Below are 55,478 nucleotides of genomic sequence, written 5' to 3'. Positions count from 1 at the left end.
CGACGAGTTCGTCGCCGGCATCGGCTACCGCCCGGGCGAACCCGACGGCGCCGCGCTGGCCGAGCGCCTGCGCGACGCGTTCGAGACGCCGCTGTCGATTCCGCCCTACACCCTGCCGGTGACGCTGTCGATCGGCATCGCCGTGTTCCCGGACCACGCGCCGCACGCCGCCGGCCTGCTCGCCAAGGCCGAGGAAGCGCTGCGCCGGGTCAAGCAGGACGGGCTCAACAGCGTCGGCCTGTACTCGGCGCAGAGCGAGGGCGAGGTCGCCATCGACGGCCTGGCGCAGCGCTTCCTCGAGGCGATCGAGCGCGACGAGTTCCAGCTCTACTACCAGCCGCAGGTCGCCGCGCACGACGGCAGCCTGACCGGCTTCGCCGCGCTGCTGCGCTGGCGCACCGAGCACGGCCTGCTGCGGCCCAGCCAGTTCCTCGAGCTCGCCAACCGCGTCGGCCTGGCCGCGCGCCTGGGCGCGTGGGTGCTCGACGCCGCCGCCGCGCAGCTGGCGCAGTGGCGCGCGCAGGGCCTGGACTACCTGTCGATGTCGGTGCACCTGGCCGGGCCGCTGCTGGTCCAGCGCGATTGCCTGGACCACATCGGCGAGCTGCTGCACCGCTACGACCTGCCGGGCAGCGCGCTGGAGTTCGAGATCTCCGAGAGCGTGCTGGCCACCGACGCGCACCGCGTGCACGAGACCCTGGCCGGGCTGCGCGCGCTCGGCGCCACGCTCACGGTGCAGGACTTCGGCCTGGGCGGGCTCAGCTTCGCCGCGCTCGCGCAGTACCGGCTGGACCGGATCAAGATCGACCGCAGCTTCATCCGCAACGTCGCCAGCGACCCGCGCAGCGCGGCGATCGTGCGCGGCATCATCGCGATGGGCCACCAGCTCGGCATGAAGGTGGTGGCCAAGGGCGTGGAGAGCGAGGCCGAGCTCGGCTTCCTGCGCCGCAACCACTGCGACTTCTTCCAGGGCTACCTGTTCAGCCCCTCGCTGCCGGCGGACCAGCTCGGCGACCTGGTGCGCAAGCGCTTCCTGCTGCCGAGCGCGTTCGCCGCCACCCGCCCCGAGCGCACCCTGCTGCTGGTCGACGACGAGGAGAACGTGCTGCGCTCGCTGGTGCGGCTGTTCCGCCGCGACGGCTACCACATCCTCACCGCCAGCAGCGTGCGCGAGGCCTTCGACCTGCTGGCCAGCAACAGCGCGCAGGTGATCCTGTCCGACCAGCGCATGGCCGACATGAGCGGCACCGAGTTCCTGACCCGGGTGCGCGACCTCTACCCGGACACCATCCGCATGGTCCTGTCCGGCTACACCGACCTGGCCACGATCACCGACGCGATCAACCGCGGCGCGATCTACCGCTTCCTGACCAAGCCGTGGAACGACGAGGAACTGCGCGAGCACATCCTCGACGCGTTCCGCGCGCACGAGCGGCGCGCGGCGGGCGAATCGGGGTACTGAGCGCCGGACGGGCGGCCTCGCCGGCGATCGCCGGCTGCGCCTGGCTGGCTCGCTGCCGCGCCGCGGATCCGGCGGCCCGGTTCGCCGGGCGGCGCTGGATTCCCGCCAGGGACGCCAGGGCGGCGGAACGCGGCGGGCGACCCGCTCAGCCCGCCCGCGGCCGCGACAACTTGGGTTGCGCGACCGGCAGCACGACGCGGAAGGTGCTGCCCTGGCCCACCTTGCTCGAGACCTCGATGCGGCCGTGGTGCTTGGCGACGATGCGGTAGGCGATGGCGAGGCCAAGGCCGGTGCCGCGGCCGATCGGCTTGGTGGTGTAGAACGGGTCGAAGATGCGCTGCAGCGATTCTTCGGGGATGCCGCAGCCGGTGTCGGCGATGCTGACCCACACCTCGTCGCCTTCGCAGCCCATCGCCAGGGTGATGATGCCGCGCTCGGCGATGGCCTGGCCGGCGTTGATCAGCAGGTTCATGAAGACCTGGTTGATCTCCGACAGGTGGCATTCCACCGGCGGCGCGTCCTGGTAGTGCTTCTCGACCCTGGCCTTGTACTTGAGGTCGTTCCAGACGATGTTGAGCGTGGATTCCAGGCCGCGGCGCAGGTCGGACGGGCGCATCGGCTCGTCGCGCTCGACGTGCGAGAACTCCTTGAGGTCCTGCACGATCTTGGTCACCCGCTCGATGCCCTCGCGCGATTCCTCCAGCAGCTTGGGCACGTCGCCGACGATGAAGTCCACGTCCAGGCGCTCGCGCAACTGGCGCAGCGCCGGGCGCGCCGCGGCGGGGTCGTCGGACTGCAAGGCGTTGGCGTAGTGCTCGATCAGGGTCAGCAGCGCGCCGACGTACTCCTGCAGGGTGCCGATGTTGGAATGGACGTAGCCGATCGGGTTGTTGATCTCGTGGGCGACGCCGGCGGCGAGCTGGCCGATCGAGGCCATCTTCTCCGATTGCAGCAGCTGCTCCTGGGCGCTGGCGAGGCGGTCGTAGGTCGAGAGCAGCTCGTCGTGGCGGCGCTGCAGTTCGCCTTCGCGGGCCGAACGCGCCGACACGTCGCTCACCGTCACCAAGCGGCGCTCGCGCCCGCCGGCGCGGCCGGCGAACGCCTTGATCTCCAGCACCAGGCCGCGTTCGGGCACGGCGATCTCGCCGATCCAGCGGCCGTCGCGGCAGGCGATGCGCCAGCCCTGCTCGGGCACGCAGGCGAGCAAGGCGGCGAGGTCGGGTTCGGCGGCATCGGGCCGCAGCCGCAGCGCCAGCACGCGCGCGGCGTCGTTGCCGTGCACCAGCGCGCCGCTGCCGTCGAGCAGCAGCGTCGCGGTGTCGTCCATCGACACCGCCCACAGCATGTCGTCGCTCCAGGGCGCGCTTGGCTGGCCGGTTTCGTTCATCCCACTCCGAGACAGCGCGCCTGCGGGCGGGCGCCGGTCTGTCCGTTGGCATCGTACACGCTGCCGGCCTCGATCCGGCCGAGCTGGCGCAGGGTCCAGTTCACTTCGCGCCGGCGCCGCGCCAGCAGCGCGCCGTTGGCCTGGTTGAGCTCGCTCAACGCCTGCACGCGTTCGCGCGCGGCCGGATCCGGCGGCCAGCCCTCGGCTTGGCGCAGCGCCGCGAGCTTGGCCGCGGTCGCGGCCAGCAGCGCCTCGGCGTCGTGCTCGAGCAGCGCCCGGCGCTCGTCGCGCAGGGCCCGTTCGAGCGCGTCGAGCGGGTGCGCGCCCTCGCTCACCGCGCCAGGTCGGTCTCGAGGGCGAGCATGCGCTCGGCGATCGCCTGCGGATCGACGCGGTAGCTGCCGTCGGCGAGCGCGGCGCGGATGCCGTTCACCTTGGCCACGTCGATGCCGGCCGGGGCCGCGCCGAGTTCGCGCTCCAGCGCCTGCAGCCCGGCGGCGTCGCCGGTCAGGCGCATCTGGTCGCCGGCGGCGGACGCGGCCGCGACCGGCTGCTCGCGTTCGGCGCCGGCGCGCGCGCGCGCCGCGGTACCGGCGGCGGCATCGGCCGGACGCGCCAGCGGCGGCAGGGCGCCGTCGATCTTGTGGGTCATGGCTGGCTCCTGGGAAGCTCGTTCGGCCCCGGTAGCGGCCGGCGCCGGGGAAACTTGAGGGTTCCGCTCACGGCAGCACCTCGACCGTGCCCGCGGCGACCACCCGCCCGCGGATGATACGGCGCGAGCCGACGTTCTCGACGCTGACCGTGGCGCCGAGCCGGCCCGGCCCGAGCGCGCGGCCGCTGCCGCGCACCTCGGCGCCGGCGATGCGCGAGACCAGCACCACCGGGTCGCCGCGGCGCAGCAGTTCGGCGCCGGCCGGCTCGGCCGCCGGGGCGAACACGGGCAGGCGGCGGCCGGCGGGCGGCCCGGAGGCCGCTGCGCTAGGGGCCGCCGCGTCGCCGGGCTCGGCTGCGGTCGCGGGCGGGGCCTCGCCGCGTTGCAGCCGCACCGGCACGAACAGGCGCCAGCCGGGCGCATCCCCGCAACGCACCTCGACCGACGCGGGGCCCATCGCGCGCGCCTGCAGCGCCTGCGCACAGCGCGGCATGCGCAGCTGCGGCGCGACCTCGACCCCGGCGGCACGGCCGCCGAGCGCGGCCAGGGCGGCGGCGCGGATCGTTTCGGGCGGCTGGAAGCCGGTCGCCGCCGCCGTGGCGGCCAGCAGCCCGCCGGCGGCAATTCCCGCCATCGCTCCCGGCCACGCGAGCGCGGGCCTACGCCGTGGATGCATCGTGCGCTCCCTTGGTGCGAACGGAGGCGAGCCTGCAGGAAGCGTGCCGCGGGCCGTCGGGGTCGCGAGGGCGACTCCGCCCCACCCGACCCGCGCTCGCAAGCGGGCGCGGGCGCTGGACCGCTTCTCCAGCTCGCCGAAGAGGGGCTTCTTGCACTTTCCGGGGAGACCCGGCCTCAAGTCCCGCGCGGACGCGCCGACAACCCCGGCATGAGCCAGGACCTGCTCGACCGCATCGACCAGCGCACCCGCCTCGCCGGCCACAACCGGCTGGCGCTGCTGCTGTTCCGTCTCGGCTCGCGTCAGCTTTTTGGCGTCAACGTGTTCAAGGTGCAGGAAGTGCTGCCGCGGCCGCCGCTGTTCACCCTGCCGCAGCTGCCGCCGGCGTTCAGCGGCGCGGCCGACGTGCGCGGGCGCAGCATCCCGGTGCTGGACCTGGCGCGGGCGATCGGCCACGGCCACGACCCGGCGCCGCCGTATCTGGTGGTGACCGAGTTCAACCGCTCGGTGCAGGGCTTCCTGGTCTCGGCGGTGGACCGGATCGTCAACATCGCGGTGGAGGACATCCTGCCGCCGCCGGACACCGGCGCCGACCACCACTACCTCACCGGCGTGACCCGCCACCACGGCGAGCTGATCCAGCTGATCGACGTGGAGAGCGTGCTGGCCGAATCCGCGCCGCGCGCCAGCGACGCCGACCGCATCGCGCCGCTGGCCGCGGACGCCGCCCCGGGCGCGCCGCGCGAGGTGCTGGTGGTGGACGACTCGCGCGTCGCGCGCAACCAGATCCGTTCGGTGCTGGAGCAGCTCGGCCTCGGCGCGACCCTGCTCTCCGACGGCCGCCAGGCCCTGGAGCACCTGCAGCAGCTGGCCCAGGCCGGGGTGCGCCCGCACGAGCGCTACGCGATGGTCATCTCCGACATCGAGATGCCGGCGATGGACGGCTACACCCTGACGACGGAAATCCGTCGCGACCCGGCGCTGGCGCCGTTGTTCGTGCTGCTGCACACCTCGCTCTCGGGCGTGTTCAACCAGGCCATGGTCGAGCGCGTGGGCGCGGACGACTTCGTGCCGAAGTACTCGGAGCACGAGCTGGCGCAGCGCGTGGCCGCGCGGGTGACGGCGCTGGGATGACCGCCGGCGCCCCGGGCGCGGGGCGGGAACGGCGGCGGGTCGAGCGCCGCGCCGTACCCGGCGCGTCGCCGCCGCGCGGCGCCCTGGCACGCGGCTTGCCTGAGCCTGCGGGAACCTCCCGGAGGCCCCATGTCCGACTTCCTTGGCATCCACGGCACCGCGCTGGCGCTGCGCGAGCAGCGCCTGCAGTTGCTCGCCGCCAACCTGGCCAACGCCGACACGCCGAACTACCAGGCCCAGGACCTGGACTTCGCCGCCGCGCTGCGCGCCGCCGGGCAACCCGGCGCGGCGGGCGAGGCGCCGGTCGACGCCGCCGTGCGCGCGGCGCGCCATGCCCGCCCGGGCGCGCAGCCGAGCCAGGACGGCAACACCGTCGACGCCGAGCGCGAACGCGCCGCGTTCGCCCAGGCGGCGCTCGAGTACCGCGCCTCGCTCAGCTTCGTCGAGTCCAAGGTGCGCTCGATGCTGACCGCGATCACCGGCCAATAAAGGAGCCGCGCCATGAGCAACCTGCCCATCTTCGACGTCGCCGGCTCGGCGATGACCGCGCAGTCGGTGCGGCTGAGCACCGTCGCCAGCAACCTGGCCAACGCCGATTCGGTGTCCGCCAGCCCCGACGAGACCTTCCGCGCGCTGCGCCCGGTGTTCCGCGCCGAGCCGCTGGCCGGCGACCCGGCGCTGGCCGGCGTGCGCGTGGTCGAGGTCGCGCAGAGCGACGCCGCGCCGCAGCGCCGCTACGAGCCCGGCCATCCGCTCGCCGACGAACAGGGCTACGTGTACGCGCCCGACATCGACCCGGTGGCGCAGATGGTCGACCTGATCTCCGCCTCGCGCAGTTACCAGGCCAACGTCGAGGTGTTCAACAGCGCCAAGGAACTGGCGGTGGCCACGCTGTCCATGGGCCGCTGAGCCCCGCACCGGAACCCGCCCCGATGAGCGCGATCGCCTCCGACGTCTACGCCAGCCTCGGCCTCACCGCCGCGGCCGATGCCGGCAAGAAGAAGTCCGACACCCTCGGCCAGGCCGACTTCCTGCGCCTGATGACCGAGCAGCTGCAGCACCAGGACCCGCTCAACCCCATGCAGAACAGCGAATTCCTCGGCCAGCTGGCGCAGTTCTCCACCGTCCAAGGCATCCAGGGGCTGCAGAGCACGCTGGAAAGCGTGACCGCTTCGCTCGGCTCCGACCAGGTGCTGCGCGGCGCGAGCCTGATCGGGCGCAGCGTGCTGGTGCCCTCGGCCAAGCTCGCGCTCGGCGCCAGCGGCGGCGCCGCCGGCGCGGTGGCGGCGCCCGGCGCGGGCACGGTCACGTTCGAGATCAGCGACGGCAACGGCCAGAGCGTGCGCCGGATCGCCGTCGCCGCCGCGCAGTCCGGCGAGGTCGCGTTCGAATGGGACGGCCTGGACGCGGCCGGGACGCGCCTGCCCGCCGGCCGCTACGGCGTCACCGCCACCTACGTCGATGCCAGCGGCGCGTCGAAGGCGCTGGACACCTACGTCGAGGCGCCGGTGCAGAGCGTCACCGTCGGGTCCGACGGGCTGTACCTGGACCTGGCCGGGCTGGGCACGACCACGCTCGACAACGTGCTGCGGGTGCGCTGAACGCCCCGCCCCCCAACCCGCCCCCTCTCCCGCGAGCGGGAGGCCCCGAACCGGAGTGCCCCATGAGCTTCAACACATCGCTGTCCGGCATCAACGCGGCCAACGCCGACCTCAACGTCACCGCGAACAACATCGCCAACGTCAACACCGCCGGCTTCAAGGAGTCGCGCGCCGAGTTCGCGGACCTGTTCTCCTCCACCGCCTACGGGCTGTCGCGCAACGCGATCGGCTCGGGCGTGCGGCTGAGCAACGTCGCCCAGCAGTTCTCGCAGGGCAACATCGACCCGACCGGGCGCAACCTCGACATCGCCATCGACGGCGAGGGCTTCTTCACCCTGAGCGCGAACGGCGCCCGCGTCTATTCGCGCGCCGGCAACTTCCAGACCGACGCCAACGGCTACGTGGTCAACCCCGACGGCGCGCGGCTGCAGGTGTTCGCGCCGAACGCCAGCGGCGACGGCTTCGACGTCGGCCGCCTCACCGACCTGCAGCTGCTCACCACCACCAGCCCGCCGCGCGCCACCGGCACGGTCGACATGATGGTCAGCCTGCCCGGCAACGCCGCGCAGCCGACGGCGGCGCCGTTCGACCCGGCCGACCCGAACAGCTACAACGCCTCCAGCGGCGGCACCACGGTGTACGACTCGCTCGGGGTGGGCCACGTGCAGACCTCGTACTTCGTCAAGACCGCCAACGCCAACGAGTGGCAGGTCTACAACTTCGTCGACGGCGCCCAGGTCGGCGGCCCGGCCACGCTGCAGTTCTCCTCCGGCGGCCAGCTCGTCAGCCCGTCGCCGGCGCAGATCGCGCTGCCGGCGTACACCCCGGGCACCGGCGCCGCGCCGATGAACCTCACCGTCGACCTCGGCGGCTCGACCCAGTTCGGCGAGGCCTTCGCCCTGCGCGACATCCGCCAGGACGGCTACGCCGCCGGCAAGCTCAACGAGATCAGCATCTCCCCCGACGGCGTGGTGTTCGCGCGCTATTCCAACGGCGCCGACGTGCCGCTGGGGCAGATCGCGCTGACCACGTTCGTCAATCCGCAGGGCCTGCAGCCGCAGGGCAACAACCTGTGGGCCGAGACCTACGCCTCCGGCTCGCCGCGCACCGGCGCCCCGGACACGGCCGATTTCGGCCAGCTGCAGTCCGGCGCGCTCGAGGCCTCCACGGTCGATCTGACCGAGCAGCTGGTCAACATGATCACCGCGCAGCGCAACTTCCAGGCCAACGCGCAGATGATCTCGACCCAGGACCAGGTCACCCAGACCATCATCAACATCCGCTGACGCGGCCGACCGACGGGAATCCGCCGCCATGACCGACCGCGCCCTGTACGTCGCGATGACCGGCGCCAGCGCCACCCTGAAGACGCAGGCGTCGGTGGCGCACAACCTGGCCAACGCCGACACCGTCGGCTTCCAGGCCACGCTCAGCGGCACCGTCGCGGCGCCGGTGCGCGGCGACGGCCTGCCGTCGCGGGTGGCGGCTTCGCACCGCACGCTCGGCGTGGACGACAGCCGCGGCGCGCAGGTGGTCACCGGCAACCACCTCGACGTCGCCCTGCACGCGGAGCGCTGGCTCGCGGTGCAGGCCGGCGACGGCGGCGTGGCCTACACCCGCGCCGGCGAACTGCGGCTGACGCCGAACGGGCTGCTGGTCACCGCCACCGGCCGGCCGGTGCTCGGCGCGGACGGGGCGCCGCTGGCGATTCCGCCGCACCAGAGCCTGGACATCGCCGGCGACGGCACGATCTCGATCGTGCCGCAGGGCCAGCCGGCGTCGACGATCGCCGAGGCCGGGCGCCTGCGGATCGTCGCCGCGCGCACCGCCGACCTGATCCGCGGCGACGACGGCCTGATGCGCGCCGCGCCGGGCGCGCCGGCGCCGGCGCCGGCGGCGGGGCCGGCGCTGACCGCGGGCATGCTCGAGGGCAGCAACGTCGAGGCCAGCTCGATGCTGGTGTCGATGATCCAGCTCGCGCGCCAGTTCGAGATGCAGGTACGCGTCTTGCAGAGCGTGGACGAGAACGCGCGCAGCGCGAATTCGTTGTTGGGGTCGAGGTAAGCCATGCACTTCGCTGGTGTTTCCAGCCTTTCGAAAGCCGACCGCCGCCCTAGACCCGAAGGGCGGCGTGCATGGATGCACGCCGTTTTCCGACCGAGCCAGGATGGCGAGTCGGAAAATCCCGAGGCGCTTTCCGCTAGCGAGATCGATTTGTCGAGGAAGGCCCTTTTCTTTGGTTACTTTCTTTTGGGCCAGCAAAAGAAAGTAACCCGGCCGCCGGCAGGCGGACGGAAGCTGTTGAGCCCGATTGCCACCAAACAGCGGACACAGGCAAAGGACGGCCACTACGTCACTCGCGCCGACCTCTCGGAATGGGCGGCAACCACGATGCCCGCTGATGGCGCCAGCCTGACCGTCTGCGCAAGCGCATCCCGGTCAGCCGCCGACGCGGCATCGGCCACTCCTATCGCAAAGCCCACGCATCACCCGGAGACAACCCCATGACCCAGGCTCTGTGGATCGCCAAGACCGGCCTCGACGCGCAGCAGACGCGCATGGCGGTGATCTCGAACAATCTCGCCAACACCAACACCACCGGCTTCAAGCGCGACCGCGCCAGCTTCGAGGACCTGCTGTACCAGACCGTGCGCCAGCCCGGCGGCGCCAGTTCCGAGCAGACCCAGCTGCCCAGCGGCCTGCAGATCGGCACCGGCGTGCGGGTGGCGGCCACCGCCAAGCAGTTCACCCAGGGCAACCTGTCGCAGACCGGCAACGCGCTGGACGTGGCGATCAACGGCCGCGGCTTCTTCGAGGTGCTGCTGCCGGACGGCTCCAGCGCCTACACCCGCGACGGCAGCTTCCAGATCAACGCCCAGGGCGAGCTGGTCACCAACACCGGCTATCCGGTGCAACCCGGCATCCAGTTCCCGGAGGGCACGCAGAGCGTGACCATCGCCGCCGACGGCACGGTCAGCGTGCAGGTGCAGGGCCAGGCCGAGGCGGTGCAGATCGGCGCGCTGACCCTGGCCGACTTCGTCAACCCGGCCGGCCTGCAGGCCAAGGGCGAGAACCTGTTCGTCGAGACCGGCGCCAGCGGCCCGGCCCAGGCCGGCGGCCCCGGCACCAACGGCATCGGCCTGCTGGTGCAGGGCTCGCTGGAAAGCTCGAACGTCAACATCGTCGAGGAGCTGGTGTCGATGATCGAGACCCAGCGCGCCTACGAGACCAACGCCAAGGCGATCTCGACCACCGACGCGATGCTCGGCTTCCTCAACAACAACCTGTGATCGCCATGAGCGTGTCGCCGCCACGTCCGCGCAACCTCCCGAACCCGGTACGGGCGCTGGGCTCCGCCGTCCGCGCCCTCGCGAGCCGGCGGCGCGCGTCCCTCCGCGCCCGCAACGGCGCGCCCTGGCTCGCCGCCTGCCTCGCGCCGGCGCTGGCCGGCTGCGCGACGGTGATGGGCGACGTGCGCCCGTACGCGGAGCGGCCGGCGCCCCTGCCGCTGCCGGCCGCGGCCGCGCCGCAGGCGGCGAGCGCGGGCTCGATCTACCCGGCCAGCCGCGGCCTGCGCCTGTTCGAGGACGACAAGGCGCGCGAGGTCGGCGACCTGGTCACCATCGTGCTGGTCGAAAGCACCAACGCGCGCACCCAGGCGCGCACCTCGGTCAGCAAGGACCACGGCGCCGAGCTGTCGGCGCCGACCCTCGCCGGGCTGCCGGTCACCTACAAGGGCCATCCGATCCTGCAGGCCGGGATCGACGCGTCGCGCGAGTTCGAAGGCGCCGGCGACAGCACCCAGAGCAACCGCCTGAGCGGCTCGGTCACCGCCACCGTGGTGCAGGACCTGGGCAACGGCACCCTGCTGGTGCGCGGCGAGAAGCGCCTGCGCCTGAACCAGGGCGACGAGCTGGTGCAGATTCAAGGGATCGTGCGCGCCGCCGATATCGGTCCCGACAACCGGATCACCTCGGACCGGGTCGGCGAGGCGCGCATCGTCTACGGCGGGCGCGGCACGCTGGCGCGGTCCAACGCGATGGGCTGGCTGGGGCGGTTCTTCAACTCCGCCGCGTTTCCGTACTGAGGAGGCCGCATGGGCTGGACGACGAAGACGATCGGCGGGCCGCGCGGCTGGCGGCGCCTCGCGCTCGCGACGCTGGCGCTGTGGGCGTTCGCGCCGGCGGTGCAAGCCGAGCGGATCAAGGACCTGGCCCAGGTCGCCGGGGTGCGCGGCAATCCGCTGGTCGGCTACGGCCTGGTGGTCGGCCTGGACGGCAGCGGCGACCGCACCAGCCAGACCCCGTTCACCGTGCAGAGCCTGAAGACCATGCTCGACCGGCTCGGCGTCAGCATCCCGCCCGGGGTAAACCCGCAGCTGAAGAACGTCGCCGCGGTGGCGATCCACGCCGAGCTGCCGCCCTACGCCAAGCCCGGGCAGGCCATCGACGTCACCGTCTCGTCGATCGGCAACGCGGTCTCGCTGCGCGGCGGCAGCCTGCTGATGGCGCCGCTGCGCGGCGCCGACGGCCAGGTCTACGCGGTGGCGCAGGGCAGCCTGGTGGTGAGCGGCTTCGGCGCGGCCGGCCGGGACGGCTCGCGCATCTCGGTCAACGCGCCCAACGGCGGCCGCATTCCCAACGGCGCGATCGTCGAGCGCGCGGTCGCCGGCGCGGCGCCGGCCGGCAACGTCACGCTGAACCTGCACGAGGCCGACTTCACCACCGCGGCGCGCATCGTCGAGGCGATCGACAGGGCGTTCGGCGCCGGCCGCGCGCGCGCGGTCGACGCGGTCACCATCGAAGTCGAGCCGCCGGCGGACGCCGACCGCGTCGGTTTCCTAGCGCGGCTGGAAGCGCTGGACGTGAATCCCGGCGCGGCGCCGGCCAAGGTGATCGTCAACTCGCGCACCGGCACGGTGGTGATGGGCGGGCAGGTGACCGTGCTGCCGGCCGCGGTCAGCCACGGTTCGCTGGCGGTGTCGATCACCGAGGACGTGCAGGTCAGCCAGCCCAATCCGCTGGCCGGCGGCGCCACCGTGGCCGCGCCGCGCTCGACCGTCGAGGCGCGCCAGGAGGGCGGGCGCATGTTCCTGCTCGAGGGCGGGACTTCGCTGGAAGCGATCGTGCGCGCGGTCAACGCGGTCGGCGCGGCCCCGGGCGACATCGTCGCGATCCTCGAAGCGCTCAAGCGCGCCGGCGCGCTGCGCGCGGAGCTGGAAGTGATCTGATCGCCCATGCGCCTGCCCTCCGCCACCGCCGCTGCGCTGAACGCGCCCGCCGAAACCCCGCGGGCGCGGATCGAGCATGCGGCGCGCGAGCTGGAGACGCAGTTCGCGCAGATGCTGCTCAAGTCGATGCGCAGCGCCGGCCTCGGCGACCCGCTGTTCGGCGACGGCGGCCCCTATCGCGAGCTGTACGACCAGCAGCTCGCGCGCGAACTCGCCCGGGGCCGCGGCCTGGGCCTGGCCCCGGGCATCGTGCGCCAGCTCGAGCGCAGCGCCGCGGCCACGCCCGCCGCCCCGCCGTCGGGCCCGCTGCCGCTGGCGCCGGCGGCGCCGGCCGCGGCGTTCCCGCTCGGAGCGCCCGCGGCGCTGCCGCTGGCGCCGAGCGACAGCGGCGTCTCGCTGCCAGGGCTGGATCCGGCTTCGCTGCCCGCGCCGCCGGCGGCGGACGCCTGCGACACCGATGCGCCGCTGGACTGCTCCAGCCCCGAGGCGTTCGCCCGCTCGATCTGGCCGCATGCGCGCAAGGCCGCGGCCGAGCTCGGCGTGGACCCGCGCGCGCTGGTCGCGCAGGCCGCGCTGGAAACCGGCTGGGGCCGGCGCCTGCCGCAGGACGCCGAGGGCGGCGGCCATAACCTGTTCGGGATCAAGGCCGGGGCGTCGTGGAGCGGCGGCCGCGCGCAGGCGCGCACCCACGAGTACGTCGACGGCGCGCGCCGCGAGGAGGTCGCCAGCTTCCGCACCTACGACTCGCCGGCGGCCAGCTTCGCCGACTACGTGCGCCTGCTGAAGACCAGCCCGCGCTACGCGCAGGCGCTCGGCGCCGGCGACGCGCGCCGGTTCGCCGGGGCGCTGCAGCGCGCCGGCTACGCCACCGACCCCGGCTACGCCGCGAAGATCGCGGCGATCGCCGAGGGCCCCACCCTGCAACGCGCGCTCGCCGGCGTCGGCGGCGCGCAACGAGGCTGATCCGCATGGCGAACGTCCTCTCCACCGGCGCCGGCGCCCTGATCGCGTTCCAGCGCGCGCTCGCCACCGTCAGCCACAACGTCGCCAACGTCGCCACCGACGGCTATTCGCGCCAGCGCGTCGAGCTGGCCACGCGCAATCCCACCGACATGGGCTACGGCTACGTCGGCAACGGGGTGCAGGTGGCGGACGTGCGCCGCGTCGCCGACGAACTGGCCACCGCGCGCCTGCTCGACAGCGGCGGCGAGCTGGCGCGCCTGCAGCAGCTCGCCGCGCTGGCCTCGCGCGTGGACGGATTGCTGTCGGATCCGGCGACCGGCCTGGCCGGGGTGTGGTCGAACTTCTTCGACGCCGCCAGCGGCCTGGGCGCCGCCGCCGCGTCCTCGGCCGCGCGCGAGGACCTGCTCGCCGACGCGCGCGCGCTGGCCACCCGCTTCAACCAGCTCGACGGCCAGCTCGACGCGATGGACGACGAGGTCGACGCCGGCCTGCGCAGCGCCGTGGCCGAGGTCAACCGGCTCAGCAGCGAGATCGCCCGCCTCAACGGCGAGATCGTCAGCAACCCCGGGCACGTCGCCAACGACCTGCTGGACCAGCGCGACCGGCTGATCGCCGAACTGGCCGGCCATACCGGCGGGCGCACCGTCGCGCAGAGCGACGGCGCGCTCAACGTGGTGACGCCGGGCGGCCAGGCGCTGGTGGTCGGCAACACCGCCGCGCGGCTGACCGCCGTCGCCGATCCCTACCGCCCCGACCGCCTGCAACTGGCGCTGGAGGGCAACGGCGCGCAGGTGCGGCTGGACGCGGCCACGCTCGGCGGCAAGATCGGCGGCCTGCTCGAGTTCCGCGGCGGCGTGCTCGACCCGGCGCTGGCCGAACTCGGCCGCCTCGCCACCGGCCTCGCGGCCACGTTCAACGCCCAGCACCGCGCCGGCATGGACCTCAACGGGCAGATGGGCGCGGACTTCTTCGCCCTGCCCGCGCCGAGCGCCTACCCGCATGCCGGCAACGCCGGCGACGCCGGCCTGCAGGCGCGCGTCGGCGACCTGGCCGCGGTCGACGGCCGCAACGTGCTGCTGCGCTTCGACGGCAGCGCCTGGAGCGCGACCGACCCGAACACCGGCGCCGCGGTGGCGCTCAGCGGCACCGGTACCGCGGCCGATCCGCTGCGCGTGGGCGGCGTGGAGATCGTGGTCGGCGGCACCGCCGCCGCGGGCGACCGCTTCCTGCTGCAGCCCACCGCCGGCATCGCCGGCGGCCTCGGCGTGGCCATCGCCGACCCCAACCGCATCGCCGCCGCCACCCCGGTCAAGGCGCAAGCCGAGCTGGGCAACCTCGGCAGCGGCAAGGTCGCCGGGCTGCGCGTGGACGACGCCGCGAACCCCGCCCTGCTCGCGAACGTCGAGATCGAATTCATCGACGCCGACCGCTACACCGTCGACGGCGCCGGCCCGTTCGCCTACACGCCGGGCCAGCCCATCGCCGCCAACGGCTGGAGCCTGACCCTGGACGGCGCGCCCGCCGCCGGCGACCGCTTCGGCGTCGGCCCGGCCGGCGCCGGCTCCAGCGACAACGGCAACGCCCTGCTGCTGGCCAATCTCGACGACGCCAAGCGCCTCAACGGCGGCACCGTGTCGCTCAACGGCGCGCTCGGCGGGTTGACCACTTCGGTCGGCTCCAGCGCGCGCCAGGCCGACCAGGCCGCGCAGGCGCAGCAGATCCTGCACGACCAGGCGCAGTCGGCGCGCGACGCCGTGGCCGGCGTCAACATCGACGAGGAGGCGGCCAACATGCTGCGCTTCCAGCAGGCCTACCAGGCCGCGGCGCAGGTCATCGCCACCGCCGACGGCATGTTCCAGTCCCTGATCCAGGCGGTGAGCCGATGAACCCGCGCATCTCCACCGGCAACCTCTACCAGCAGTCGCTGGGCGCGATGCTGCGCAAGCAGAGCGCGCTCGCGCACACCCAGCAGCAGCTCGCCAGCGGGCGCCGCCTGGTCACGGCCAAGGACGACCCGGTGGCCGCCGGCACCGCGGTGGGCCTGGACCGGGCGCTCGCCGAACTGACCCGCTACGGCGAGAACGCCAACCTGCTGCAGAACCGGCTGAACCTGCAGGAGAACGTGCTCGCGCAGGCCGGCGACAACCTGGCGCGGGTGCGCGAACTGGCGGTGCAGGCCAACAACGCCAGCCTGTCGAGCGAGGACAAGCAGGCCATCACCGCCGAACTCGAGGTGATCCGCAAGGAACTGCTCGGCCTGGCGAACAGTCAGGACGGCAGCGGCCGCTACCTGTTCGGCGGCACCGCCGACGACCGCGCGCCGTTCGCGCTCAGCGGCGGCACCGCGCTCTACAACGGCGACCAGACCCGGCGCCGGGTCGAGGTGGCGCCGGACCTGCTGGTCGACGACACCCTGCCCGGCAGCGAACTGTTCATGCGCGTGCGCACCGGCGACGGCCGGCTCGACGCCCAGGCCGACCCGGCCAACGCCGGCGGCGGCGTGCTGCTGGACTTCGGCCTGGACGCGGCCGGCAACTGGAACGGCCAGCGCTACGCGGTGGTGTTCACCGCCGCCGACGCCTACGAGGTGCGCGACGGCGCGGGCACGGTGGTCGCCAGCGGCGCCTACGCCAGCGGCGACAGCATCGTCGCCGCCGGCCTGCACCTGCGCATCGAAGGCGAGCCGGCCGCCGGCGACATCTTCGCGATCGGGCCGGCCGGGCAGCGCGACGTGTTCGCCACGGTGGACCGGCTGATCGCCGCGCTGGGGATGCCGGACGACACGCCCGCGCAGCGCGCCGCCCAGCAGAACCTGCTGCAGAGCTCGCTGCGCGACGTCGCCACCGCGCAGGAGCACCTGGTCGACGGCCGCGCCGCCGCCGGCGCCCAGCTCGCCGCGCTCGACGGCGCCGGCGAGTTGCGCGAGGCGCAGTCGCTGGCCTTCGAGACCACGCTGTCGAACCTGCGCGACCTCGACTACGCCGAGGCGATCAGCCGCTTCAGCATCGAGAGCGCGGCGCTGCAGGCGGCGCAGGGCGCATTCGTGCGCCTGCAGTCCAGCACGCTGTTCGACCTGCTGCGCTGAGCCCGCGCTTGTCCGCAGGGCTCCCGCCGCAGAAGCGAATCGCGCCGTACTTGTCAACAGGAGGCCTAAAGGTTTCGTAGCCGACGCCGCTATCGGAAACAGCAGCGGCTGAGGCCGGCTCCACCGACCAACCCCTGCGGTAAGCCGGCCGGCCTGTCGCCACGCCGGACCGAACGAAACCACCGGAGACCACCATGGCACAAGTCATCAACAGCAACGTGATGTCGCTGAACGCGCAGCGCAACCTGAGCACCAACAGCGCGAGCCTGGCGACCACCATCCAGCGCCTGTCCTCGGGCCTGCGCATCAACAGCGCCAAGGACGACGCCGCCGGCCTCGCCATCTCGGAGCGCTTCTCGACCCAGATCCGCGGCCTCGACGTCGCCGTGCGCAACGCCAACGACGGCATCTCGCTGGCGCAGACCGCCGAAGGCGCGATGGTCGAGATCGGCAACAACCTGCAGCGCATCCGCGAACTGGCGGTGCAGTCGGCCAACGCCACCAACTCGCAGTCCGACCGCGACGCGCTGAACGCCGAAGTCTCGCAGCTGGTCGCCGAGATCGACCGCGTCGCCAACCAGACCAACTTCAACGGCACCAAGCTGCTGGACGGCTCCTTCGCCGGCGCCCTGTTCCAGGTCGGCGCCAACGCCGGCCAGACCATCGGCGTGAACAGCATCGTCGACGCCAACGCGAACGCGCTGGGCAACGTCAAGTTCGCCGCCGACGCCACCGGCACCGTCACCGCCGGCGCCGACATCAGCGGCCTGACGATCAACAGCGTGACCATCGCCGACGTCGCCGACACCGGCGTGGCCGCGGACAACGCCAAGGCCCTGGCCCAGGCGATCAACGACAAGCTCGACCAGACCGGCGTCTACGCCAGCGTCGACGGCGACGAGATCACCCTGACCTCGGTCAAGGCCGGGCAGGACCTGGTGATCGGCGGCACCGTCGCCGGCACCGGCCTGACCGCCGGCAGCACCGACGCCGACGCCTCCGCCGCCAGCTTCGCCAAGGACCTGGACATCTCGAGCTTCGCCGGCGCGCAGCGCGCGATGGAGATCGTCGATGCCGCCCTGACCTCGGTGAACTCCGCCCGCGCCGACATGGGCGCGATCCAGAACCGCTTCACTTCAACCATCGCCAACCTGCAGAGCACCAGCGAGAACCTGTCCGCCTCGCGCAGCCGCATCCGCGACGCCGACTACGCCAAGGAGACCGCGGAGCTGACCCGCACGCAGATCCTGCAGCAGGCCGGCACCGCGATGCTGGCCCAGGCCAATGCCGTGCCGCAGAACGTGCTCAGCCTGTTGGGTTGATCCACGGCCTCCGGCGGGGCGCCGCGCGAGCGCGCCCCGCCGGCTTTTTCCAGGAGACGCCATGCCCGCCATGCCCCGCCCGCCCGTCCGGTCCCGCACGCCGCGCCTTCGCGCGCGCGGAGGCTGAGCCATGGCCGTCTCCACCCTGGGCTCCGGCCTCGACATCCCGTCGCTGGTGCAGCAGCTGGTCGCCGCCGAGCGCGCGCCGGCCGAGAACCGGATCGCCCGCGCCGAGAGCCGGACCAAGACCGAACTGTCCGCGCTCGGCTCGCTGAAGAGCGCGTTCGCCAACCTGCAGGGCGCGCTGGACAAGCTGCGCGACGGCGGCGGCAGCGCGCGCAAGACCCAGGTGCCCGAGGACGCGGGCTTCACCGCCAGCGCCGGCGGCGACGCCGCGTCCGGCCGCTACCGCATCGAAGTGCTGAGCCTGGCCAGCGCGCACAAGCTGACGTCCGCCGGGCGCCCCGCCGACGCCGCGGTCGGCACCGGCACCCTGATCATCGAGGCCGGCGACGAGACCATCGAGGTCGCGATCGCCGAAGGCAAGAACACCCTCGCCGACATCCGCAGCGCGATCAACGCCGCCGCCGCGGGCAAGGGCGTGTCCGCCAGCCTGGTCAACGCCGACGACGGCCAGCACCTGGTGCTCACCGCGGCCGCCACCGGCACCGCCAACGCGCTGCGCATCCGCGCCGAAGGCGGCGACGGCGGCCTGGCCGCGCTCGCCTTCCCGGGCGGCCTGGGCGAGACCGCGGCCGCCGCCGACGCCCAGGTCAAGGTCGACGGCCTGCTGCGCACCGCCTCGGGCAACCGCATCACCGACCTGCTGCCGGGCGTGACCCTCGCCCTGACCGAAGCCAAGCCGGGCCAGGCCTTCGACCTCACGGTCGCGGTCGACGATTCGGCGCTGCAGACCGCGCTGCAGGGCTTCGTCTCGGCCTACAACGCCGCGCTGTCGCTGAGCCGCTCGCTCACCGCCTACAACGCCGACACCCAGACCGCTTCGACGCTCACCGGCGACAGCATGGTGCGCGGCCTGCAGAGCCAGCTGCGCAACCTCGCCAGCGAGCAGGTGATGGCGTTCAAGGCGCTGGGCCTGAAGATCGCCACCGACGGCAGCCTGAGCCTGGACGGCGCCGCGCTGGGCAAGGGCCTGGCCGAGGACCCGGACGCGCTGGCGCGCCTGTTCGGCGGCGACGACGGCTACGGCGCGCGCCTGGAGCAGGCGCTGGGCCGCGCGCTCGACGACGACGGCCTGTTCGACATGCGCACCGACAACCTCAACGCGCGGCTGAAGAGCTACACCGAGCAGTACGCGCAGCTCGACCGCCGGATGGAGGCGGTGGAGGCGCGCTACACCGCGCAGTTCACCGCGATGGAGCAGCTGGTCACCCAGCTGCAGAGCAGCAGCGGCTACCTGATCCAGCAACTCGGCGCGACCTCGTAGGCCAAGGAGAGAGCATGTACGGCAGCCCGCGCAACTACGCCCAGCACTACCGCAGCACCGGCCTGAGCTCGGCCGTGCTCGAGGCCGACCCGCATCGGCTGATCGCGCTGATGCTCGCCGGCGCGCGCGACCGCCTGCGCCTGGCCGAGGCCTGCCTGGCCCGCGGCGACGTGCCGCGCAAGGCCAAGGCGATCAGCGACGCCAGCGCGATCGTCGGCGGCCTCAGCGGCGCGCTCGACCTGGACGCCGGCGGCGAGATCGCCTCCGGGCTGCAGGCGCTGTACGACTACGTCCAGCAGCGCCTGGTCGCGGCCAACGCCGACAACGACGCCGGCGCGCTGCGCGAGGCCGACGGCCTGCTCGGCGAGATCGAATCGGCCTGGCGCGCGATCGCGCCGCAGCCCGCGCAGGCGGCGCGCCCGTGAGCGCCGCCGCGATCCCGGCGCTGCCCGCGGCCGAGGTGCGCGCGGCGCTGCACCAGATGCAGTGGGAGCGCGCCGCCGCGCTGCTCGCCGCGCACGACCGCGCCCTGCGCGCGTCCCTGGCCGCCGCGCCGGCCGACCCCGCGCCCTGGCGCGCCCTGCTCGCCGAGCACGACGCGCTGATGGCGGAGCTGCTGGCGCGCCGCGACGAGGCCGCCGACGCCCTCGCCCGGCTGCGCCTGGGCCGGCGCCGTGCGCGCGCCTACGGCGAGGCGCGATGACCCCGCAGGCCGCCGACGCGCTGCTGTTCGCCGACGCCCTGGCCTGCGAGCTGGCGGTGCCGGCGGAATTCGTCGCGCTCGCGCCGGCGGAACCGCAGCGGCACCAGCAGCATGCCGCCGCGGTGCTCGCCGCCCTCGCCCAGATCGAGGACGCGCGTCGCGACGGCGACGACGAGCACGACGAGTCGCCGGCCGCGGCGCGCCGTCTCGAAGCCAAGCTCGACCTGCTGCTCGGGCTGTTCGGCCGCCTGCTGCGCGAGCGCGAAGGCGCGCCGCCGGCGCGCGCGCTGCGCTGGTCGACCCGCGGCGCGCGCCTGCGGCAGCGCGTCGATGCCGCGCCCGGCGCCTCCGGGTTGCTGCGCCTGCAGGCCGCGGCCTGGCTGCCCGAAACCCTGGAACTGCCGGCGCAGGTGCTCGCCGCCGGGGACGAGGCGGTCTGGCTGCGGTTCGCGCCGGCCCCGGCGGAACTGGCCGACGCGCTGGAACGCCACCTGTTCCGCCTGCACCGGCGCGAGATCGCGCAGGCGCGCCGGCCGCGGCGATCGCCGTAGGGCCCTCGCCCGCCGCCGGCCGGGCCGGCGCCCGCGCGCGCATCCAGCCACCGGAGCCGCTGCGCGCCTGAAGGCGGGAAACGCAGCCGCGGATCGCCCGCGTGCGCGAACCCGGCCCGGAGCCTGCAAACCGTGAAATCGCACCGCGCCGCGGCGCGGATGCCCCGCCGCGGCGCCGACAAACGCGAATCCGATCACAGTATGCGGGCGGCCCGCGACCGCCCCAGGCCCGCATCCGCTAAGGTGCGGCCTGGAGTTTCGGCTGTACTCGGGGGAGCGAGTTGGGTCCGGGGATCTTGCGTGTACTGATTTGCGACGACCACACGCTGGTCCGCGCCGGGCTGCGCCGCCTGCTGGAGACCTTCGCCGGCATCGAAGTCGTCGCCGAGGCCGCGAGCGCCGACGAGGCCGTGTTCGGCGCGCGCCGGGCCGCGCCGGACGTGGTCCTGCTCGACCTGTCGATGCCCGGGCGCAGCGGCTTCGAGGCGCTGGCCGAGCTGCGCCAGGCCTGCCCGGACACCGCGGTCGTGGTGATGTCGATGCACGACGACCCGGGCCACGTGCGCGAGTCGCTGGCGCGCGGCGCGAGCGGCTTCGTGGTCAAGGAGGCGGCGCCGGCGGAACTGGAGATCGCGGTGCGCGCCGCCGCCGCCGGCCGCACCTACCTCAGCCCGCAGGTGTCCGGGCCGCAATTGTTCCCGGCCCGGCCGCAACGCGGCGACGGGATCGCCGCCCTGCCGCCGCGCCAGCGCGAGATCCTCGCCGCGCTCGGCGCCGGCCGCACCAGCAAGCAGATCGCCGCCGACCTCGGCATCAGCGTGAAGACCGTCGAGACCCACCGCGCGCGGATGATGGAGACGCTGGGCTGCCGCAACGCGGTGGAACTGCTGCGGGTGGCGGTGCGCCTGCACGACCGCACCGGCACCTGACCCCGCGACGACCCGCCCGCCGGAAAGCCGTCACCGTGTCGGGGTTTTCCCGACACCTGCCGGGAATTCCCCGATAGGGAGGCGGGCGCGCCCCGATTCGAACTCCGACGCGGCGGCGGCAGGATGTTCCCGGGGCCCGCCGCAAGGGCGGGGCGAGAACAGGGGACCGCCGATGAAAGCCACGCTGCGCCCGCAGCTCGGGCAGAGCATCCAGCTGACGCCGCAACTGCTGCAGTCGATCCGGCTGTTGCAGCTCACCGCGCCGCAGCTCGAGCAAGAGCTGCGCCAGGCCCTCGAACGCAACCCGCTGCTGGAGCAGGACGAGGAGCCCGAGGAACCCGCCGCGGAGGCGGACCCGGACGCCGCCGCGCGCGACGCCGCGGCCTGGGACGAACTGCCCGAGCCGGCGTTCCTGTCCGGCGGCAACGCCGCCGGCGAGTGGGACGAGGACGCCGGCGCGCGCGTCGCCGCGTCCGCCTCCAGCGACCCGCGCCAGCGCCTGCTGCAGCAATTGGCCCTGCACTGGGCCCCCCGCGAGCTCGCCCTCGCCGCCTGGTGGCTGGACCACTGCGACGACCGCGGCTATCTCGAGCAGCCGCTCGAGGAACTGCTGCGCGCCGGCGCGCGGCACTGGGCGCTGCCCGCGCGCGAGCTGGAACTGGCGCGCCAGCGCCTGCTGCACGGCGACTGGCCGGGCATGGCCGCGGCCGACGCCGGCGAATGCCTGCGCGCGCAACTGGCCGCGTTGCCGCCGACGCCGGCGCGCGCGCTCGCCGAACGCATCCTGCGCGAGCGCCTGGACCTGCTCGCCGCGCACGACGCGGCGGCGCTGGCCGCGGCATTGGACGCGGCACCGGAGCAGGTACGGGCGGCGGTGGCGCTGATCCTCGGCCTGCGCCCGCATCCGGTCGAGGAATTGCCGGCGAGCGGGCACGAAGCGCTGGTGCCGGACGTGGTCGCCTGGAAGGCGGACGGCGCCTGGCGCGTCGCGCTGAACGGCCGCGCCGCGCCGCGCCTGCGCATCGCCGCGCATTGCGAGCGCGCCCTGGCCGCCGCGCCCGGCGAGGCCGGCGCGCTGCGCGGCCTGCTGGAGGAGGCGCGCTGGCTGGTGCGCGGCGTGGCGATGCGCCACGACACCCTGCTGCGCACCGCGCAGGTGCTGGTCGAACGCCAGCGCGCGTTCCTGGAGCGCGGCGAGGAGGCGATCGCGCCGCTGACCCTGCGCGAGGTCGCCGACGCCATCGGCATGCACGAGTCCACGGTCTCGCGCATCGTCAACGGCAAGTACCTCCAGACCCCGCGCGGCACCTTCGAGCTCAAGCGCCTGTTCGCGGTGCGGCTGGAAGGCGCGGAGGTGTCGGGCAGCGCGGTCAAGGCGATGGTCAAGCGCCTGATCGACGCCGAACCGGCGCACGCGCCGCTGGCCGACGACGTGATCGCCGGCCTGCTGGCGCGCCAGGGCGTGCGCGTGGCGCGGCGTACCGTGGCCAAGTACCGCGACCAGTTGTCCATCGCTCCGGCGCGCCTGCGCCGGCGTTCACCGCGACAGGCGAAAGCCGGCTGAGGCCCACCGTGCGCAAACTCACCCTACTGCTGGTCGACGACCACCCCGGCTTCATCGGCGCGGCGATGCGCCACCTGCGCAAGCTGGACTGGATCGAGGTGGTCGGCACCGCCGGCAACGGCATCGAGGCGATCGCGCAGTGCGAGACCCTGCGCCCGCAGGTGGTGCTGATGGACATGGCGATGCCGGAGATGGGCGGGCTGCAGGCCACGCGCCTGATCAAGGCGCAGGACCAGCCGCCGTACGTGGTCATCGCCAGCCATTTCGACGACACCGAGCACCGCGAGCACGCGCTGCGCGCCGGCGCCGACGCCTTCGTCAGCAAGCTCGCCTACATCCAGGACGTCCTGCCGCTGCTGCAGCGGCTGGCCCAGGAGGACACCCCATGAGCGAATCGCGCATCCTGCTTCTCGACGGGAACATGGCGCGCGCCGAGCGCGTCGCGGCCCTGCTGGAGTTCATGGACTTCACCCCGCGCCTGGTCGCCGACGCGGCCGACCTCGACCTGGCCCGCGCGCGCGCCAGCGACTGGGTCGCGGTGGTGGTCGGCGAGGTCGGCGACGCCGGCGCCTGGCGGCGCTTCGCCGAATGGCTGTCGCGGCAGCCGCTGCACCCGCCGCTGCTGGAACTGCCCGGCCACCCCGCCGACGCCGCCTGGCGCGCCTGCCTGCACCCGGACACGGTGTGGCCGCTGGACTACCCGCTGCGCCGCCCGCAACTGCAGGACGCGCTGCGCCGCGCCAGCCTCAAGCGCCTGGACGACGACGCCAGGCGCGAACTGCCGAGCGTCGGCCCGACCGGCCGCAGCCCGGCGGTGCTGCGGCTGAACCGGATGATCGACCAGGTCGCGCCGTTCGACACCACGGTGCTGATCCTCGGCGAGTCCGGCACCGGCAAGGAGGTCGCCGCGCGCGCGATCCACGCGCGCTCGCCGCGCCGGGACAAGCCGTTCGTCGCGATCAACTGCGGCGCGATCCCGCCCGACCTGCTGGAGAGCGAGCTGTTCGGCCACGAGAAGGGCGCCTTCACCGGCGCGCTGACCCAGCGCAAGGGCCGTTTCGAGATGGCCGAGGGCGGCACCCTGCTGCTCGACGAGATCGGCGACATGCCGATGGCGATGCAGGTCAAGCTGCTGCGCGTGCTGCAGGAGCGCTGCTACGAGCGCGTTGGCGGCAACCAGACGATCAAGTGCGACGTGCGGGTGATCGCCGCCACCCACCGCAACCTGGAAGCGCACATCGCCGAGGGCAAGTTCCGCGAGGACCTGTTCTACCGCCTCAACGTGTTCCCGATCGAGATGCCGTCGCTGCGCGAGCGCGGCCAGGACCTGCCCGACCTGATCGAGGCGATCACCCGCCAGCTCGCCGACGGCGGCCGCGGCCGCGTGCGCCTGGGCGCCGACGCGATCGCCACCCTGCAGCGCTATCCGTGGCCCGGCAACGTGCGCGAGTTGAGCAACCTGCTCGAGCGCCTGGCGGTGCTGCACCCCGACGGGCTGGTGCGCAGCGACGACCTGCCGGCGCGCTACCGCGCCGCCGCGGCGGAAGCGCACGAGGAGCCGGCGCTGCCGGTGATGGCGATGATCCGCCAGGCCGAGGCCGCGGCGCCGGACCCTTCCACGCTGTCGCCGACCACCACCCTGCCGCCGCAGGGCATCGACCTGCGCGGGCACATCGCCAACATCGAGCTGGAGCTGATCCGCGCCGCGCTGGCCCAGGCCGGCGGCGTGGTTGCCCATGCGGCGCCGCTGCTCGGCCTGCGCCGCACCACGCTGGTGGAGAAGCTGCGCAAGTACGGCATCGAGCGCGACGGCGTCGAACTGGCGTCGGGATTCTGACTCGGCCGGGCGCGGCTGCCCGCACGCCCTCGGCCCAACCCCGCTCCCGCAAGCGGGAGCGGGGCTCCAGATCCTTCTCCGCTTGCGGGAGAAGGTGCCCCGAAGATCGGGCGAGGGCGTGCACCGGCCCGGGCCGCGTACCGAGCGGCGCGATGAATGCCGCGTTCGCCCCCACGCCCACCCGCCCTCGCCCCGATTCCTCTTCCGCGGGCGGGCGAAGAGTCTCGAGGAAGGCCTTGCCGCAGCGCGGGGGAAGGGCTTCGAGGAAGGTTTTCCCGCAGCACGCGCGGGGGTGACTGGCACGCGCCTTGCCTGTGTCCCGGCAGACCCGTGGACCTGACGCCATGACCGACGCGATCTCCTCGATCCTCTCCCAGATCCGCGCCCACGAGCAGCGCCTGCGCGCCGGCGACGCCGCGCCGGGCAACGCGATCGCGCCGACGCTGCCGGACGCGATCGGCACCGGCGCCGAAGCGCCCGGCTTCGCCCAGGCCCTGAACCGCGCGGTCAACGGCGTCAGCCGCGCGCAGAACCAGGCCGGCGCGCTGCAGCAGGCGTTCGAGCTCGGCGACCCGCGCGCCGACCTGGCGCGGGTGATGGTGGCGATGCAGCAGTCGCAGGTCGCGTTCCGCGCCACCGTGGAGGTGCGCAACCGCCTGGTGCAGGCCTACCAGGACGTGATGAACATGCCGGTGTGATCCTCGGAGTCGGCGACCCGGATCGCAGAAGAACGATGCAGGCATCCGGAACACCCGACATGACGACCCGCCCGCCGTGACCGCGCCTGCGCATCGTTGATCCCGCACCGCACCCCACGAACCCCGAATCCCGAGCCCCGCTCCCCATGAACGTCGTTGCGCTGCCCAAGCACGCCCCCTCCCTGCGCGACCTCGCCCGCCTGCAGGACATCCCGGCGGTGCGCCAGCTCGGCCTGCTGGCGCTGGTCGCCGCCGCGGTGGCGCTCGGGCTGGGGCTGTTCTTCTGGAGCCAGCGCCCGGACTACGTGCCGGTGTTCGCCGGGCTCGACGCGAAGGCGACCAGCGAGGCCTCCGACCTGCTGGGCAAGGCCAACATCCCCTTCCGGCTCGACGCCAGCGGCGCGCTGGCGGTGCCGCAGGACCAGCTCGGCCCGGCCAAGCTGGCGCTGGCCGCCGCCGGTCTGCCGGCCACGCCGAACACCGGCTTCGAGACCATCCAGGGCGACCAGGGCTTCGGCACCAGCCAGTTCATCGAGAACGCGCGCTACCAGCACGCGCTGGAGACCGAGCTGGCGCGCACCATCGCCAACCTGCGCCCGGTGCGCGAGGCGCGCGTGCACCTGGCGCTGCCCAAGCCGAGCGCGTTCACCCGGCAGAAGGAGCCGGCCAGCGCCTCGGTGGTGCTGCAGCTGCAGAGCGGCAGCGCGCTCGAGCAGGGCCAGGTCGACGCGATCGTGCACCTGGTGGCCTCCAGCATTCCCGGGCTGCCGCCGGAGCGCGTCACCGTCGTCGACCAGTTCGGCCGGATGCTGTCCAACGTCGATCCGGACAGCGAGGCGGCGGTCAGCGCGGCGCAGTTCGAGCAGCGCCGCCGCCTGGAAGCGAACTACGTGCAGCGCATCCACGAGCTGCTCGAGCCCTTGACCGGCCCGGGCCGCGTCAGCGCCCAGGTCAGCGTCGACATGGACTTCGCCCAGACCGAGGAGGCGCGCGAGACCTACGGCCCGCAGGCGCCGGTCGTGCGCAGCGAGCAGGTCGCCGAATCCGGCAACCTCGCCGCGCCGGCGCCGCAGGGCGTGCCGGGCAGCGCCAGCAACACGCCCGACCCGACGCCCGCCACCGCCGCCGCGGCCGATCCGCCGCCGAGCGCCGCCGCCTCCGGCCCGGCCTCGCGCAGTTCGGTCCGCAACTACGAGATCGACCGCACCCTGACCCACACCCGCCAGGGCCCCGGCCGCATCCGCCGCGTCACCGCCGCGGTGCTGGTCGACAACCTGCCGCAGGCGCCCGGCCCGAACGGCAAGCCGCGCCTGCGCGCGCTCGGCGACGCCGAGCTCAAGCGCATCGAGACCCTGGTGCAGCAGGCGATCGGCTTCGACGGCGGGCGCGGCGACGCGGTGTCGGTGGTCAACGCGCCGTTCGCGCGCGACGCGCTGGCCGGCGAGGAGGAGAAGCCGCCGCTGTGGGAACGGCTGTGGCAGGACCCGCGCGCGCGCGAGGTGCTGCGCATCGCGGTCGGCGGGCTGGCGCTGCTGGTGCTGATCTTCGCCGTGCTGCGGCCGGCGCTGCGGGCGATGCTCGGGCCGCGCCCGGCGCCCGCCGCGGCGCTGCCGGCGGCCGCGGCCGGGACCGACGAGGACGTGCCGGTGGCGCTGTCCGCGCCGGCCGAACCGAACGCGCTCGCCGCCCCGGCCGCGCCGGGGGCGATGAGCTTCGAGGAGAAACTGGAGGTGGCGCGCGCCGCGGTCAGCAACGACTCCAAGCGCGTCGCCCAGGTCGTGCGCGAATGGGTGGAATCCGATGGCTGAGTCCCTGACCGGCGTGCAGCGCGCGGCGGTGGTGCTGCTCTCGCTCGGCGAGCAGCAGGCCGCCGAGGTGCTCAAGCACATGAGCGCGAAGGAAGTGCAGAAGCTCGGCCTGGCGATGACCTCGGTCAGCGGCGTCTCGCGCGACGACGTGGCGCGGGTGATCGACCAGTTCGTCGAAACGTTGTCGCAGCCCAGCGGCCTCGGCCCCGGCGCCGACGAATACGTGCGCGCGGTGCTGGTGCAGGCGCTGGGCGAGGAGCGCGCCAACAGCCTGATCGACCGCATCCTGCAGGGCCGCAACACCTCCGGCCTGGACACGCTGAAGTGGATGGAGCCGCGCGCGATCGCCGACCTGGTGCGCAACGAGCACCCGCAGATCATCGCCATCGTCATGGCGCACCTGGACAGCGACCAGGCCGCCGAGGTGCTCAAGTGCCTGCCCGAGCGCGTGCGCGCCGACGTGCTGCTGCGCATCGCCACGCTCGACGGCATCCCGCCGAACGCGCTCAACGAACTCAACGACGTGATGGCGCGGCAGTTCGCCGGCGCGCAGAACCTGAAGTCGTCGTCGGTGGGCGGCGTGCGCGTCGCCGCCAACATCCTCAACTTCATGGACTCGGGCCAGGACGAGGCGATCCTCGGCGCCATCGGCGAGATCGACGGCGAGCTCGGCGTGCGCATCCGCGACCTGATGTTCGTGTTCGACAACCTGGCCGAGGTCGACGACCGCGCGATGCAGGCGATCCTGCGCGAGGTGCCGAACGACCGCCTCGCCATCGCCCTGCGCGGCGCCGACCCGAAGGTGCGCGAGAAGATCACCTCGAACATGTCGCAGCGCGCGGCGCAGATCCTGGTCGAGGACATGGAAGCGCGCGGGCCGGTGCGGCTGGCCGAGGTCGAGGCCGCGCAGAAGGAGATCCTCGGCATCGTGCGGCGCATGGCCGACGGCGGCGCGATCCAGCTCGCGGCCAAGGCGGAGGCCTTCGTATGAGCGCGGCGCTGCGCCCGGGCGAGCTCGCCGGCGCGGTGCGCTGGACCGCGCCCGGCCTGGAGCTGCGCGCGCCGGAGCCGGAGCCGGCCCCGCCGCCGGCGCCGCCCAGCGTGGAGGCGCTGCAGGCGATCGAGGAGGCCGCGCGCGAGGCCGGCTACGCCGAAGGCCTGGCGCGCGGCCATGCCGAGGGGTTCGCCGCCGGCCAGGCCGAGGTGCGCCGGCTGGTGGCGCAGATCGAAGGCATCCTCGACGGTTTCACCCGGCCGCTGGCGCGGCTCGACGACGAGGTCGCCGAAGCGTTGGCGGAACTGGCCGTGCGCGTCGCCGGCGCCCTGCTCGGCCCGGCCTACACCGCCGACCCGGCCCTGCTCGCCGACCTGGTGCGCGAGGCGCTGGACGCGGTCGGCAGCGCGCAGCGCGAAGTCGAGCTGCGCCTGCATCCGGACGACCTGGGCGTGCTCGCGCCGCACCTGGCCGGCCTCGACGGCGTGCGCCTGAGCAACGACGCCACGCTCGGCCGCGGCGAGCTGCGCCTGCACGGCGAGAGCGTGCGCATCGACGGCACCCTCGCGGCGCGGCTGCAGGCGGTGCTCGACTCCACCGTCGCCGCGCATGGGGCGGCGCGATGAGCGTCGTGTCCGCTCCCACGCCCCCCTTTGCCCTCGCCCCAACTCGCGCGCCCGGCGGGAGAAGGGCGGCGGCCGCGGCGAGTCCCGCGCCTGTTCGTCCCTGCGCGGTTCCCTTCGCCCGCTCGCGGCGGAAGGGGCCCGCCGGGCGGATGAGGGCCGCCGCATGAGCATCGCCGCCGCGCACTGGCGCGAAGCGCGCAACCTGCGCCTGGCGCAGCGGCTGCGTGCGGCGGCGCCGCAGCCGCCGTCGCAGGGCCTGGCGCGCGAGGGCGTGCTGCGCCGCGCGGTCGGCCTGACCCTGGAAGCCAGCGGCTGCAGCGCGCCGCTGGGCTCGCGCTGCCGGGTGGAGACCGCCGGCGGCCGCTGGGTCGACGCCGAGGTGGTGGGCTTCTCCGGCGACCGCACCTTCCTGATGCCCTCCTCCAGCCTCGAGGGCCTGCTGCCGAACGCGCGCGTGGTGCCCAGCCGCCAGCGCGGCGAGGTCGCGGTCGGCGAGGCCCTGCTCGGCCGGGTGATCGACAGCGACGGCGTGCCGCTCGACGGCCGCGGGCCGATCCGCGCCGAGCACTGGGTCGGCCTGGCCGGCGCCTCGATCAACCCGCTGACGCGCGAGCCGATCACCCGTTCGCTCGACGTCGGCGTGCGCGCGATCAACGCCCTGCTGCCGATCGGCCGCGGCCAGCGCGTCGGCCTGTTCGCCGGCTCCGGCGTCGGCAAGTCGACCCTCCTGGGCATGATGACCCGCTACACCGCCGCCGACGTGATCGTGGTCGGCCTGATCGGCGAGCGCGGCCGCGAGGTGCGCGACTTCGTCGAGAGCACGCTCGGCGAGGAGGGCCTGCGCCGCGCGGTGGTGGTGGCCGCGCCCGCCGACCGCCCGCCGCTGGCGCGCCTGCACGGCGCGCTGCGCGCGACCGCGATCGCCGAGTGGTACCGCGACCAGGGCCTGCACGTGCTGCTGCTGATGGATTCGCTGACCCGCTTCGCCCACGCCCAGCGCGAGATCGGCCTGTCGGTCGGCGAGCCGCCGACCACCCGCGGCTACCCGCCCAGCGTGTTCGCCAAGCTGCCGGCGCTGGTCGAGCGCGCCGGCAACGGCGCCGACGGCCGCGGCTCGATCACCGCGTTCTACACCGTGCTGACCGAGGGCGACGACCAGCAGGAGCCGATCGCCGACGCCGCGCGCGCGATCCTCGACGGCCACATCGTGCTGACCCGGCGCATTGCCGACGCCGGCCAGTACCCGGCCATCGACGTCGAGGTCTCGGTCAGCCGGGTGATGCAGGAGATCACCGACGCGCCCTGGCGCGAACGCATCCGCAAGCTCAAGCGGCTGATGGCCGCCTACAACGCCCAGCGCGACCTGATCGCGATCGGCGCCTACCAGCGCGGCAACGACCCGGTGGTCGACGAGGCGCTGGCGCGCTGGCCGGCGATCCTGCAGTTCCTCGGCCAGGACGTGAGCGAGGCCGCCGACGTGGCCTCCAGCCGCGAAGCCCTGGCCCGCCTGCTCGACGACCCGCGCACCACCCCGGAGACCGCATGACCCGTTCGCAACGCCTCGATCCCCTGCTGCGCGTGGCCCAGCAACGCCAGGACGACGCCGCGCGCGAAGTCGCCGAGCGCGACCGCGCCCTGGCCGAGCAGGAAGCGCGCCTGGACGCGCTGCGCCGCTACGCCGAGGAATACGCCGCGCCGCCGAGCGGCGGCACCATCGCCCCGGCGCTGCTGGCCAACCGCCTCGCCTTCCGCGCCAAGCTGGAGACCGCGGTGGAGCAGCAGAGCCGCATCGTCGACAACAGCCGCCGCCACCGCGACGTGGAACGCGCGCGCCTGCTGCTGGCCAGCCGCGATACCAAGGTCCTGGAGCAGCTCGCCGGCAGCTACCGCGCGCAGGAGACGCGCGTGGCCGAGCAGCGCGTGCAGCGCGAGCTGGACGACCTCGGTGCGCGGCGGGTCCGCGCCGACCAGGAAGAACCGCGATGAACGCACCGGCCTTCGCCGCCCCGCCGTCCGCGCCGGGGACCCCTAGCCCCGGCGCGGCGGCGGGCCACGGTCCTGCGGCCGCCGCGAGCGGGGATGCCGCGCGCGCGAGCGGCGGCGGGCCGGACTTCGATCGCCTGCTGCAGCCGGACGGGGCCGCGTCGCCCGCGCCCGAAGCGCCCGCGGGCGGCAGCGCCGCGCCCGCCGGGGATTCCCCCGCCGACGCCGAGGAGGCGGCCGGACCGGCCGACGCCGCCGCGCTGCCGGGCCAGTTGCTCGCCCTGCTCGCCGGCCTGCCGGCACCGGCCGCGTCGCCGCCGGCGAGCGGCGCCGGCGAGGCCGGCGCGTCCTTGCCGCCGGCCGCGCCCGGGTTGCCGTTGCCGGCCGCCCATAACGCGAGCCAGGCCGGCGCGAAGACGGCGCCCGCGCCGCTGCAGAGCGCGTTGCCGCCGGCGGCCACGCCGGCCGAAACCGCCGCGAACGCGGCCGCCCCCCTCGCCTCCGGTGCGGATGCGGCGTTCGCCCAGGCGCTGGTGGCCGGCGACGATGCCACGCTCGGCGACATCGCGGCCGATGCGCGCACGCCCGCCGACGCCGGCGCGCCGTCGTTGCCGGCGCCGGCGAACGCCGCGGCGCCGCTGCGCGCCGGCGCGCCGGCGCACGCGGCCGCGCCGGCGCAGGCGCCTCCGGACCTGCGCGCCGGCTTCGACGACGGTTTCGGCGCGCGCGTGGCCTGGATGGCCGAGCAGCGCATCGGCCATGCCGAGATCCGCATCGCCCCGGAGCACCTCGGCGCGATCGACGTGCGCCTGCAGCTCGACGGCCACCGCGTCCACGCCGAATTCCACAGCGCCCACGCCGAGGTGCGGCAGGCGCTGGAGGCCGGCCTGCCGCGGCTGCGCGAACTGCTCGGCCAGCACGGCCTGCAGCTGGGCCAGGCCGACGTCGGCCAGCGCCAGGCCGGCGGTGGCGCGCAGCCCGCGCCCGCGCCGCTGGCCGCGCCGCGGGACGCCGGCGCCGAGCCGGCCTGGCGCCCCGCCGCCGCGCCGCGCGCGACGCGCGGGCTGCTCGACGAGTACGCGTGACGCCGCGCACGCAGTCGGAAGTCCGCCGCGCGCGGCCCGTCAAAAACCCGACGCTTGGATGATGGATTCGCCGGGCGGCCCGGACCCGCCCTGCGGCCCCACTTCGGCCGCTGTGCGGCCGCTTTCCTTCTGCAAGCGCAAGAAGGGCCGTGCGCGGCGGAGCCGATCGCGCCCGCGCCGGCGTTCGGGAAGGGCGGGCTGAGGGAACGGGCCGCCGCAGGACGGGCGGAAGAACGCCGCATCGCCGAAACGCCTGCGCCTTCGGCCGCTGCACCGCCGTTTCCTTCTCCCGCAAGCGGGAAAAGGGATTACACGAGCGATTTCGCCTCTCCGGCGCGGGAGAGGTCGGAGCAAGGCAACCGGCCGCCTGCGCGGCCGGACGAGCGCCGCGTCGCCGAGATGCCGGCCTCGCCCCGGCGCCGCGCGGCCGTCTCCTCGCCCCAGGCGGGCGCCGTCACCGGCGGATCGAAGCCGCGCCCGGATCGCCGCCACGGCACACGCCTTGCACCCGCTCCGGCGACCCCACTGCCGAAGAGCGAAACACCGCATGTCCGCCCGCGCCGCCGAACCGCCCGCACGCAGCAGCAGCAACCTCGTGCTCTGGATCCTGGTCGCCGTGCTCGCCATCGGCGCGGGCGCGGGCGGCTGGTTCTGGTGGCAGACGCGCAACGCCGCGCCCGCGCAGGCGCCGGCGCAGACCGGCTCCGCGGCGATCGCGCCGGCGCGCTACTACGCGCTGGAGCCGGCTTTCGTGGTCAACCTCGCCGACGCCGACGCGGTGCGCTACCTGCAGGCCGACGTGCAGGTGATGACCCGCGACGAGGCCACCGGCGCCGCGCTCGAACTGCACACGCCGGCGATCCGCAACCGCCTTCTGCTGCTGTTCGGCCAGCAGACCGCGACCGGCCTGGCCCAGCGCAGCGCCAAGGAGCGCCTGCAGGAGAAGGCCCTGGAGGAAGTGCGCGCGGTGCTGCGCGCCGAACGCGCCGCCGACAAGGTCGAGGCGGTCTACTTCACCAGCCTGGTCACCCAGTGAGCGGAACCCGCCCATGAGCAGCGATCTGCTGAGCCAGGACGAGATCGACGCGCTGCTGCACGGCGTCGACAGCGGCGCGATCGGGACCGAGCCGCCGCCCACCCCGGGCGAGGCGCGGCCGTACGACTTCGCCAGCCAGGACCGGATCGTCCGCGGCCGCCTGCCGACCCTGGAGATGATCAACGAGCGCTTCGCCCGCACCTGGCGCATCGGCCTGTTCAACCTGCTGCGCCGCTCGGCCGACCTGTCGGTGCGCGGCATCGACCTGCGCCGCTTCGGCGAGTACATGCACTCGCTGCAGGTGCCGACCAACCTCAACCTGGTGAAGATGAAGCCGCTGCGCGGCACCGCGATCGTGATGTTCGAGCCGCGGCTGGTGTTCACCGTGGTCGACAACTTCTTCGGCGGCAACGGCAAGTACCCGGCCAAGATCGAGGGCCGCGAGTTCACCCCGACCGAGATGCGGGTGATCCAGCTGCTGCTGAAGCAGACCTTCGCCGACCTGGTGGAGGCGTGGGCGCCGGTGATGCCGGTGGAGTTCGAGTACCTCAATTCCGAGGTCAACCCGCACTTCGCCAACATCATCAGCCCGCGCGAGTACATCGTCGTCAGCCGCTTCCACGTCGAGCTGGAGGGCGGCGGCGGCGAGTTCCACGTCTCGCTGCCGTACTCGATGATCGAGCCGATCCGCGAGCAGCTCGACGCCGGCGTGCAGAGCGACCGCATCGAGCGCGACGAGGGCTGGACCGTGGCCCTGCGCGCGCAACTGCAGGACGCGCAGGTGGAGCTGAGCAGCGTGCTGACCCAGCGCCAGATCAGCCTGCGCGAGCTGTGCCGGCTGCGCGTGGGCGACGTGATCCCGATCGAGCTGCCGCGCACGGTGCAGCTGCGCGTCGAGCAGATGCCGCTGTTCAGCGGCGAATTCGGCACCCACAACGGCCGCAACGCGATCAAGGTCACCGCGGTGCACGCGCCGCGCAGCACGCCCGTCTTCGACCCCCCTCTCCCGAGCTGAGCCTCGCCCATGACCCCGAACGACTCCGGCGCCGCGCGCGCCGCCTTCGATCCGCTGACCGCCGACGCCACCGCGGCCGCCGACCTCAACCTCGACGTGATCCTCGACGTGCCGGTGACGCTGTCGCTGGAGGTCGGCCGCGCGCGCATCCCGATCCGCAACCTGCTGCAGCTCAACCAGGGCTCGGTGGTCGAGCTCGAGCGCGGCGCCGGCGAGCCGCTGGACCTGTACGTCAACGGCACCCTGATCGCGCAGGGCGAGGTCGTCGTCGTCAACGACCGCTTCGGCGTGCGCCTGACCGACGTGGTCAGCCCGGCCGAGCGGATCAAGCGGCTGCGGTGAGCGCGGGCATGAAGACCGCGGCGTCGCCGACCCAGGTGGACTTCGCGCGCCTCGCGGCGGAAGCCGGGCGCCCGGGGCAGCCGCCCGCGCCGGTGCACGGGACCGAGGCGGTGCGCCCTGCGCCGATGCCGGCGGATGCCGCGTCGGGGGCGGCCGCCGTGCCCGACCCCGCGAACGCCGCGTCCGCAACGGTTCCCGCGGCGGCACCGGGCGACTCTTCCGCGGCGGGCGGGCCCTCGCGGGCCGCCTCCGCCTCGCCTTCGCCCGCGGCGGCGAACGGCCAGGCCGAAAAGACCGGCGCCGCCGCTGCGCAGGCGACTGCGGCGCCGAAGACGCTGGCCCAGGTCGCGCCGCCTGCGCCCTTCCCGGCCGCGCGCGCCGAGGCGGGCAGCGTCGGCGGCACGGTGCTGGCGCTGCTGCTGGTGGTCGGGCTGATCCTCGGCCTGGGCTGGCTGGCGCGGCGCATGCCCGGGTTCGGCCGCGCCGCCAATCCCGCGCTGCGCGTGGTCGGTTCGCTCGCGCTCGGCCCGCGCGACCGCCTGGTGGTGGTCGCGGTCGGCGACGCCCAGCTGCTGGTCGGCGTCGGCCCGGCCGGCATGCGCACCCTGCATACCCTCGACACGCCGCTGCCGGAAACGGCCGCGGCCGCGCCCAGCCCGTTCGCGCAGCTGCTGGCGCAGCACTTCGGAAGGAAAGCATGAGCCGCCTGCTCCGCTCGCTCCGCCTCGGCCTCCTCGCCCTGCTGCTCGCCGCGCTGCCGGTCGCATCCGCGTTCGCCCAGGCTGCGCCCGCGGCTCCGGCGGCGCCGCCGGCCGCGCCGGCGAAACCGCTGCCGTCGGTGACCGTCGGCAAGATCGGCGACGAGCCGGTCAGCCTGCCGATGCAGGTGCTGTTGCTGATGACCGGCATCACCCTGCTGCCGGCGGCGCTGCTCGGGCTGACCGCGTTCACCCGCATCATCATCGTGCTGGGCCTGCTGCGGCAGGCGCTCGGCACCGGGCAGACGCCGAGCAACCAGGTGCTGCTGGCGCTGGCGCTGTTCCTGACCGCCATGGTGATGATGCCGGTGTTCGACCAGGCCTGGGCCGCCGGGATCGCGCCCTACCTGGACGACGAACTGGATTTCCGCAGCGCCGCGGCCGCGGCGGCGCAGCCGCTGCGCGGCTTCATGCTGGCGCAGATCCGCGAGACCGACCTGATGACCTTCGCCGGGTTGTCCAACAGCGGCCCGTACGCGAGCGCGAACGACGTGCCGTTCAGCGTGCTGGCGGCCTCGTTCCTGACCAGCGAGCTGAAGACCGCGTTCGAGATCGCGTTCCTGATCTACATCCCGTTCGTGATCATCGACCTGGTGGTGGCCAGCGTGCTGATGTCGATGGGCATGATGATGCTTTCGCCGATGCTGGTGTCGGCGCCGTTCAAGATCCTGCTGTTCGTGCTGGTGGACGGCTGGGTGCTGGTGGTCGGCTCGCTCGCGGCGAGCTTCAACCCGGCCTGAGCGGAGGACGGCGATGACCCCGGAAACCGCCCTCACCGAGATCGGCCGCGGCCTGGAGCTGGCCCTGCTGCTCGGCGCGCCGCCGCTGCTGGTGGTGCTCGCGGTGGGCGTGATCATCGGCGTGGTCCAGGCAGCCACCCAGATCAACGAGCCGACCATCGCCTTCGTGGTCAAGGCGATCGCGCTGGTGGCGACTCTGGCGGCGGCCGGGCACTTCCTGCTCGGCAAGCTGGTGGCGTTCACGGTGGATCTGTTCCACCGCATTCCGCACCTGATCGGGTGAGGCGGATGGGCGGCCGCGTTCGGGCGCTTTCCGCGCCGCGCTCGCGGGAGCGCGCCGTTGGATAGCGTCACCCTCGCCGCCGCCACCGGCCTGGACCTGTTCGGGATGCTCGCGGCGGTGCTGTGGCACGCGCTGCGCGTCGGCGCGGCGCTGCAGGTCCTGCCGATGGTCGGCGGCCGCGGCGTGCCGGCGCGGGTGCGGCTGGTCGTCGCCCTGGCGCTGGCCGGGGCGCTGTCGGCGCTGCTGCCGGCGCCGCCGCCGGCCGCGCTCGACGCCGCCACGGTGCTGGGCGTGCTGCGCGAGTTCGCGGTCGGCATCGCGATCGGCCTGATCCTGCGCCTGGCGTTCGAGGCCGGGCAGCTCGCCGGCGAGCTGGTCTCGCAGGGCATGGGCCTGTCGTTCGCGACCCTGGCCGACCCGCTCAGCGGCGCGTCCTCGCCGGTGCTGGCGCAATGGTTCTACCTGGCCTTCGGCCTGCTGTTCTTCGCCTTCGACGGCCACCTGGCCCTGGTGCGCGCGCTGCTCGACAGCTACCGCGCGCTGCCGGTCGGCGCGCCGCTGGCCGACGCGCAGGACTTCCTCGCGGTGGTGCCGGGCTTCTTCGCCGCCTGCCTGCAGGCCGGGGTGCTGCTGGCGCTGCCGGTGACGGTGGCGCTGCTCGCGGTCAACCTGGCCTTCGGCGTGCTCGCGCGCGCGGCCGCGCAACTCAACCCGATCCAGCTCGGCCTGCCGGTGGCGCTGCTGGCCGGCCTGCTGCTGCTCGCGCTGCTGGCACGCGAGCTGCAAGGCCCGGTGGAGCGCCTGTTCGACCAGGCGTTCGCCGCGATCGGTGCGCTGACCGCCTAGGAAGGCCCGCAAGTCGCTGGATCCCGCCTCCGCGGGGACGGCGGCTCCCCGGTCGCGGCGGGCGTCCGGCGCGGCCTTTGCCCCTCCGTCCCATTCGTCCTCCGCCGCGCGCGGGGCGAAGCGAATCCCACATGGCCAGCGAAGACCAGGAAGACCGCACCGAACAGCCATCGGCCAAACGCCTGCGCGAGGCGCGCGAACGCGGCGACGTGCCGCGCTCGCGCGAGCTCGGCAACGCCGCCGTGCTCGGCGCCGGCGCGCTGGCGCTGCTCGTCGCCGGGCCCGGCATCGGCGCGGCGGCGCGCGGGTGGATGCGCGAGGCGTTGACCCTCGATCCCGCCCTGCTCGGCCGCCACGACCGCCTGCTCGCGCGCGCGGCCGAGCTGGGGCTCGGCCTGCTCGCGCCGTTGTGGCCGCTGCTGCTGGCCGCGCTGGCCGCGTGCTTCGTCGCGCCGCTGCTGATGGGCGGCTTGCGCTTCTCCGGCCAGGCGCTGCAACCGGACCTGCAGCGCCTCGGCCCGCTGGCCGGGCTGAAGCGGCTGTACGGCCGCGAGGCCGTGGCCGAGCTGCTGCGCTCGCTGCTGCGGGTGGCGCTGATCGGCGGGCTCGGCGGGGCGGCGGTGTACGGCGCGTTCCCGCGGCTGTTGGCGATGGCCGGCATGCCGCTGCAGGAGGCCGCCGGCGCCGGCCTCGCCTTCGTCGCCAAGACCCTGCTGGCGATGGTCGGCGCCCTGGCGCTGCTGGCGCTGATCGACGTGCCCTGGCAGCACTGGCGCTACCGCGACCGGCTGAAGATGACCAAGCAGGAGCTGCGCGACGAGTTCAAGGAAAGCGAAGGCAACCCGGAAGTGAAGGCGCGCGTGCGCCAGGTCGCGGCGCAGCTGTCGCGGCGGCGGATGATGGAGGCGGTGCCGACCGCGGACGTGGTGGTCACCAATCCGACCCACTACGCGGTCGCGCTCAAGTACGAAGCGGAGCGGATGCGCGCGCCGCGGGTGGTGGCCAAGGGCGCGGACGAGATCGCGCTGGCGATCCGCGAGCTCGCCGGCAAGCACCGGGTCGCGATCGTCGAGGCGCCGCCGCTGGCACGCGCCTTGTATCGGCATGCGCAGATCGACCAGGAGATCCCGGTGAAGCTGTACGCCGCCGTCGCCCAGGTGCTGTCCTACGTCTACCAGCTCAAGCGCTGGCATCCGGCGCGCGGGCCCATGCCGGCGCTCGGCGAGGTCGGCGTCGACCCCGCGCTGGCCGACGAGCCGCGCGCCGACGGAGAACCGTCGCCGTGAGCGCCGTCGCCGGTCGGTTCTCCGTCGCCAACCTGGGCCCCATGCTGCGCAGCGGCCTGGCGGCGCCTCTGGTGGTGCTGGCGATGCTGGCGATGGTGGTGGTGCCGCTGTCGCCGCTGGTGCTGGACGCGCTGTTCACCCTCAACATCGCCCTGTCGCTGGTGGTGCTGCTGGCGGTGGTGTACGTGAAGCGGCCGCTGGAGTTCTCGGTGTTCCCCAGCGTGCTGCTGCTGGTGACCCTGCTGCGGCTGGCGCTCAACGTGGCCTCCACGCGCGTGGTCCTGCTGCACGGCCACCAGGGCCCGGGCGCGGCCGGCCATGTGATCGAGTCGTTCGGCCAGTTCGTGATCGGCGGCAGCTTCGCGGTCGGCATCGTGGTGTTCGCGATCCTGACCATCGTCAACTTCGTGGTCGTCACCAAGGGCGCCGGGCGCATCTCGGAAGTGTCGGCGCGCTTCATCCTCGACGCCCTGCCCGGCAAGCAGATGGCGATCGACGCCGACCTCAACGCCGGCCTGCTCACCCGCGAGGACGCCAAGGCCCGCCGCGAGGAAGTGCGCGCCGAGGCCGACTTCTACGGCTCGATGGACGGCGCCAGCAAGTTCGTGCGCGGCGACGCCATCGCCGGCCTGCTGATCCTGGCGATCAACGTCGTCGGCGGCGTGCTGATCGGCGTGATCCAGCACGACATGGGCTTCGCCGACGCCGGCCGCACCTACGTGCTGCTGGCGATCGGCGACGGCCTGGTCGCGCAGCTGCCGGCGCTGCTGATCTCCACCGCGGTGGCGATGCTGGTGACCCGCGCCACCCGCGAGCAGGAGATGGGCCAGGCGGTCAACGCGCAGGTGTTCGGCCACCCGCGCGCGCTGGTGGTGGCGGCGGCGCTGCTGGGCCTGATCGGCGTCGTGCCGGGCATGCCGAACCTGCCGTTCCTGCTGTTCGCGGCCTTGCTCGGCTACGCCGCGTGGCGCCTGCAGCGGCGCGCGCGCGCCGCCGAGGCGGCGCCGGCGCCCGAGGTCGCCGCGGTCGCCGCGCAACCGGAACTGGGCTGGGACGAACTGCGCCCGGTGGAGCCGCTCGGCCTGGAGGTCGGCTACCGGCTGATCGCCCTGGTCGACAAGGCCCAGGGCGGCGAACTGCTCGGCCGGCTCAAGGGCGTGCGCCGCAAGCTGACCCAGGAGCTCGGCTTCCTGATCCCGCCGGTGCACGTGCGCGACAACCTGGAGCTGGCGCCGAACCAGTACCGCGTGCTGATCCACGGCGTGCCGGTCGCCGGGGGCGAGATCCAGCCGGACCGCGACCTCGCGCTCGACCCGGGCCAGGTGTTCGGCAAGCTCGACGGCATTCCCGGCAAGGACCCGGCGTTCGGCCTGGACGCGGTGTGGATCGCGCCGGCGCAGCGCGCGCACGCCGAGTCGCTGGGCTACACCGTGGTCGACGCGGCCACCGTGGTCGCCACCCACGTCTCGCACCTGGTGCGCGAGCGCGCCGCCGAGCTGCTCGGCGTCGAGGAGGTGCAGCAGCTGCTGGCCACGCTCGGCCGCAGCGCGCCGCGCCTGGTCGAGGACCTGACGCCGAAGCTGCTGCCGCTGTCGACGATCGCGCGCGTGCTGCAGTCGCTGCTCGCCGAGCGCGTGCCGATCCGGCAGCTGCGGCAGATCGCCGAGGCGCTGCTCGAGCACGGCGCCGGCACCCAGGACCCGGCGCTGCTGACCGCCGCGGTGCGCACCGCGCTGGGCCGCTTCATCGTCCAGGAACTCAACGGCATGGCGCCGGAACTGCCGGTCTACACCCTGGCGCCGGCGCTGGAACGGGTATTGCAGGACTCGATCGGCGGCCACGGCGCCGCGCTGGAACCCGGCCTCGCCGAGCGACTGCACCAGAACCTCAGCGAGTGCGTGGCGCGCCAGGAGAGCCGCGGCGAGCCCGCGGTGCTGCTGGTGCCCGGCGGGATCCGCGCCGCGATCGCGCGCCTGGTGCGGCACAGCGTGCCCGCGCTGACCGTGCTGGCCTACGGCGAGGTGCCGGAGGACAAGCGGCTGCGGCTGGTGGGGGCGATCGGGTGAAGGCGGACGAGCGCGATGAGGAGCAAGCGCCATGAGACGCCACCCGCGATAGCGCCGCCGCCCGCCGCACCGGTCCGCCTCCACGCCGCCGCCCGAACCCCGAATTCCCCGTTTCCCTCACTCGAATCCCGGCCATGAGAATCAAGCGCTTCATCGCCCCCGACATGCGCGCCGCGCTGCGCATGGTGCGTGCGGAGCAGGGGCCCGACGCGGTGATCCTGTCGAACCGGCCGACCGCGGACGGCGTCGAGATCGTCGCCGCCACCGACTACGACGAATCCCTGGCGCAGCAGGCGCTGCGCGCCGCGTTGCCGACGCTGCAGCCCGCCGTGCCGGGCGCCCGCAACGACGCGCCCGGCACCCAGCCGGCCGGGCGCGACGAGTCCCCGTCGCACGCGGCCGAGGCCCGGCCCGCGGCGGCCGGCGGCGACGCGCCCCGGCCCGCCATCCCCGAGCCGCGCATCCGCGGCCGCGCGGTGTTCGCGATCGGCGATCCGCCGCCGGCGCCGCCACGCGCCGCGCCGGCGCCGTCGGATCCTCGCCTGCCGGCGGCGCGCGCGGAAACCGCCACGGACGCCGCGCCCGGCGCCGAAGTGGCGACGGCGCGCCCGCCCGGCGACCCGGCGCCGGCGCCGAAGCGCGCGCCGGACACCTCGCGCTTCGAGGCGATGATGGCGGCGCTGGTCCCGCAGGGCGAACGTTTCGTCGCCCGCGCCGAGGCCCTCGCCGAAGCGCCGGCGCGCCCGCGGCGGCCGACGTCGGCCGGCGCGCCGGACCCGGCCGCCGCGGCCACCGCGCCGGCCGCCGCAACGGTCGCCGGCCCTCGCGCCGCCGAGATTCCGCCCGCCGCGACCGGTTCCCCGTCGCCCGCGGCGGCGGCCGCGCCCGCCGCCGCGGACGCGCCGATCGCCGAACACCCCGGCACGCCGCTGCGCGCGGTGGCCGATCCCGACCCGGCGATCGCGGCGATGCGCGAGGAACTGGCGACCATGCGCCGGATGATCGAGCGCGAGCTCGGCCAACTGCTCGGCGAACGCCTGCGCGGCGCGCCGGCGCGCGCCGCCGCCTACGAGCGGCTGCTCGGCTACGGCTGCGACGAGAATCTGGCGCAGACCGTCGCCGCGCGCCTGGACCCGCGCATGGACCCGGCCCAGGTGCAGGCGCCGATGCTGGCCGAGCTGGCGCGCGCGCTGAGCATCGCCCGCGGCGAGCCGCTCGAGGACGGCGGCGTGATCGCCCTGGTCGGGCCGACCGGCGCCGGCAAGACCACCACCGCGGCCAAGCTCGCCGCCCGCTTCGCCCAGCGCCACCGCGCCCGCGACGTGGCCCTGGTGACCACCGACGTCGAGCGCGCCGGCGCCAGCGAACAACTGCACATCCTCGGCCGCCGCCTCGGCGTCACCGTGTGCGAGGCGGCCGGCCCGGAAGGACTGGGCCAGGCGCTGGAACAGCTCACCGACTACCCGCTGGTGCTGGTGGACACCGCCGGCCACGGCCTGCGCGACCGCGCCCTGCTCGGCCAGATCCTGTGGCTGCGCGCGGCCCGGCGCGTGCGCAGCCTGCTGGTGCTGCCCGCCAACGCCCACCCGCACGACCTCGGCGAGGTCGTGCGCCGCTATCGCCCGGCGGCGCCGCAGGGCGTGGTGCTGACCAAGCTCGACGAGACCGGCCGGCTCGGCTCGGCGCTGTCGGTGCTGGTGCAGCACGGCCTGAGCCTGGCCTACACCGCCGCCGGCCAGCAGGTCCCCGGCGACCTGGAGGCCGCCGACGCCGACCGCGTGGTCGCGGCACTGGAGAAAGTGCGACGTGCTGCCGATAACCCCCTCGGGTCTCCGGACGCGCGCCCGAAGCCCCTGCCCACCGAGGAACGACATGCCATCGCCAGCTGACATCCCCGCCCCCGTTTCCGCCGCCGCTCGCGCGCCCGTGCGCGTCATCGCCGTGGCCAGCGGCAAGGGCGGCGTCGGCAAGACCTCGGTCGCGGTCAATCTGGCGATGGCCCTGGTCCACGCCGGCCAGCGCACCCTGCTGCTGGACACCGACCTCGGCCTGGCCAACGTCGACGTGATGCTGGGCCTGTCGCCGCGCTTCACCCTCGCCGACGTGCTGGCCGGGCGCTGCGAGCTGCAGGACACGCTGCTCGAAGGCCCGTGCGGCCTGTGGGTGGTGCCGGCGGCGTCGGGCAAGCGGCACATGACCGAGCTGACCCCGCGGGAACACGTCGGCCTGGTCCACGCGTTCTGCCAGCTCGACCTGCCGATCGACACCATGGTGGTGGACAACGCCGCCGGCATCGCCGACAGCGTGCTGACCTTCTGCCAGGCCGCGCAGGACGTGATCGTGGTGGTCTGCGACGAGCCGGCCTCGGTCACCGATGCCTACGCTCTGATCAAGGTGCTCAGCCGCGAGCGCGGCGTGACCCGCTTCCAGGTGCTGGCCAACCAGGTGCACAACCACGCCGAGGGCCGGCAGCTGTTCGACAAGCTGGAGCGGGTCAGCGCGCGTTTCCTCGACGTCACCCTGCACTACCTTGGCGCGATCCCGCGCGACGAGTGGCTGCGCCGCGCGGTGCAGCGCCAGGAGGCGGTGGTGGAGGCCTTCCCGGGCTGCCCGTCGGCGCTGGCGTTCCGCGAGATCGCCCGCCGCGCGCGGCAGTGGCAGTCGCCGCTCGGCCCGCGCGGCCACGTCGAATTCTTCATGGAGCGCCTGGTCGGCCAGGGCGGCAACGCCGAGCAGGACCCGTTGCGGAGCGCGGTCGCATGAACGCGCTCGCCACCGCCCAGTACCGCGCCACCCAGAACGGCAGCGCCACCGACATCGTCGAGCGCCACGGCGAGCTGGTGCGGCGCATCGCCCACCACCTCGCGGCGCGGCTGCCGGCGAGCGTGGAGATCGACGACCTGATCCAGGCCGGCATGCTCGGCCTGATCGACGCGGCGCGCAACTTCCAGGCCGACCAGGGCGCCGCGTTCGAGACCTACGCCTCGATCCGCATCCGCGGCGCGATGATCGACGAGATCCGCCGCGGCGACTGGGTGCCGCGCTCGGTCCACCGCCGCTACCGCGACGTGGTCGCGGCCACGCGCGAGGTCGAGCAGCGCACCGGCCGCGCCGCCACCGCGCAGGAGGTGGCCGGCGCGCTGGACGTGTCGCTGGACGAGTACCACCGCATGCTCGAGGACGCCGCGCGCGGCCAGCTGATCAGCCTGGAGGCGCACATCGACGAGCACGAGGGCGAGCCGCGCCTGGCCGCGCACTCCACCGCCACGCCGGCGCGCGCGTTCGAGCAGGGCGCGTTCCGCGCCGCGCTGGCCGAGGCCATTGCCGGCCTGCCCGAGCGCGAGCGCCTGGTGCTGTCGCTGTACTACGAGCAGGAGCTGAACCTGCGCGAGATCGGCGCGGTGCTGTCGGTCAGCGAATCGCGCGTCTGCCAGATCCACGGCCAGGCCATGCTGCGCCTGCGCGCGCGCCTGGGCGATTGGCGCGGCGCGCACGAGGACGACGAGGACCCGCACGCGCACTGACCGCCGCGCCGCACGCCCTCGCCCGCCCGGCGAGCGCGCCCCGAACCCACGACATCGCCCCGCACGAACCACGACTCCATGGACAAGAACATCCGCATCCTGATCGTCGACGACTTCTCGACCATGCGCCGCATCGTCAAGAACCTGCTCAACGATCTCGGCTTCCACAACACCGCCGAGGCCGACGACGGCGCCAGCGCGCTGGTCGAGCTGCGCAAGGCGCACTTCGACCTGGTCATCACCGACTGGAACATGCCGGGCATGCCCGGCATCGACCTGCTGCGCGCGATCCGCTCCGACGCGGCGCTGGCGAAGATCCCGGTGCTGATGGTCACCGCCGAGGCCAAGCGCGAGCAGATCATCGAGGCCGCGCAGGCCGGCGTGAACGGCTACGTGATCAAGCCGTTCACCGCGGCCACGCTGGAGGACAAGCTCAACAAGGTGTTCGAGCGCCTGGGAGCCGCCGCTTGAACACCGCGCCGCCGTTTCCGCAGGACCGGCAGGCGGTGATCTCGCGCCTGCACGCGGCGCTGTGGGCGCTGGAGCACGACGACCCCGCCGGCTGGCGCGCGAACGTCGACGCGCTGATCCAGTGGCGCAGCCAGCCGCTGGTGCAGGGGCTGGCGCGGCTGGCGCGCGAGCTGGAGCAGGCGCTCGGCGGCGGCGCGGGCACCGGCACCGCCTCGCTGCCGGAGGCCTGCGCCCGGCTCGAGCACGTGGTGCGGATGAGCGAAGAGGCCAGCCACCGCACCCTCGACCTGATCCAGGAGTGCGGCACCCTGCTCGGCACCCTGCCCGACGCCGCCGGCGACGCGCAGGCCGCCACCATCGCCGCGATCCGCGGCCGCCTGTCGGAGATGACCGCGGCGCAGGGCTACCAGGACCTGACCGGGCAGATCATCCTGCGCGTGGTCGAGCTGGTGCGGGCGGTGCACGCCGGCCTCGGCGACGCCGCCCCTATCGAGAAGCCGCTGCAGTTCGACGCCGCGCGCGGGCACGGCCCCGCCGTCGCCGGGCTCGACCCCGACCCGGCGACGCAGGACGACGCCAACGAACTGCTGTCCTCGTTCGGGCTGTGAGCATGGGCGAGCTGGCCTCCGACATCTGCGCCGACTTCCTGATCGAAGCGCGCGAGATCCTCGACCAGCTCGGCGAGCAGATGGTCGCGCTCGAGCGCGCGCCGGCCGACCGCGACTGCCTCAACGCGGTGTTCCGCGGCTTCCACACCATCAAGGGCGGCGCCGGCTTCCTCGACTTCGGGCCGATGGTGGCGATCTGCCACGCGGTGGAGGACCGCCTCAACCTCGCCCGCGACGGCAGCGCGCCGATGGATGCGGCCGCGTTCGACGGCGCCCAGCAGGCGATCGACCTGCTCTCGGACATGCTGCAGGCGGTCGCCGCCGGGCTCGAACTCGATCCGGCGCCGGCGGCGCTGATCGAATCGCTGCGCGCCGATGACGTTGCGCCGGGGCCGGCCGCCGCCGCGCAGTCCGCGCCGGCGGGCGAAGACCTCGACGATCTCGACTTCGAGGCGCTGCTCGACAGCCTGCACGGCGTCGGCGCCGCGCCGGGCGCCGCGCCGGCACCGCCCGCGGCCCCGCCCGGGGAGCCGCCGGCGCCCCGCCACCCCGCGCCGCACCGCGGACACGGCGACGCCCCGCCGCCCGCGGCGCCCCGCACCGCCCCGACAGGCGCGGCCACGAAGGAGCCCGCCGCGGGGCCCGCCGCCAAGGGCGACGCGGACCCGACCGTGCGCGTCGACGTGCGCCGCCTCGACGCGATGGTGGACCTGGTCGGCGAACTGGTGCTGGCGCGCAACCGCCTGAAGACGCTCCGCCCGCGCCTGCGCGACGAGGACCTCGACCGCGCGGTGAGCGCGCTCGACGTCGCCACCTCGCGCCTGCAGTCGGCGGTGATGATGGTGCGGATGCAGCCGGTGGGGCGGGTATTCGCGCGCTTCCCGAAACTGGCGCGCGACGTCGCCCGGCAGGTGGCCAAGCAGGTGGAGCTGGAGATCGTCGGCGCCGACACCGAGCTCGACCGCAACCTGGTCGAAGCGCTGGCCGACCCGCTGGTGCACCTGGTGCGCAACGCGATCGACCACGGCATCGAACCGCCGCAGGCGCGCCGCGAGGCCGGCAAGCCCGAACAGGGCCGGGTGCGGCTGAGCGCGCAGCAGGAAGGCGACCACGTCGCCATCGAGGTCAGCGACGACGGCGCCGGCATCGACCCGGAGAAGATCCGCCGCAGCGCCTGCAGCAAGGGCCTGGTCGACGCCAACGCCGCCGCGCGGCTGTCGCCGGAGGAATGCCTGCAACTGATCTTCCTGCCCGGCTTCTCCACCCGCACCGAGGTCAGCGACCTGTCCGGCCGCGGCGTCGGCATGGACGTGGTGCAATCGAAGATCCGCGAGCTCAGCGGGCAGGTGCAGATCCATTCCGAGGTCGGCCGCGGCACGCGCTTCTCGATCCGCGTGCCGCTGACGCTGGCGATCCTGCCGACACTGCTGGTCGAGCTCGACGAGGACGTGTACGCGCTGCCGCTGGTGCGGGTGGTCGAGGTGCTGGCGCACCCGCCGGGCGAGGCGCTGTGGATCGACGGCCAGCGCATGCTCGACCTGCGCCGCGAACCGCTGCCGCTGATCTCGCTGCGCGGCTGGCTCGGCCTGCCCGAACCGCCGCTGGCCGGCAGCACCTGCGTGGTGCTGCAGTCGGGCGAGCAGCGCTTCTGCCTCGCGGTCGACCGCGTGCGCGGCCGCGAGGAGGTGGTGATCAAGGCCCTGCCGCGCACCCTGCGCGGCCTGCCGGGCTACGCCGGCGCCAGCCTGGTCGGCGACGGCCGCATGGCGCTGATCCTCGACGTCGACGCGCTGCTGCGCACCGGCCTGCGCTCAAGCCCGGGCCGGCGCGACCGATAAAACCTCCGACGTCCTCCACCGGGCGTCGCCCGCGCGAGCGGGAATCCATCGCGGTCGCCGCTCCGGCGCGCCGGCCATGGACTTCCCCGCGCCGCCGGGCGGCGGCCGCCCCACGGATCCTTCCCCGCGAATGGACAGACTCAGCCTCATCGGTGTGGTACTCGCCCTGGTCGCCCTGGTCGGCGGCAGCGTGCTCAAGGGCGCCGGGCTTTCCGGCCTGTGGTCGCCGGCCGCGTTCGTGATCGTGATCGTCGGCACCGTCGCCGCGATCCTGCTGCAGACGCCGATGGCGACGTTCAAGCGCGCGCTCGCGATCGCGCGCTGGGTGTTCCGCCCGCCGGCGCAGGACCGCGAGGCGACGATCGCGCGCCTGGTCGAATGGAGCACCGTCGCGCGCCGCCAGGGGCTGCTCGGCCTCGAGCCCGAGGTGCAGGCGCAGGAGGATCCGTTCCTGCGCAAGGGCCTGCAGATGGTGGTGGACGGCCTGGAGCCGGAAGCGATCCGGCAGATGCTGGAGATCGAACTGCACGCGCTGTCGCAGCGCGACCTGGCCGCGGCGAAGGTGTTCGAGGGCATGGGCGTGTACGCGCCGACGCTGGGCATCATCGGCGCGGTGCTCGGGCTGATGGCGGTGATGAAGAACCTGGCCGACCCGAGCAAGCTCGGCCACGGCATCGCCGCGGCGTTCACCGCCACGATCTACGGCATCGCCTCGGCCAACCTGCTGCTGCTGCCGATCGCGAGCAAGCTCAAGGGCCTGGTCCAGCGCCAGAACGACGAGCGCGAGATGATCGTCGAGGGCCTGATCGCGATCGCCCAGGGCGAGAACCCGCGCAACATCGAAGCGCGCCTGAACGGCTTCGTCGCCTGAGGTCGCGATGGGCCGGCGCCGCCACTCGCACGAGGAACACGTCAACCACGAGGCGTGGGCGATCCCGTACGGCGATCTGATCACGCTGCTGCTGGCGTTCTTCGTGGTGATGTACGCGATCTCCTCGATCAACGAAGGCAAGTACCGGGTGCTCGCCGACGCGCTGGCCTCCGCGTTCGGCGGCCCGCCGCGCACGGTCACGCCGATCCAGCTCGGCCTGCAGCAGCTGCGCGGCTCCTCGTTCGACCGGCCGTCGCTGGTGACGCCCGGCTCGAAGTCGCCCGGCCCGTCCTCGGCCTCGCCGGTCGCGCTGCCGCGGGTGCGCCAGAGCCTGGACGCGCCGGTGTTCGGGCGCACCGCGGACGCCGCCGCCGACGGCGCCGCGCTCGCCCAGGCGCGCGCCGGCGCGCAACTGCATTCGCTGGGCCGGCGCCTGCAGCAGGCGCTGTCGGCGCTGGTGAAGCAGCGCCTGGTGACGGTGCGCCGCGGCGCCGCCTTCCTCGAGGTCGAGATCCAGAGCGACATCCTGTTCGCCAGCGGCGTGGCCGAGCCCAATCCGTTCGCGACCGCGACCGTGCGCAGGATCGCCGAGGTCCTGCGCGACGAGCCCAACGCGCTGCGCGTGGAGGGCTACACCGACGACGTGCCGATCCGCACCGCGCTGTTCCGCTCGAACTGGGAACTGTCCGCGGCGCGCGCGGCCAGCGTGGTGCACGTGCTGACCGGCGCCGGCGTCGCGCCCGAGCGCCTGGCCGTGGTCGGCTACGGCGAGCACCAGCCGATCGCCGACAACGCCACCGCCGAAGGCCGCAACGCCAACCGCCGCGTGCTGCTGGTGATCCTGGCCAGTCCGCAGGGCGCGGACGCGATCGAGGACCGCCGCGCGCCGACCGTGGCGTTCGAAGCGCCGGCCGCCGCGCCGGGCCCGGCCGACGCGCCCGCCGCCGCGCCCGCGGCGGAAAACCCGGCGCCGGCGCCCACGCAGGGCGTGGCCGCGGCCTCCCTTTCCACCCCACCCGGAGCCGGCTGATGCGCGCCTGGGCTATCGCCAACCAGAAGGGCGGCGTCGGCAAGACCACGACCTCGCTCTGCCTCGCCCGCGGCCTGGCCGACGCCGGCCACCGCGTGCTGCTGCTCGATCTCGACCCGCACGCGTCGCTGACGCGCGCGTTCGGCATCCCGGCCGACCCGCCGCCGGCGGGCACCCACGACCTGTTCACCGGCAGCGGCGCCAACCTGCTGGAGCTGGCCCGCTACACCGCGATCCCGGACCTGCAACTGGTCGCGGCGCAGGCGGCGCTGGCGACGCTGGAACGGCGCGGCGCGACCCAGCCCGGCCTCGGCCTGGCGCTCGGCCGCGCCCTGCACGCAGTGCGCGAACTGTACGACTACGTGCTGATGGACTGCCCGCCGACGCTCGGCCTGCTGATGGTCAACGCGCTGGCCGCCGCCGACCGCCTGATCGCGCCGACGCAGACCGATCCGCTGGCGCTGCACGGCCTGGCCGACATGCTGCGCACCGCGGAGATGGTCGAGCGCTCGCGGCGCCGGCCGCTGCCGCGGCAAGTGCTGCCGACGCTGTTCGACCGCCGCACCCGCACCGGCGTGCAGAGCCTGTACGAACTGCAGGACCGCTACGGCGAGCGGGTCTGGCCGTACGCGATCCCGGTCGACACGCGCCTGCGCGACGCCGCCGCGCTGGCCGCCGCCGAGGCGCCGGAAGGCCGCGGCGTCGACGCCTACCGGCGCGCGCTGAAATGGCTGCTGGCCAGCGAGAGCGGCGGCGATGCGCAACGGGAAGCGGCATGAACGCGCGCGTCGTCGATGCCTACCTGGAGGAGCTGCTCGACCCCGGCTTCTGCGCGGACGCCCCCAAGGCGGAGCCCGCGGCGGAACCGGCGGTGGCGCATGCGGCCGCGACGATGCGCCCGGCGGGCCCCGCCGCGCCGGCGCTGCCGGCGGAACCGCCGATCGGTCCGGCGCGGGCGTCGGACGACGCCCGGATGAACCCCGCGCCTCCGCCCGGGTCGCGCGCCGCGCCCGCCGCCGTGTCCTGCGCCGCCTCGCCTCCCGCCGCCTCCGCACGCCCGGCGCCGGCATCGGCCCCTCCGCCTGCCGCCGCCGCGCCGGCCGCGGCGCAGCGCTGGCTGCGCCTCGCGCTCGGCGGCGACAGCTACGCGTTCGAACTGCTGCGCGTGCAGGAGGTCGGCCGCACCGCATCCGTGGTGGCGATGCGCGGCGCGCCGGCGTACGTGCTCGGGGCGATGAACCTGCGCGGCCGCATCGTGCCGGTGCTTGACCTCGGGCTGTGGCTGGGCACCGGCGCGGTGCGGCCCGACGAGCGCGCGCGCATCGTCGTGGTCGAGCGCGACAACGAACTGATCGGCGCGCTGGTCGACGCGGTCGAGGATGTCGTCACGCTGGGCGCGGAGGCGATCGAAGCGCCGTTGCCGGGCGGCGATCCGGGCGCGATCGTCGGCGTCGCCCGGGTGGGGCCGAAGCCGACGGTGCTGCTGGACGCAGCCGCGCTGTTCGGTTGAGCGCGCGCCCTCGCCCGACCGCTCTGCGCGAGCGGAACAAGGCCATGGCGCAGCGGGTTCGCCGCCCCTCGCCGCCTCCCGCCTGCGGGAGCAGGCGTCCGAAGCGCGGATGGCCGCGCCGTCCCGCGCCTCGGGCGGGGACGAGCGCGGCGGCGGCGCCTCAAGTCCGCGACGGCGCCGCCGTTATCCATCGCGTACACCCCGTCCAACGCCGCGATGACGCCCCTGCCCCTGCCCGCCGACCTCGGAATCGAACACGTCGCCGACCTGCAGGCCCGCCTGCGGCCGCACCTGGACGACGACGCGCCGCTGGCGCTGGCCGGCGAGCGCGTCGAACGCGTCCACACCGCCGGCCTGCAGGTGCTGCATGCCTTCGTCCGCGACCGCGCCGCGCGCGGCCTGCGCACCGTGGTCGCCGACGCCTCGCCGGTGCTGGCCGAGGCCGCGCGCCGGCTGGCCCTGGCCGAGAGCCTCGGCATCGACTCCCCTTCCGACCCTCTGCACTGAGCGCTCCGATGTCCAAGAACCTTTTGATCGTCGACGACTCCACCTCCATGCGGCAGATGGTCGCGTTCGCGTTGACCAGCGGCGGCTACAGCGTGCGCGAGGCCGAGGACGGCCAGGCCGCGCTGGACATCGCCAAGGGCGGCGCGCGCTTCGATGCGGTGATCACCGACGTCAACATGCCGCGCATGGACGGGATCGAACTGATCCGCCAGCTGCGCCAGCTGCCGGAATACCGCTTCACCCCGCTGCTGATGCTCACCACCGAGTCCGGCGCGGACAAGAAGCAGGAAGGCAAGGCCGCCGGCGCCACCGGCTGGCTGGTCAAGCCGTTCGACCCCGAGCAGCTGCTGGCCACGGTCCGCAAGGTCCTGAGCTGAAGGCCGGGAGCGAACGAAGAGGAACGAGGGGCGAGTCAATCCGCTCTCCCCCTGCCGCGCCTCGCCCGCCGCACGCTCCATCGGTTCCCGACATCCCGCTCCTTCCCACCGACCACCGCCCATGGACATCAGCCGCTTCCACGCCGCGTTCTTCGAAGAGAGCCGGGAAAACCTGGACGCCATGGAAGCCGGCCTGCTCGCGCTGGAGTCGGGCACCGCGGACGGCGAGACCATCCACGTGGTGTTCCGCGCCGCGCATTCGATCAAGGGCGGCGCGGCCACGTTCGGCTTCACCGCGATCACCCAGCTGACCCACCAACTCGAGACCCTGCTCGACGAAGCCCGCGGCGGCGGCCGCAGGCTCGACGCCGCGGCGATCGGCGCGCTGCTGGTCGCGGTGGACGCGCTGCGCGGGCTGCTCGCCGCGGCCGAACACCGCGACGCCATCGACGAGCCCGCGCTGGCGCGCGCCCATGCCGGGCTGGAACGCATGCTGGGCCGCGCCGCGGCGGGCCCGGGCAAGTCCGCGGCGCCGACGGGCGATGCCGGCCCCGGCCGCTGGCGCATCGGCTTCACCCCCGCGCCGACGCTGTTCACCAGCGGCAACGACCCGCTGCGCATCCTGCGCGAACTGGCCGGGCACGGCGAACTCGACGTCGCCTGCCTGGACGCGCGGCTGCCGGCGTTCGCCGAGATGGACCCGTTCGAGGCCTACCTCGCCTGGGACCTGATGCTGCCCGGCACGGTGCCGCGCAAGGCGATCGAGGACGCGTTCGCCTGGGTCGAGGACGAGTGCGAACTGGCGATCGAGGCGGTGCCGGAGACTTCGGCGCTCGCGCCGCCGCCGGCCGGGACCGCCGGCAACGTGGTCGCCTTCGACCGCGGCGGCGACGCCCGTGCCGCGCGCGGCGACGCCGACGGGTCGATCCGCGTCGCGGTGGCCAAGGTCGACGCGCTGATCAACCTGGTCGGCGAGCTGGTCATCACCCAGGCCATGCTGCGGCAGCGCTCGGCGCAGCTCGACCCGGTCGCCAACGAGGCGCTGCTGGCCGGCCTCGAGCAGCTCGACCGCAACACCCGCGACCTGCAGGAAGCGGTGATGGGCGTGCGCATGCTGCCGGTGGAGTTCGCCTTCAGCCGCTTCCCGCGGATGGTCCGCGACCTGGCCGCGCGCCTGGACAAGAAGGTGCGCCTGCGCACCCACGGCGAGGGCACCGAGCTGGACAAGGGCGTGATCGAGAAGATCGTCGACCCGCTGGTGCACCTGGTGCGCAACGCCATCGACCACGGCCTGGAATCGCCGCAGCAGCGGCGCGAGGCCGGCAAGGACGAGACCGGCACGCTGACCCTGTCGGCCGCGCACCAGGGCGGCCACATCGTGATCGAGATCAGCGACGACGGCCGCGGCCTGGACCGCGACAAGATCCTCGCCAAGGCCGCCGAGCGCGGCCTGGCGGTGCCGGACAACCCGAGCGACGCGCAGGTCTGGGACCTGGTGTTCCACCCCGGCTTCTCCACCGCCGACCGGCTGACGGACCTGTCCGGGCGCGGCGTCGGCATGGACGTGGTCAGGAAGAACATCGCCGCGCTCGGCGGCCAGGTCGAGATCCGCAGCCGCAAGGGCGCGGGCACCACGGTGTCGATCCGGCTGCCGCTCACCCTCGCGATCCTCGACGGCATGCTGGTGTCGGTCGGCGGCGAGGTGTTCATCCTGCCGCTCAACGCGGTGGTCGAATCGCTGCAGCCGGCCTCCGGCGACGTGCGCACCATCGCCGGCGAGGCGCGGCTGCTGCGCGTGCGCGAGGACTACCTGCCGCTGGTGGACCTGGCCGCGCAGTTTGGCCTGCCGGGCGGGCGCGGCGGCGCCGCGCTGGCGGTGGTGGTCGAGAGCGACGGCAGCCGCCTGGCGCTGGAGGTCGACGACCTGCTCGGCCAGCAGCAGGTGGTGGTGAAGAACCTGGAAGCGAACTACCGCCGCGTGCGCGGCATCTCCGGCGCGACCATCCTCGGCGACGGCCGCGTCGCGCTGATCGTCGACGCCGCCGGGCTGGCGCAGGCGCAGCGCCTGCAGGCGGCCTGAAGCGGCGGCCGGCCTACGCCCGAACCCCTTTCCCGAACCCCGCACGGACGCCCACCGAGACAACCCCATGAACGCAGTCGCCCACACCGCTTCGCCGTCCGCCTCCCCGCAGCCTCGCCCCGACGTCGCGGCCGAATACCTGACCTTCGCCCTGGGCGAGGAGGAATACGGCGTCGACATCCTCAAGGTGCAGGAGATCCGCGGCTACGACACCGTGACCCGGCTGCCCGACGCGCCGGACTACATCAAGGGCGTGATCAACCTGCGCGGCACGATCGTGCCGGTGATCGACATGCGCCTGAAGTTCCGCCTCGCCAAGGCGGAATACAACGCCCTGACGGTGATGATCGTGCTCAACGTCGGCGAGCGCGTGGTCGGCATGGTGGTGGACAGCGTCTCCGACGTGATCCGCCTGGATGCCGAACGGATCCGTGCGGTGCCGGAGATCGGCGCCACGATCGACCGCCAGTTCCTCACCGGCATCGGCACCCTGGACGAACGCATGCTGATCCTGCTCGACATCGAGCGGCTGATGGGCAGCGCCGAGATGGGCCTGGTCGCCACCGGACCGCAGTAGCCCGCCGCATCCCTCCGCGGGCCCGAGGGCGCCGGCTCACGCCGGCGCTTTTTTTCGCCCCCGCGCCTGAACCGTTCAGCGCCCGCGCGCGCGCGGCGCGCGGCGCGCTGCAGACCGCGCGAGGGCGGTCGTTAATCCCCGATGAAGCAAACCTGCGGGACGGAATCCGCGCACAACCGAGACCCGATCATGAGCGGATTCAAGAACCTTTCCATCGCGGCCAAGCTGTCGCTGGCCTTCGCCCTCCTCATCCTGCTGGCCGTGGGGCTGGGCGGCTACGCGATGTCGCAGCTGCGCGCCCACAACGAAAAGATCACCGACATCAACCGCAACTGGGTGCCCTCGGTGCGCCTGCTGCTGGGCATGCGCGGCATGCTCGGCGAGTTCCGCACCTACGAGATCTCCCAGCTCCAGTTCCAGGGCCAGCAGGCGGAGCTCGACGACTACCGCAAGCGCATGGACGCCTTGCGCGCCGAGATCGACGGGAGCATGCGCAAGTACGCGCCGCTGATCGCCAGCGAGGAGGAACGCGCGCGCTACGCCCGGGTCGAGGCGGCGTTCAAGGAATACTTCGGCGCGAACGCGCGGCTGATGGCCGCGATCGCCGCCGACGACTTCGCCCGGGCCAACGCGGTTTCCGGCGAGGAATCGCGCCCGACCCGGCGCAAGCTCTTCGACCAGCTGATGGAGCTGACCGAATTCAACGCCAAGGCGCTGGACGCGCTGGTGGCCAGGACCGAAGCGGACTACCGCCGGACCCAGGCCCAGCTGCTGGCCGGCATCGTCGCGCTGGTGCTGCTGGCGGGCGTGCTCGCGGCGCTGCTGGTGCGCGCGATCTCGCGGCCGCTGCAGCGCGCGACCGGCGTCGCCGAGGGCATCGCCCGCGGCCAGCTCGACCAGCGCATCGTGGTCGACAGCGACGACGAGGCCGGGCGCCTGCTGCGCAGCATGGCGGCGATGCAGCAGGCGCTGCAGCGCTTCGTCGAGGCCCAGGGCGAAATCGCGCGCCGCCACGACGCCGGCGAGATCGACTACCGCATCGCCGCGAACGACTTCCCCGGCGAGTACGGCCGCATGGCCGAGCAGATCAATACGCTGGTCGGTTCGCACATCGCGCTGAAGATGCGGGTGATCGACGTCGTGGCCGCCTACGCGCGCGGCGACCTGTCGCAGGACATCGAGCGCCTGCCGGGGCAGAAGGCGCGCATCACCGAGGCGGTGGACGCGGTCAAGGCCGGGATGATCGCGGTCAACGCCGAGATCAAGGCGCTGGTCGACGCCGCCGTCGCGGGCGACTTCTCGCGCCGCGGCGACGCCGCGCACTTCCGGTTCGTCTACCGCGAGGTGATCGAAGGCCTGAACCGGCTGATGGCCACGGCCGACGGCGGCCTGAGCGAGATCGGCGCGCTGCTGGCGGCGGTGACCGCGGGCGACCTCGGCCGCCGCATCGAGGTCGGGCTGCCCGGCCAGTTCGGCCGCCTGGCCGACGACGCCAACCGCACCGTGGACCAGCTCGCCCTCATCGTCGGCCAGATCCGCGAAGGCTCCGACGCGATCAGCGCCGCCGCCGCCGAGATCGCGGCCGGCAACGGCGACCTGTCCCAGCGCACCGAGCAGCAGGCCGCCTCGCTCGAGGAAACCGCCTCCTCGATGGAGGAGCTCACCTCCACCGTCAGGCAGAACGCCGACAACGCCCGCCAGGCCAACCAGCTCGCCATCGGCGCCGCCGAGGTCGCCACCCAGGGCGGGCAGGTCGTCGGCCGCGTCGTCGACACCATGAGCGCCATCAACGAGGCCTCCAAGAAGATCGTCGACATCATCGGCGTCATCGACGGCATCGCCTTCCAGACCAACATCCTCGCCCTCAACGCCGCCGTCGAGGCCGCCCGCGCCGGCGAGCAGGGCCGCGGCTTCGCCGTGGTCGCCGCCGAGGTGCGCTCGCTGGCGCAGCGTTCGGCCAACGCCGCCAAGGAGAT

59 protein-coding genes (1 of these 59 running past the window's edge) are annotated in these 55,478 nt (G+C 74.2%); 54 read left to right on the top strand and 5 right to left on the bottom strand.

Annotated features, from left to right (window positions below; genetic code table 11):
• Positions 1–1,462, top strand: partial view of an EAL domain-containing protein gene (locus tag EDC50_RS00290; RefSeq protein ID WP_123768492.1) — the 3' portion only. Its footprint begins 272 nt before the window's first position; the window shows 1,462 of its 1,734 coding nt (coding positions 273–1,734); the start codon falls outside the window, past its left edge; it ends in the stop codon at positions 1,460–1,462.
• Between the two features lie 145 nt (positions 1,463–1,607).
• Here the strand turns inward: EDC50_RS00290 and EDC50_RS00285 are convergent, their stop codons facing one another.
• The 4 genes from EDC50_RS00285 to EDC50_RS00270 form a co-directional block, all read right to left on the bottom strand.
• Positions 1,608–2,849, bottom strand: coding sequence for an ATP-binding protein (locus EDC50_RS00285; RefSeq protein WP_123768491.1), 1,242 nt, complete (start codon positions 2,847–2,849; stop codon positions 1,608–1,610).
• Entirely contained in the window at positions 2,846–3,184 is a 339-nt protein-coding gene (locus tag EDC50_RS00280) for a flagellar protein FlgN (RefSeq protein WP_123768490.1), read from the bottom strand. The genes EDC50_RS00285 and EDC50_RS00280 overlap by 4 nt, the downstream gene beginning before the upstream one ends.
• Positions 3,181–3,501 (bottom strand): flagellar biosynthesis anti-sigma factor FlgM, encoded by a 321-nt coding sequence (gene flgM, locus EDC50_RS00275; RefSeq protein WP_123768489.1) that lies wholly within the window; start codon positions 3,499–3,501, stop codon positions 3,181–3,183. The genes EDC50_RS00280 and flgM overlap by 4 nt, the downstream gene beginning before the upstream one ends.
• A gap of 67 nt (positions 3,502–3,568) precedes the next feature.
• Entirely contained in the window at positions 3,569–4,135 is a 567-nt protein-coding gene (locus EDC50_RS00270; RefSeq protein WP_123768488.1) for a flagella basal body P-ring formation protein FlgA, read from the bottom strand.
• 252 nt (positions 4,136–4,387) lie between these two features.
• Between EDC50_RS00270 and EDC50_RS00265 the strand changes: the two genes are divergently transcribed.
• The 32 genes from EDC50_RS00265 (at position 4,388) to fliN (ending at position 34,130) form a co-directional block, all read left to right on the top strand.
• Positions 4,388–5,311, top strand: coding sequence for a chemotaxis protein CheV (locus EDC50_RS00265; RefSeq protein WP_123768487.1), 924 nt, complete (start codon positions 4,388–4,390; stop codon positions 5,309–5,311).
• Positions 5,312–5,440: 129 nt separating this feature from the next.
• Entirely contained in the window at positions 5,441–5,800 is a 360-nt protein-coding gene (gene flgB, locus EDC50_RS00260; RefSeq protein ID WP_123768486.1) for a flagellar basal body rod protein FlgB, read from the top strand.
• Between the two features lie 12 nt (positions 5,801–5,812).
• Positions 5,813–6,220 (top strand): flagellar basal body rod protein FlgC, encoded by a 408-nt coding sequence (flgC, locus tag EDC50_RS00255; protein WP_123768485.1) that lies wholly within the window; start codon positions 5,813–5,815, stop codon positions 6,218–6,220.
• Positions 6,221–6,243: 23 nt separating this feature from the next.
• Complete coding sequence (locus EDC50_RS00250; protein WP_123768484.1) at positions 6,244–6,912, top strand: flagellar hook capping FlgD N-terminal domain-containing protein; 669 nt, start codon at positions 6,244–6,246, stop codon at positions 6,910–6,912.
• A gap of 62 nt (positions 6,913–6,974) precedes the next feature.
• Positions 6,975–8,198: a flagellar hook protein FlgE gene (gene flgE, locus EDC50_RS00245; protein ID WP_123768483.1), complete on the top strand. Its 1,224-nt coding sequence runs from the start codon at positions 6,975–6,977 to the stop codon at positions 8,196–8,198.
• A 28-nt stretch (positions 8,199–8,226) separates the two neighbouring features.
• On the top strand, positions 8,227–8,976 hold the full coding sequence (locus EDC50_RS00240) for a flagellar basal body rod protein FlgF (protein ID WP_123768482.1): 750 nt from the start codon (positions 8,227–8,229) through the stop codon (positions 8,974–8,976).
• Positions 8,977–9,051: 75 nt separating this feature from the next.
• Positions 9,052–9,420, top strand: a complete 369-nt coding sequence (locus tag EDC50_RS00235; protein ID WP_123768481.1) for a hypothetical protein — start codon at positions 9,052–9,054, stop codon at positions 9,418–9,420.
• The gene (flgG, locus tag EDC50_RS00230; protein WP_123768480.1) at positions 9,417–10,202 is read left to right on the top strand and encodes a flagellar basal-body rod protein FlgG; all 786 of its coding nucleotides are present in this window, start codon (positions 9,417–9,419) and stop codon (positions 10,200–10,202) included. The genes EDC50_RS00235 and flgG overlap by 4 nt, the downstream gene beginning before the upstream one ends.
• Before the next feature lie 5 nt (positions 10,203–10,207).
• Positions 10,208–10,999, top strand: coding sequence for a flagellar basal body L-ring protein FlgH (flgH, locus tag EDC50_RS00225; RefSeq protein WP_123768479.1), 792 nt, complete (start codon positions 10,208–10,210; stop codon positions 10,997–10,999).
• A 9-nt stretch (positions 11,000–11,008) separates the two neighbouring features.
• The gene (locus tag EDC50_RS00220) at positions 11,009–12,142 is read left to right on the top strand and encodes a flagellar basal body P-ring protein FlgI (protein WP_123768478.1); all 1,134 of its coding nucleotides are present in this window, start codon (positions 11,009–11,011) and stop codon (positions 12,140–12,142) included.
• A gap of 6 nt (positions 12,143–12,148) precedes the next feature.
• Complete coding sequence (flgJ, locus tag EDC50_RS00215; protein ID WP_123768477.1) at positions 12,149–13,105, top strand: flagellar assembly peptidoglycan hydrolase FlgJ; 957 nt, start codon at positions 12,149–12,151, stop codon at positions 13,103–13,105.
• A 5-nt stretch (positions 13,106–13,110) separates the two neighbouring features.
• Positions 13,111–14,991: a flagellar hook-associated protein FlgK gene (gene flgK, locus EDC50_RS00210; protein WP_123768476.1), complete on the top strand. Its 1,881-nt coding sequence runs from the start codon at positions 13,111–13,113 to the stop codon at positions 14,989–14,991.
• Positions 14,988–16,190: a flagellar hook-associated protein FlgL gene (gene flgL, locus EDC50_RS00205; RefSeq protein WP_123768475.1), complete on the top strand. Its 1,203-nt coding sequence runs from the start codon at positions 14,988–14,990 to the stop codon at positions 16,188–16,190. Before flgK ends, flgL begins: the two co-directional genes overlap by 4 nt.
• Positions 16,191–16,384: 194 nt before the next feature.
• A complete protein-coding gene (locus EDC50_RS00200; RefSeq protein WP_123768474.1) occupies positions 16,385–17,512 on the top strand; it encodes a flagellin in 1,128 nt (375 codons plus the stop codon).
• A gap of 130 nt (positions 17,513–17,642) precedes the next feature.
• Positions 17,643–18,959 (top strand): flagellar filament capping protein FliD, encoded by a 1,317-nt coding sequence (fliD, locus tag EDC50_RS00195; protein ID WP_123768473.1) that lies wholly within the window; start codon positions 17,643–17,645, stop codon positions 18,957–18,959.
• A 14-nt stretch (positions 18,960–18,973) separates the two neighbouring features.
• A complete protein-coding gene (gene fliS / locus EDC50_RS00190; RefSeq protein ID WP_123768472.1) occupies positions 18,974–19,384 on the top strand; it encodes a flagellar export chaperone FliS in 411 nt (136 codons plus the stop codon).
• A complete protein-coding gene (locus EDC50_RS00185) occupies positions 19,381–19,662 on the top strand; it encodes a hypothetical protein (RefSeq protein ID WP_123768471.1) in 282 nt (93 codons plus the stop codon). The genes fliS and EDC50_RS00185 overlap by 4 nt, the downstream gene beginning before the upstream one ends.
• Positions 19,659–20,213: a PilZ domain-containing protein gene (locus EDC50_RS00180; RefSeq protein ID WP_123768470.1), complete on the top strand. Its 555-nt coding sequence runs from the start codon at positions 19,659–19,661 to the stop codon at positions 20,211–20,213. The genes EDC50_RS00185 and EDC50_RS00180 overlap by 4 nt, the downstream gene beginning before the upstream one ends.
• Before the next feature lie 296 nt (positions 20,214–20,509).
• Complete coding sequence (locus EDC50_RS00175; protein ID WP_123768469.1) at positions 20,510–21,142, top strand: response regulator transcription factor; 633 nt, start codon at positions 20,510–20,512, stop codon at positions 21,140–21,142.
• Between the two features lie 172 nt (positions 21,143–21,314).
• Positions 21,315–22,706: an RNA polymerase factor sigma-54 gene (gene rpoN / locus EDC50_RS00170; RefSeq protein ID WP_123768468.1), complete on the top strand. Its 1,392-nt coding sequence runs from the start codon at positions 21,315–21,317 to the stop codon at positions 22,704–22,706.
• 8 nt (positions 22,707–22,714) lie between these two features.
• Positions 22,715–23,095: a response regulator gene (locus tag EDC50_RS00165; RefSeq protein WP_123768467.1), complete on the top strand. Its 381-nt coding sequence runs from the start codon at positions 22,715–22,717 to the stop codon at positions 23,093–23,095.
• On the top strand, positions 23,092–24,543 hold the full coding sequence (locus EDC50_RS00160) for a sigma-54 dependent transcriptional regulator (protein ID WP_123768466.1): 1,452 nt from the start codon (positions 23,092–23,094) through the stop codon (positions 24,541–24,543). The genes EDC50_RS00165 and EDC50_RS00160 overlap by 4 nt, the downstream gene beginning before the upstream one ends.
• A 344-nt stretch (positions 24,544–24,887) precedes the next feature.
• Entirely contained in the window at positions 24,888–25,241 is a 354-nt protein-coding gene (gene fliE / locus EDC50_RS00155) for a flagellar hook-basal body complex protein FliE (protein ID WP_123768465.1), read from the top strand.
• A gap of 146 nt (positions 25,242–25,387) precedes the next feature.
• Positions 25,388–27,049 (top strand): flagellar basal-body MS-ring/collar protein FliF, encoded by a 1,662-nt coding sequence (gene fliF, locus EDC50_RS00150; protein WP_123768464.1) that lies wholly within the window; start codon positions 25,388–25,390, stop codon positions 27,047–27,049.
• Positions 27,050–27,053: 4 nt separating this feature from the next.
• Entirely contained in the window at positions 27,054–28,040 is a 987-nt protein-coding gene (gene fliG / locus EDC50_RS00145) for a flagellar motor switch protein FliG (protein WP_170167594.1), read from the top strand.
• On the top strand, positions 28,037–28,669 hold the full coding sequence (locus tag EDC50_RS00140) for a FliH/SctL family protein (protein ID WP_123768462.1): 633 nt from the start codon (positions 28,037–28,039) through the stop codon (positions 28,667–28,669). The genes fliG and EDC50_RS00140 overlap by 4 nt, the downstream gene beginning before the upstream one ends.
• 163 nt (positions 28,670–28,832) lie before the next feature.
• The gene (gene fliI, locus EDC50_RS00135; protein ID WP_123768461.1) at positions 28,833–30,215 is read left to right on the top strand and encodes a flagellar protein export ATPase FliI; all 1,383 of its coding nucleotides are present in this window, start codon (positions 28,833–28,835) and stop codon (positions 30,213–30,215) included.
• Positions 30,212–30,655, top strand: a complete 444-nt coding sequence (fliJ, locus tag EDC50_RS00130) for a flagellar export protein FliJ (RefSeq protein ID WP_123768460.1) — start codon at positions 30,212–30,214, stop codon at positions 30,653–30,655. The genes fliI and fliJ overlap by 4 nt, the downstream gene beginning before the upstream one ends.
• Positions 30,652–31,737: a flagellar hook-length control protein FliK gene (locus tag EDC50_RS00125; protein ID WP_123768459.1), complete on the top strand. Its 1,086-nt coding sequence runs from the start codon at positions 30,652–30,654 to the stop codon at positions 31,735–31,737. Before fliJ ends, EDC50_RS00125 begins: the two co-directional genes overlap by 4 nt.
• Positions 31,738–32,284: 547 nt before the next feature.
• On the top strand, positions 32,285–32,773 hold the full coding sequence (locus EDC50_RS00120) for a flagellar basal body-associated FliL family protein (RefSeq protein WP_123768458.1): 489 nt from the start codon (positions 32,285–32,287) through the stop codon (positions 32,771–32,773).
• Between the two features lie 13 nt (positions 32,774–32,786).
• Positions 32,787–33,788: a flagellar motor switch protein FliM gene (fliM, locus tag EDC50_RS00115; RefSeq protein ID WP_123768457.1), complete on the top strand. Its 1,002-nt coding sequence runs from the start codon at positions 32,787–32,789 to the stop codon at positions 33,786–33,788.
• A gap of 9 nt (positions 33,789–33,797) precedes the next feature.
• A complete protein-coding gene (gene fliN, locus EDC50_RS00110) occupies positions 33,798–34,130 on the top strand; it encodes a flagellar motor switch protein FliN (RefSeq protein ID WP_123768456.1) in 333 nt (110 codons plus the stop codon).
• Here fliN and EDC50_RS16275 read toward each other — a convergent pair.
• Entirely contained in the window at positions 34,114–34,533 is a 420-nt protein-coding gene (locus EDC50_RS16275; RefSeq protein WP_158635751.1) for a hypothetical protein, read from the bottom strand. The two genes, fliN and EDC50_RS16275, sit on opposite strands and share 17 nt — an antisense overlap.
• Here EDC50_RS16275 and fliO point away from each other — a divergent pair.
• The 21 genes from fliO to EDC50_RS16770 all read left to right on the top strand — a co-directional run.
• Positions 34,466–34,831, top strand: a complete 366-nt coding sequence (fliO, locus tag EDC50_RS16270) for a flagellar biosynthetic protein FliO (protein WP_425477884.1) — start codon at positions 34,466–34,468, stop codon at positions 34,829–34,831. The genes EDC50_RS16275 and fliO overlap by 68 nt on opposite strands.
• The gene (gene fliP / locus EDC50_RS00100) at positions 34,828–35,628 is read left to right on the top strand and encodes a flagellar type III secretion system pore protein FliP (RefSeq protein ID WP_123768454.1); all 801 of its coding nucleotides are present in this window, start codon (positions 34,828–34,830) and stop codon (positions 35,626–35,628) included. Before fliO ends, fliP begins: the two co-directional genes overlap by 4 nt.
• Positions 35,629–35,641: 13 nt before the next feature.
• The gene (locus tag EDC50_RS00095) at positions 35,642–35,911 is read left to right on the top strand and encodes a flagellar biosynthetic protein FliQ (RefSeq protein ID WP_123768453.1); all 270 of its coding nucleotides are present in this window, start codon (positions 35,642–35,644) and stop codon (positions 35,909–35,911) included.
• A gap of 57 nt (positions 35,912–35,968) precedes the next feature.
• Positions 35,969–36,757, top strand: a complete 789-nt coding sequence (gene fliR, locus EDC50_RS00090; RefSeq protein ID WP_199742152.1) for a flagellar biosynthetic protein FliR — start codon at positions 35,969–35,971, stop codon at positions 36,755–36,757.
• A 131-nt stretch (positions 36,758–36,888) separates the two neighbouring features.
• A complete protein-coding gene (flhB, locus tag EDC50_RS00085) occupies positions 36,889–38,043 on the top strand; it encodes a flagellar biosynthesis protein FlhB (protein ID WP_123768452.1) in 1,155 nt (384 codons plus the stop codon).
• 41 nt (positions 38,044–38,084) lie between these two features.
• Complete coding sequence (gene flhA / locus EDC50_RS00080) at positions 38,085–40,109, top strand: flagellar biosynthesis protein FlhA (RefSeq protein ID WP_123769573.1); 2,025 nt, start codon at positions 38,085–38,087, stop codon at positions 40,107–40,109.
• A 134-nt stretch (positions 40,110–40,243) separates the two neighbouring features.
• A complete protein-coding gene (locus EDC50_RS00075; protein WP_123768451.1) occupies positions 40,244–41,998 on the top strand; it encodes a flagellar biosynthesis protein FlhF in 1,755 nt (584 codons plus the stop codon).
• On the top strand, positions 41,982–42,872 hold the full coding sequence (locus tag EDC50_RS00070; RefSeq protein WP_123768450.1) for a MinD/ParA family protein: 891 nt from the start codon (positions 41,982–41,984) through the stop codon (positions 42,870–42,872). Before EDC50_RS00075 ends, EDC50_RS00070 begins: the two co-directional genes overlap by 17 nt.
• Complete coding sequence (locus EDC50_RS00065; protein ID WP_123768449.1) at positions 42,869–43,633, top strand: RNA polymerase sigma factor FliA; 765 nt, start codon at positions 42,869–42,871, stop codon at positions 43,631–43,633. The genes EDC50_RS00070 and EDC50_RS00065 overlap by 4 nt, the downstream gene beginning before the upstream one ends.
• 78 nt (positions 43,634–43,711) lie before the next feature.
• Positions 43,712–44,104, top strand: a complete 393-nt coding sequence (gene cheY, locus EDC50_RS00060) for a chemotaxis response regulator CheY (RefSeq protein ID WP_123768448.1) — start codon at positions 43,712–43,714, stop codon at positions 44,102–44,104.
• Entirely contained in the window at positions 44,101–44,712 is a 612-nt protein-coding gene (locus EDC50_RS00055; RefSeq protein ID WP_123768447.1) for a protein phosphatase CheZ, read from the top strand. The genes cheY and EDC50_RS00055 overlap by 4 nt, the downstream gene beginning before the upstream one ends.
• A 2-nt stretch (positions 44,713–44,714) precedes the next feature.
• A complete protein-coding gene (locus EDC50_RS00050; RefSeq protein ID WP_123768446.1) occupies positions 44,715–46,550 on the top strand; it encodes a chemotaxis protein CheA in 1,836 nt (611 codons plus the stop codon).
• Between the two features lie 130 nt (positions 46,551–46,680).
• Positions 46,681–47,421: a flagellar motor protein gene (locus EDC50_RS00045; protein WP_123768445.1), complete on the top strand. Its 741-nt coding sequence runs from the start codon at positions 46,681–46,683 to the stop codon at positions 47,419–47,421.
• Positions 47,422–47,428: 7 nt separating this feature from the next.
• Positions 47,429–48,451, top strand: coding sequence for a flagellar motor protein MotD (gene motD / locus EDC50_RS00040; RefSeq protein WP_123768444.1), 1,023 nt, complete (start codon positions 47,429–47,431; stop codon positions 48,449–48,451).
• Positions 48,451–49,230 (top strand): ParA family protein, encoded by a 780-nt coding sequence (locus EDC50_RS00035; RefSeq protein ID WP_123768443.1) that lies wholly within the window; start codon positions 48,451–48,453, stop codon positions 49,228–49,230. The genes motD and EDC50_RS00035 overlap by 1 nt, the downstream gene beginning before the upstream one ends.
• Positions 49,227–49,961: a chemotaxis protein CheW gene (locus EDC50_RS00030; protein ID WP_123768442.1), complete on the top strand. Its 735-nt coding sequence runs from the start codon at positions 49,227–49,229 to the stop codon at positions 49,959–49,961. The genes EDC50_RS00035 and EDC50_RS00030 overlap by 4 nt, the downstream gene beginning before the upstream one ends.
• Positions 49,962–50,177: 216 nt before the next feature.
• Positions 50,178–50,468: an STAS domain-containing protein gene (locus EDC50_RS00025; protein ID WP_123768441.1), complete on the top strand. Its 291-nt coding sequence runs from the start codon at positions 50,178–50,180 to the stop codon at positions 50,466–50,468.
• 8 nt (positions 50,469–50,476) lie between these two features.
• Positions 50,477–50,845, top strand: a complete 369-nt coding sequence (locus EDC50_RS00020; RefSeq protein ID WP_123768440.1) for a response regulator — start codon at positions 50,477–50,479, stop codon at positions 50,843–50,845.
• 121 nt (positions 50,846–50,966) lie between these two features.
• On the top strand, positions 50,967–52,925 hold the full coding sequence (locus tag EDC50_RS00015; RefSeq protein WP_123768439.1) for a chemotaxis protein CheA: 1,959 nt from the start codon (positions 50,967–50,969) through the stop codon (positions 52,923–52,925).
• Positions 52,926–52,992: 67 nt separating this feature from the next.
• Positions 52,993–53,502: a chemotaxis protein CheW gene (locus EDC50_RS00010; RefSeq protein ID WP_123768438.1), complete on the top strand. Its 510-nt coding sequence runs from the start codon at positions 52,993–52,995 to the stop codon at positions 53,500–53,502.
• A gap of 189 nt (positions 53,503–53,691) precedes the next feature.
• Positions 53,692–55,478, top strand: a 1,787-nt coding sequence (locus EDC50_RS16770) for a methyl-accepting chemotaxis protein (protein WP_170167573.1), incomplete at its 3' end; no start/stop codon positions are given.

Source organism: Vulcaniibacterium tengchongense, from assembly GCF_003814555.1.
In the GTDB taxonomy this organism is placed as follows: Bacteria; Pseudomonadota; Gammaproteobacteria; order Xanthomonadales; family Xanthomonadaceae; genus Vulcaniibacterium; species Vulcaniibacterium tengchongense.
This window is presented reverse-complemented; position numbering and strand designations above follow the sequence as displayed.

Excerpts from the sequence above, each read along its gene's own strand:
- EDC50_RS00285 (WP_123768491.1), bottom strand. The coding sequence starts at position 2,849 with ATGAACGAAACCGGCCAGCCAAGCGCGCCCTGGAGCGACGACATGCTG.
- flgM (WP_123768489.1), bottom strand. The coding sequence starts at position 3,501 with ATGACCCACAAGATCGACGGCGCCCTGCCGCCGCTGGCGCGTCCGGCC.
- EDC50_RS00270 (WP_123768488.1), bottom strand. The coding sequence starts at position 4,135 with ATGGCGGGAATTGCCGCCGGCGGGCTGCTGGCCGCCACGGCGGCGGCG.
- EDC50_RS00265 (WP_123768487.1), top strand. The coding sequence starts at position 4,388 with ATGAGCCAGGACCTGCTCGACCGCATCGACCAGCGCACCCGCCTCGCC.
- flgB (WP_123768486.1), top strand. The coding sequence starts at position 5,441 with ATGTCCGACTTCCTTGGCATCCACGGCACCGCGCTGGCGCTGCGCGAG.
- flgC (WP_123768485.1), top strand. The coding sequence starts at position 5,813 with ATGAGCAACCTGCCCATCTTCGACGTCGCCGGCTCGGCGATGACCGCG.
- EDC50_RS00250 (WP_123768484.1), top strand. The coding sequence starts at position 6,244 with ATGAGCGCGATCGCCTCCGACGTCTACGCCAGCCTCGGCCTCACCGCC.
- flgE (WP_123768483.1), top strand. The coding sequence starts at position 6,975 with ATGAGCTTCAACACATCGCTGTCCGGCATCAACGCGGCCAACGCCGAC.
- EDC50_RS00240 (WP_123768482.1), top strand. The coding sequence starts at position 8,227 with ATGACCGACCGCGCCCTGTACGTCGCGATGACCGGCGCCAGCGCCACC.
- EDC50_RS00235 (WP_123768481.1), top strand. The coding sequence starts at position 9,052 with ATGCACGCCGTTTTCCGACCGAGCCAGGATGGCGAGTCGGAAAATCCC.
- flgG (WP_123768480.1), top strand. The coding sequence starts at position 9,417 with ATGACCCAGGCTCTGTGGATCGCCAAGACCGGCCTCGACGCGCAGCAG.
- flgH (WP_123768479.1), top strand. The coding sequence starts at position 10,208 with ATGAGCGTGTCGCCGCCACGTCCGCGCAACCTCCCGAACCCGGTACGG.
- EDC50_RS00220 (WP_123768478.1), top strand. The coding sequence starts at position 11,009 with ATGGGCTGGACGACGAAGACGATCGGCGGGCCGCGCGGCTGGCGGCGC.
- flgJ (WP_123768477.1), top strand. The coding sequence starts at position 12,149 with ATGCGCCTGCCCTCCGCCACCGCCGCTGCGCTGAACGCGCCCGCCGAA.
- flgK (WP_123768476.1), top strand. The coding sequence starts at position 13,111 with ATGGCGAACGTCCTCTCCACCGGCGCCGGCGCCCTGATCGCGTTCCAG.
- flgL (WP_123768475.1), top strand. The coding sequence starts at position 14,988 with ATGAACCCGCGCATCTCCACCGGCAACCTCTACCAGCAGTCGCTGGGC.
- EDC50_RS00200 (WP_123768474.1), top strand. The coding sequence starts at position 16,385 with ATGGCACAAGTCATCAACAGCAACGTGATGTCGCTGAACGCGCAGCGC.
- fliD (WP_123768473.1), top strand. The coding sequence starts at position 17,643 with ATGGCCGTCTCCACCCTGGGCTCCGGCCTCGACATCCCGTCGCTGGTG.
- fliS (WP_123768472.1), top strand. The coding sequence starts at position 18,974 with ATGTACGGCAGCCCGCGCAACTACGCCCAGCACTACCGCAGCACCGGC.
- EDC50_RS00180 (WP_123768470.1), top strand. The coding sequence starts at position 19,659 with ATGACCCCGCAGGCCGCCGACGCGCTGCTGTTCGCCGACGCCCTGGCC.
- rpoN (WP_123768468.1), top strand. The coding sequence starts at position 21,315 with ATGAAAGCCACGCTGCGCCCGCAGCTCGGGCAGAGCATCCAGCTGACG.
- EDC50_RS00160 (WP_123768466.1), top strand. The coding sequence starts at position 23,092 with ATGAGCGAATCGCGCATCCTGCTTCTCGACGGGAACATGGCGCGCGCC.
- fliE (WP_123768465.1), top strand. The coding sequence starts at position 24,888 with ATGACCGACGCGATCTCCTCGATCCTCTCCCAGATCCGCGCCCACGAG.
- fliF (WP_123768464.1), top strand. The coding sequence starts at position 25,388 with ATGAACGTCGTTGCGCTGCCCAAGCACGCCCCCTCCCTGCGCGACCTC.
- EDC50_RS00140 (WP_123768462.1), top strand. The coding sequence starts at position 28,037 with ATGAGCGCGGCGCTGCGCCCGGGCGAGCTCGCCGGCGCGGTGCGCTGG.
- fliI (WP_123768461.1), top strand. The coding sequence starts at position 28,833 with ATGAGCATCGCCGCCGCGCACTGGCGCGAAGCGCGCAACCTGCGCCTG.
- fliJ (WP_123768460.1), top strand. The coding sequence starts at position 30,212 with ATGACCCGTTCGCAACGCCTCGATCCCCTGCTGCGCGTGGCCCAGCAA.
- EDC50_RS00125 (WP_123768459.1), top strand. The coding sequence starts at position 30,652 with ATGAACGCACCGGCCTTCGCCGCCCCGCCGTCCGCGCCGGGGACCCCT.
- EDC50_RS00120 (WP_123768458.1), top strand. The coding sequence starts at position 32,285 with ATGTCCGCCCGCGCCGCCGAACCGCCCGCACGCAGCAGCAGCAACCTC.
- fliM (WP_123768457.1), top strand. The coding sequence starts at position 32,787 with ATGAGCAGCGATCTGCTGAGCCAGGACGAGATCGACGCGCTGCTGCAC.
- fliN (WP_123768456.1), top strand. The coding sequence starts at position 33,798 with ATGACCCCGAACGACTCCGGCGCCGCGCGCGCCGCCTTCGATCCGCTG.
- fliP (WP_123768454.1), top strand. The coding sequence starts at position 34,828 with ATGAGCCGCCTGCTCCGCTCGCTCCGCCTCGGCCTCCTCGCCCTGCTG.
- EDC50_RS00095 (WP_123768453.1), top strand. The coding sequence starts at position 35,642 with ATGACCCCGGAAACCGCCCTCACCGAGATCGGCCGCGGCCTGGAGCTG.
- flhB (WP_123768452.1), top strand. The coding sequence starts at position 36,889 with ATGGCCAGCGAAGACCAGGAAGACCGCACCGAACAGCCATCGGCCAAA.
- flhA (WP_123769573.1), top strand. The coding sequence starts at position 38,085 with ATGCTGCGCAGCGGCCTGGCGGCGCCTCTGGTGGTGCTGGCGATGCTG.
- EDC50_RS00075 (WP_123768451.1), top strand. The coding sequence starts at position 40,244 with ATGAGAATCAAGCGCTTCATCGCCCCCGACATGCGCGCCGCGCTGCGC.
- EDC50_RS00070 (WP_123768450.1), top strand. The coding sequence starts at position 41,982 with ATGCCATCGCCAGCTGACATCCCCGCCCCCGTTTCCGCCGCCGCTCGC.
- EDC50_RS00065 (WP_123768449.1), top strand. The coding sequence starts at position 42,869 with ATGAACGCGCTCGCCACCGCCCAGTACCGCGCCACCCAGAACGGCAGC.
- cheY (WP_123768448.1), top strand. The coding sequence starts at position 43,712 with ATGGACAAGAACATCCGCATCCTGATCGTCGACGACTTCTCGACCATG.
- EDC50_RS00050 (WP_123768446.1), top strand. The coding sequence starts at position 44,715 with ATGGGCGAGCTGGCCTCCGACATCTGCGCCGACTTCCTGATCGAAGCG.
- EDC50_RS00045 (WP_123768445.1), top strand. The coding sequence starts at position 46,681 with ATGGACAGACTCAGCCTCATCGGTGTGGTACTCGCCCTGGTCGCCCTG.
- motD (WP_123768444.1), top strand. The coding sequence starts at position 47,429 with ATGGGCCGGCGCCGCCACTCGCACGAGGAACACGTCAACCACGAGGCG.
- EDC50_RS00035 (WP_123768443.1), top strand. The coding sequence starts at position 48,451 with ATGCGCGCCTGGGCTATCGCCAACCAGAAGGGCGGCGTCGGCAAGACC.
- EDC50_RS00030 (WP_123768442.1), top strand. The coding sequence starts at position 49,227 with ATGAACGCGCGCGTCGTCGATGCCTACCTGGAGGAGCTGCTCGACCCC.
- EDC50_RS00025 (WP_123768441.1), top strand. The coding sequence starts at position 50,178 with ATGACGCCCCTGCCCCTGCCCGCCGACCTCGGAATCGAACACGTCGCC.
- EDC50_RS00020 (WP_123768440.1), top strand. The coding sequence starts at position 50,477 with ATGTCCAAGAACCTTTTGATCGTCGACGACTCCACCTCCATGCGGCAG.
- EDC50_RS00015 (WP_123768439.1), top strand. The coding sequence starts at position 50,967 with ATGGACATCAGCCGCTTCCACGCCGCGTTCTTCGAAGAGAGCCGGGAA.
- EDC50_RS00010 (WP_123768438.1), top strand. The coding sequence starts at position 52,993 with ATGAACGCAGTCGCCCACACCGCTTCGCCGTCCGCCTCCCCGCAGCCT.